At 43.7% G+C, this 57,671-nt stretch carries 46 protein-coding genes and 3 tRNA genes (1 of these 49 cut by a window edge); 15 read left to right on the top strand and 34 right to left on the bottom strand.

All coding sequences use genetic code 11. The annotated features are described in order from the left end of the window. The 17 genes from accA to rpsB all read right to left on the bottom strand — a co-directional run. Positions 1 to 200 carry the beginning of an acetyl-CoA carboxylase carboxyl transferase subunit alpha gene (gene accA / locus C5469_RS09995; RefSeq protein ID WP_166305594.1) on the bottom strand. The gene continues 760 nt to the left of window position 1, outside the view, so 200 of the gene's 960 nt are visible here — the first part of the coding sequence; the start codon lies at positions 198 to 200; its stop codon lies beyond the left edge, outside the window. Between the two features lie 12 nt (positions 201 to 212). After that, entirely contained in the window at positions 213 to 3,695 is a 3,483-nt protein-coding gene (dnaE, locus tag C5469_RS09990) for a DNA polymerase III subunit alpha (protein WP_166305591.1), read from the bottom strand. A 75-nt stretch (positions 3,696 to 3,770) separates the two neighbouring features. Further along, the gene (gene rnhB, locus C5469_RS09985; protein WP_166305588.1) at positions 3,771 to 4,361 is read right to left on the bottom strand and encodes a ribonuclease HII; all 591 of its coding nucleotides are present in this window, start codon (positions 4,359 to 4,361) and stop codon (positions 3,771 to 3,773) included. Continuing rightward, entirely contained in the window at positions 4,358 to 5,542 is a 1,185-nt protein-coding gene (lpxB, locus tag C5469_RS09980) for a lipid-A-disaccharide synthase (protein WP_166305585.1), read from the bottom strand. Before lpxB ends, rnhB begins: the two co-directional genes overlap by 4 nt. Before the next feature lie 4 nt (positions 5,543 to 5,546). Then, the gene (lpxA, locus tag C5469_RS09975; RefSeq protein ID WP_166305582.1) at positions 5,547 to 6,335 is read right to left on the bottom strand and encodes an acyl-ACP--UDP-N-acetylglucosamine O-acyltransferase; all 789 of its coding nucleotides are present in this window, start codon (positions 6,333 to 6,335) and stop codon (positions 5,547 to 5,549) included. Positions 6,336 to 6,338: 3 nt separating this feature from the next. After that, positions 6,339 to 6,791 carry a 3-hydroxyacyl-ACP dehydratase FabZ gene (gene fabZ, locus C5469_RS09970; RefSeq protein WP_054479447.1) on the bottom strand — a complete coding sequence of 151 codons (453 nt, stop codon included), beginning with the start codon at positions 6,789 to 6,791 and terminating at the stop codon, positions 6,339 to 6,341. Positions 6,792 to 6,912: 121 nt separating this feature from the next. Further along, the gene (lpxD, locus tag C5469_RS09965) at positions 6,913 to 7,941 is read right to left on the bottom strand and encodes a UDP-3-O-(3-hydroxymyristoyl)glucosamine N-acyltransferase (RefSeq protein WP_166305579.1); all 1,029 of its coding nucleotides are present in this window, start codon (positions 7,939 to 7,941) and stop codon (positions 6,913 to 6,915) included. A gap of 3 nt (positions 7,942 to 7,944) precedes the next feature. After that, positions 7,945 to 8,442 carry a molecular chaperone Skp gene (skp, locus tag C5469_RS09960; RefSeq protein ID WP_166305576.1) on the bottom strand — a complete coding sequence of 166 codons (498 nt, stop codon included), beginning with the start codon at positions 8,440 to 8,442 and terminating at the stop codon, positions 7,945 to 7,947. 110 nt (positions 8,443 to 8,552) lie between these two features. After that, positions 8,553 to 10,946 (bottom strand): outer membrane protein assembly factor BamA, encoded by a 2,394-nt coding sequence (gene bamA / locus C5469_RS09955; protein WP_166305573.1) that lies wholly within the window; start codon positions 10,944 to 10,946, stop codon positions 8,553 to 8,555. 33 nt (positions 10,947 to 10,979) lie between these two features. Beyond that, positions 10,980 to 12,335 carry a sigma E protease regulator RseP gene (gene rseP, locus C5469_RS09950; RefSeq protein WP_166305570.1) on the bottom strand — a complete coding sequence of 452 codons (1,356 nt, stop codon included), beginning with the start codon at positions 12,333 to 12,335 and terminating at the stop codon, positions 10,980 to 10,982. A 29-nt stretch (positions 12,336 to 12,364) separates the two neighbouring features. Then, complete coding sequence (gene cdsA / locus C5469_RS09945; protein ID WP_166305567.1) at positions 12,365 to 13,213, bottom strand: phosphatidate cytidylyltransferase; 849 nt, start codon at positions 13,211 to 13,213, stop codon at positions 12,365 to 12,367. Between the two features lie 9 nt (positions 13,214 to 13,222). Continuing rightward, the gene (gene ispU, locus C5469_RS09940) at positions 13,223 to 13,918 is read right to left on the bottom strand and encodes a (2E,6E)-farnesyl-diphosphate-specific ditrans,polycis-undecaprenyl-diphosphate synthase (protein ID WP_242689431.1); all 696 of its coding nucleotides are present in this window, start codon (positions 13,916 to 13,918) and stop codon (positions 13,223 to 13,225) included. A 283-nt stretch (positions 13,919 to 14,201) separates the two neighbouring features. Then, positions 14,202 to 15,398 (bottom strand): 1-deoxy-D-xylulose-5-phosphate reductoisomerase, encoded by a 1,197-nt coding sequence (gene ispC / locus C5469_RS09935; RefSeq protein ID WP_166305561.1) that lies wholly within the window; start codon positions 15,396 to 15,398, stop codon positions 14,202 to 14,204. A 142-nt stretch (positions 15,399 to 15,540) separates the two neighbouring features. Then, complete coding sequence (gene frr, locus C5469_RS09930; RefSeq protein ID WP_054479461.1) at positions 15,541 to 16,098, bottom strand: ribosome recycling factor; 558 nt, start codon at positions 16,096 to 16,098, stop codon at positions 15,541 to 15,543. A gap of 120 nt (positions 16,099 to 16,218) precedes the next feature. Beyond that, a complete protein-coding gene (pyrH, locus tag C5469_RS09925; RefSeq protein WP_166305558.1) occupies positions 16,219 to 16,947 on the bottom strand; it encodes a UMP kinase in 729 nt (242 codons plus the stop codon). A gap of 153 nt (positions 16,948 to 17,100) precedes the next feature. After that, complete coding sequence (gene tsf, locus C5469_RS09920; RefSeq protein WP_166305555.1) at positions 17,101 to 17,958, bottom strand: translation elongation factor Ts; 858 nt, start codon at positions 17,956 to 17,958, stop codon at positions 17,101 to 17,103. Positions 17,959 to 18,110: 152 nt separating this feature from the next. Further along, entirely contained in the window at positions 18,111 to 18,836 is a 726-nt protein-coding gene (gene rpsB / locus C5469_RS09915; RefSeq protein WP_054479466.1) for a 30S ribosomal protein S2, read from the bottom strand. 430 nt (positions 18,837 to 19,266) lie between these two features. Here rpsB and map point away from each other — a divergent pair, with 430 nt between their 5' ends. The 4 genes from map (at position 19,267) to C5469_RS09895 (ending at position 24,320) form a co-directional block, all read left to right on the top strand. Continuing rightward, a complete protein-coding gene (gene map / locus C5469_RS09910; RefSeq protein ID WP_149616103.1) occupies positions 19,267 to 20,064 on the top strand; it encodes a type I methionyl aminopeptidase in 798 nt (265 codons plus the stop codon). A gap of 131 nt (positions 20,065 to 20,195) precedes the next feature. Next, positions 20,196 to 22,850, top strand: a complete 2,655-nt coding sequence (gene glnD / locus C5469_RS09905; protein WP_166305552.1) for a bifunctional uridylyltransferase/uridylyl-removing protein GlnD — start codon at positions 20,196 to 20,198, stop codon at positions 22,848 to 22,850. Positions 22,851 to 22,897: 47 nt separating this feature from the next. Further along, positions 22,898 to 23,722, top strand: a complete 825-nt coding sequence (gene dapD / locus C5469_RS09900) for a 2,3,4,5-tetrahydropyridine-2,6-dicarboxylate N-succinyltransferase (RefSeq protein WP_166305549.1) — start codon at positions 22,898 to 22,900, stop codon at positions 23,720 to 23,722. Positions 23,723 to 23,933: 211 nt separating this feature from the next. After that, the gene (locus tag C5469_RS09895; RefSeq protein WP_054479472.1) at positions 23,934 to 24,320 is read left to right on the top strand and encodes a DUF3461 family protein; all 387 of its coding nucleotides are present in this window, start codon (positions 23,934 to 23,936) and stop codon (positions 24,318 to 24,320) included. Positions 24,321 to 24,393: 73 nt separating this feature from the next. On the opposite strand, the gene C5469_RS09890 is transcribed toward C5469_RS09895, so the two are convergent. Then, complete coding sequence (locus tag C5469_RS09890; RefSeq protein WP_166305546.1) at positions 24,394 to 24,840, bottom strand: flavodoxin; 447 nt, start codon at positions 24,838 to 24,840, stop codon at positions 24,394 to 24,396. A gap of 495 nt (positions 24,841 to 25,335) precedes the next feature. On the opposite strand from C5469_RS09890, the gene C5469_RS09885 reads away from it, so the two are divergent. Continuing rightward, positions 25,336 to 26,523: a hypothetical protein gene (locus C5469_RS09885; RefSeq protein WP_166305543.1), complete on the top strand. Its 1,188-nt coding sequence runs from the start codon at positions 25,336 to 25,338 to the stop codon at positions 26,521 to 26,523. 120 nt (positions 26,524 to 26,643) lie between these two features. Here C5469_RS09885 and truC read toward each other — a convergent pair whose 3' ends face one another. The 3 genes from truC to syd all read right to left on the bottom strand — a co-directional run bounded on the left by truC (position 26,644) and on the right by syd (position 28,837). Next, positions 26,644 to 27,414 (bottom strand): tRNA pseudouridine(65) synthase TruC, encoded by a 771-nt coding sequence (truC, locus tag C5469_RS09880; protein ID WP_166305540.1) that lies wholly within the window; start codon positions 27,412 to 27,414, stop codon positions 26,644 to 26,646. A gap of 1 nt (position 27,415) precedes the next feature. Continuing rightward, on the bottom strand, positions 27,416 to 27,748 hold the full coding sequence (locus C5469_RS09875; protein WP_166305537.1) for a YqcC family protein: 333 nt from the start codon (positions 27,746 to 27,748) through the stop codon (positions 27,416 to 27,418). 537 nt (positions 27,749 to 28,285) lie between these two features. Then, entirely contained in the window at positions 28,286 to 28,837 is a 552-nt protein-coding gene (syd, locus tag C5469_RS09870; protein ID WP_166305534.1) for a SecY-interacting protein, read from the bottom strand. A 277-nt stretch (positions 28,838 to 29,114) separates the two neighbouring features. Between syd and queF the strand changes: the two genes are divergently transcribed. The 3 genes from queF (at position 29,115) to xni (ending at position 32,310) form a co-directional block, all read left to right on the top strand. Further along, positions 29,115 to 29,963 carry an NADPH-dependent 7-cyano-7-deazaguanine reductase QueF gene (gene queF / locus C5469_RS09865; RefSeq protein WP_166305531.1) on the top strand — a complete coding sequence of 283 codons (849 nt, stop codon included), beginning with the start codon at positions 29,115 to 29,117 and terminating at the stop codon, positions 29,961 to 29,963. A gap of 154 nt (positions 29,964 to 30,117) precedes the next feature. Then, complete coding sequence (gene ppnN / locus C5469_RS09860) at positions 30,118 to 31,485, top strand: nucleotide 5'-monophosphate nucleosidase PpnN (RefSeq protein ID WP_166305528.1); 1,368 nt, start codon at positions 30,118 to 30,120, stop codon at positions 31,483 to 31,485. A 66-nt stretch (positions 31,486 to 31,551) separates the two neighbouring features. Beyond that, entirely contained in the window at positions 31,552 to 32,310 is a 759-nt protein-coding gene (xni, locus tag C5469_RS09855; RefSeq protein ID WP_166305525.1) for a flap endonuclease Xni, read from the top strand. Here the strand turns inward: xni and C5469_RS09850 are convergent. From C5469_RS09850 to C5469_RS09815, 8 genes are all read right to left on the bottom strand, one after another. Beyond that, the gene (locus C5469_RS09850; protein ID WP_166305522.1) at positions 32,307 to 33,683 is read right to left on the bottom strand and encodes a TolC family outer membrane protein; all 1,377 of its coding nucleotides are present in this window, start codon (positions 33,681 to 33,683) and stop codon (positions 32,307 to 32,309) included. The two genes, xni and C5469_RS09850, sit on opposite strands and share 4 nt — an antisense overlap. Before the next feature lie 2 nt (positions 33,684 to 33,685). Then, entirely contained in the window at positions 33,686 to 35,014 is a 1,329-nt protein-coding gene (locus C5469_RS09845) for an HlyD family type I secretion periplasmic adaptor subunit (RefSeq protein ID WP_207628885.1), read from the bottom strand. Positions 35,015 to 35,080: 66 nt separating this feature from the next. Further along, positions 35,081 to 36,811, bottom strand: a complete 1,731-nt coding sequence (locus C5469_RS09840) for a type I secretion system permease/ATPase (RefSeq protein WP_166305516.1) — start codon at positions 36,809 to 36,811, stop codon at positions 35,081 to 35,083. Positions 36,812 to 36,895: 84 nt separating this feature from the next. After that, positions 36,896 to 37,282, bottom strand: coding sequence for a protease inhibitor Inh/omp19 family protein (locus tag C5469_RS09835; protein ID WP_207628883.1), 387 nt, complete (start codon positions 37,280 to 37,282; stop codon positions 36,896 to 36,898). A 53-nt stretch (positions 37,283 to 37,335) separates the two neighbouring features. Continuing rightward, on the bottom strand, positions 37,336 to 38,790 hold the full coding sequence (gene prtA, locus C5469_RS09830) for a serralysin (protein WP_278249754.1): 1,455 nt from the start codon (positions 38,788 to 38,790) through the stop codon (positions 37,336 to 37,338). 1,182 nt (positions 38,791 to 39,972) lie between these two features. After that, the gene (gene rlmM / locus C5469_RS09825) at positions 39,973 to 41,073 is read right to left on the bottom strand and encodes a 23S rRNA (cytidine(2498)-2'-O)-methyltransferase RlmM (RefSeq protein ID WP_166305510.1); all 1,101 of its coding nucleotides are present in this window, start codon (positions 41,071 to 41,073) and stop codon (positions 39,973 to 39,975) included. Further along, on the bottom strand, positions 41,066 to 41,461 hold the full coding sequence (locus C5469_RS09820) for a DUF423 domain-containing protein (protein WP_054481220.1): 396 nt from the start codon (positions 41,459 to 41,461) through the stop codon (positions 41,066 to 41,068). The genes rlmM and C5469_RS09820 overlap by 8 nt, the downstream gene beginning before the upstream one ends. A gap of 64 nt (positions 41,462 to 41,525) precedes the next feature. After that, positions 41,526 to 42,446 carry a transcriptional regulator GcvA gene (locus C5469_RS09815; RefSeq protein ID WP_166305508.1) on the bottom strand — a complete coding sequence of 307 codons (921 nt, stop codon included), beginning with the start codon at positions 42,444 to 42,446 and terminating at the stop codon, positions 41,526 to 41,528. Positions 42,447 to 43,023: 577 nt separating this feature from the next. On the opposite strand from C5469_RS09815, the gene csdA reads away from it, so the two are divergent. Both csdA and csdE read left to right on the top strand, forming a co-directional pair. Then, positions 43,024 to 44,232: a cysteine desulfurase CsdA gene (csdA, locus tag C5469_RS09810; protein ID WP_166305505.1), complete on the top strand. Its 1,209-nt coding sequence runs from the start codon at positions 43,024 to 43,026 to the stop codon at positions 44,230 to 44,232. Positions 44,233 to 44,235: 3 nt separating this feature from the next. Next, on the top strand, positions 44,236 to 44,697 hold the full coding sequence (gene csdE / locus C5469_RS09805; protein WP_166305502.1) for a cysteine desulfurase sulfur acceptor subunit CsdE: 462 nt from the start codon (positions 44,236 to 44,238) through the stop codon (positions 44,695 to 44,697). On the opposite strand, the gene tcdA is transcribed toward csdE, so the two are convergent. Together tcdA and mltA are read right to left on the bottom strand one after the other, a co-directional pair. Beyond that, positions 44,694 to 45,506, bottom strand: coding sequence for a tRNA cyclic N6-threonylcarbamoyladenosine(37) synthase TcdA (gene tcdA, locus C5469_RS09800; RefSeq protein ID WP_166305635.1), 813 nt, complete (start codon positions 45,504 to 45,506; stop codon positions 44,694 to 44,696). The genes csdE and tcdA overlap by 4 nt on opposite strands. A 48-nt stretch (positions 45,507 to 45,554) precedes the next feature. Beyond that, positions 45,555 to 46,652: a murein transglycosylase A gene (mltA, locus tag C5469_RS09795; RefSeq protein WP_166305499.1), complete on the bottom strand. Its 1,098-nt coding sequence runs from the start codon at positions 46,650 to 46,652 to the stop codon at positions 45,555 to 45,557. 218 nt (positions 46,653 to 46,870) lie between these two features. On the opposite strand from mltA, the gene C5469_RS09790 reads away from it, so the two are divergent. The 4 genes from C5469_RS09790 to C5469_RS24445 all read left to right on the top strand — a co-directional run bounded on the left by C5469_RS09790 (position 46,871) and on the right by C5469_RS24445 (position 47,522). Beyond that, positions 46,871 to 46,947: transfer RNA gene (locus C5469_RS09790), tRNA-Met, on the top strand. Positions 46,948 to 47,036: 89 nt separating this feature from the next. Next, positions 47,037 to 47,113 (top strand) — tRNA-Met (locus C5469_RS09785). A gap of 30 nt (positions 47,114 to 47,143) precedes the next feature. Further along, positions 47,144 to 47,220, top strand: a tRNA-Met gene (locus C5469_RS09780). Between the two features lie 11 nt (positions 47,221 to 47,231). Next, positions 47,232 to 47,522 (top strand): helix-turn-helix domain-containing transcriptional regulator, encoded by a 291-nt coding sequence (locus tag C5469_RS24445; RefSeq protein ID WP_422615856.1) that lies wholly within the window; start codon positions 47,232 to 47,234, stop codon positions 47,520 to 47,522. Positions 47,523 to 47,576: 54 nt separating this feature from the next. On the opposite strand, the gene amiC is transcribed toward C5469_RS24445, so the two are convergent. Further along, positions 47,577 to 48,821, bottom strand: a complete 1,245-nt coding sequence (gene amiC / locus C5469_RS09775) for an N-acetylmuramoyl-L-alanine amidase AmiC (protein WP_166305496.1) — start codon at positions 48,819 to 48,821, stop codon at positions 47,577 to 47,579. 246 nt (positions 48,822 to 49,067) lie between these two features. Here amiC and argA point away from each other — a divergent pair, with 246 nt between their 5' ends. Continuing rightward, on the top strand, positions 49,068 to 50,405 hold the full coding sequence (gene argA / locus C5469_RS09770) for an amino-acid N-acetyltransferase (RefSeq protein ID WP_166305493.1): 1,338 nt from the start codon (positions 49,068 to 49,070) through the stop codon (positions 50,403 to 50,405). A 327-nt stretch (positions 50,406 to 50,732) separates the two neighbouring features. On the opposite strand, the gene C5469_RS09765 is transcribed toward argA, so the two are convergent. Beyond that, entirely contained in the window at positions 50,733 to 57,029 is a 6,297-nt protein-coding gene (locus C5469_RS09765; RefSeq protein WP_166305490.1) for a S8 family serine peptidase, read from the bottom strand. Between the two features lie 33 nt (positions 57,030 to 57,062). Continuing rightward, complete coding sequence (locus tag C5469_RS09760) at positions 57,063 to 57,584, bottom strand: DUF5625 family protein (protein WP_166305487.1); 522 nt, start codon at positions 57,582 to 57,584, stop codon at positions 57,063 to 57,065. Between the last annotated feature and the right edge of the window lie 87 nt (positions 57,585 to 57,671).

Here is a 57,671-nt window from a genome sequence, read left to right as displayed (position 1 = left end):
GCAAGCTGAGCAATCTGCCAGGCCCCTAAATCTGAAAAGATTTTGCGAGTCAGTTCCAGACTCTTTTCCCGCAAACGTTGTACTTCTTCATCCAGATTTATATCTAATTTTTCATCTTGACGGCTAACTGCGGTTAGCGAATCAATTTTCGCTTCCAGCTCGGCAATCGGCTGTTCAAATTCAAGAAAATTCAGACTCATAACATTCCTATTTTAGTCAAATTCTAATTCTACCTGCTCATTACCCAGCAGAGTTCGCAGATCTGTCAGAAGGTTATCCGTTGGTGTTACCCTCCACGTCGCGCCAAATCTTAAACGGGCGCGGGCGTCTTCCCTCTGGTAATAAAGATGAACCGGTATCGTACCTGAACGATATGGTTCCAGTGTGCCACGAAGACGGCTTAACAATTGATTATCAATTTGCCTGTCCGACAGCGAGATAGCAAGCCCACGCGCATATTTTTCACGTGCTTCACTGATATCCATTAATTCACGTGCTGTCATTTTAAGACCGCCATTGAAGTCATCAAAGCTGACCTGCCCCGTAGCTATCAATATTCGGTCCTGTTCCAGCAAATGCCGGTGTCTTTCTAGGGCATCGGAAAATAACATAACTTCCAGGCGACCTGAACGATCATCCAATGTACAAAGACCAATCCGGTTACCTCGCTTGGTTATAATCACTTTGGATGCCAGTACCAAACCTACCACAGTTGTTACTTGACCACGCGGTGTCGGATTTACATCCTTTAACCGCAGCCCATTAGTATAGCGCTCAATTTCTTTTAAATAACGGGTGATCGGGTGCCCAGTTAAATAGAGCCCCAGCGTTTCTCGTTCACCATCAAGAACTACCTGTTCTGTCCATTGGGAAACATTGGCATAAGAGCGTTCAACTTCTTCTGGCGCTTCTGCCAACACGCCAAACATATCAGTCTGACCAATGGCCTCTGCTTTGGCATGTTGATCTGCCGCCTTCAAGGCATCTTCCAAAGAAGACATCAAAGCTGCGCGGTGCGGCCCCAGGCGATCAAATGCCCCTGACATGATCAGTTTTTCCATCACCCGGCGATTTAATTTCTTGGTATCAACACGAGCACATAAATCAAACAGTTCTCTAAAATAACCGTCTTTCTTTCTGGCTTCGATGATCGCTTCAATCGGGCCTTCACCTACCCCTTTAATCGCACCGATACCATATACGATCTCCCCGTCATCATTAACGTGGAAATGATACAGGCCGCTGTTAATATCGGGTGGTAAAATTTTCAGCCCCATACGCCAGCATTCATCAATCAATCCAACGACTTTTTCTGTATTATCCATATCAGCAGTCATTACCGCAGCCATAAATTCAGCCGGATAATGTGCTTTCAGCCATAAAGTCTGATAAGAAACCAGTGCATACGCAGCAGAGTGAGATTTATTAAATCCATAACCGGCAAACTTCTCTACCAAATCAAAGATTTTCATTGCCAACTCGCCATCAATACCGAGTTTTTTAGCTCCTTCCTCAAATACGGAACGCTGCTTAGCCATCTCCTCCGGCTTCTTCTTGCCCATTGCCCGACGGAGCATATCTGCACCACCGAGAGTATATCCCGCCAGCACCTGAGCAATTTGCATCACTTGTTCCTGATAAAGGATTATGCCGTAAGTTGGCTCCAATACAGGCTGTAAAGATTCGTGCTGCCACTGTATATCTGGGTATGAGATCTCTTCCCGGCCATGTTTGCGATCAATGAAGTTATCAACCATGCCTGATTGCAAAGGACCTGGACGAAACAGTGCCACAAGCGCAATCATATCTTCGAAACAGTCGGGGCGCAGACGTTTGATAAGATCCTTCATACCACGAGATTCAAGCTGGAATACCGCTGTTGTTTCAGCCCGTTGCAGCATATCGAAACTTTTGGTGTCATTTAGTGGAATCGCAGTGATATCAATCAGCTCCAGACCTTTCTTCGCTCTGCCTGCGTTGATCATCTCTAACGCCCAGTTGATGATAGTCAGCGTCCTCAATCCGAGGAAGTCGAATTTCACCAACCCAGCATATTCCACATCATTTTTATCAAACTGAGTAACCGGATTCAAACCTTCCGGATCGCAGTAGAGAGGAGAGAAATCAGTGATCTTAGTTGGGGCAATAACTACCCCACCCGCGTGTTTCCCTGCGTTACGGGTGACACCTTCCAATTTACGCGCCATATCTATCAGCGCTTTAACTTCTTCATCCGATTCATAGAATTCGGGAAGTTGTGGCTCTGCGATAAATGCTTTTTCCAGGGTCATTCCCGGATCAAGCGGTATTAATTTAGAAATTCTGTCAACAAACCCATATGGATGCCCCAGCACACGACCAACATCACGAATTACGGCTTTCGCAGCCATCGTACCAAATGTGATGATCTGGGATACAGCATCACGACCATATATATCAGCCACATGATCAATCACCAGATCACGTTTTTCCATGCAGAAATCGACGTCAAAATCAGGCATGGAAACACGTTCGGGGTTAAGGAACCGTTCAAACAGCAGGTCAAACTCCAAAGGATCGAGATCGGTTATTTTCAGGGCATAAGCCACTAAAGAGCCCGCACCGGAACCACGCCCTGGACCAACAGGAACACCATTGTCTTTTGACCACTGAATAAATTCCATCACGATCAGGAAGTAGCCAGGGAATCCCATCTGGTTGATAACCCGAAGCTCAACATCAAGTCGCTCATCATATTCAGGGCGTTTTTCTGCCCGTACTTCAGGCTCTGGATAGAGAAATTCCAAGCGCTCTTCCAACCCTTGTTTAGATTTCTCGACCAGATAATCTTCAGTGCTCATTTCTCCTGTCGGAAATTGTGGCAGGAAATATTCACCAAGACGGATAGTGACATTACAACGTTTAGCAATTTCTACACTATTTTCCAGCGCCTCAGGAATATCAGAGAATAGCTCACACATTTCATGTTCACTACGCAAATATTGCTGAGGACTGTAATTTCTTGGGCGTTTGGGATCAGCTAATGTATAACCATCATGAATCGCTACACGGATTTCATGCGCATCGAAATCTTCTTTATCGATGAAGCAAACATCATTAGTCGCAACAACAGGTAGACTCTTTTCTGTTGCCAATGCAACCGCTGCATGAAGATAATTTTCTTCATCTGCACGACCAGTACGGATCAGTTCTAGATAATAGCAGTCAGGGAAATGCTCCTGATAAAACTCAAGGCATTGGTCCACCATGACCCGATTACCACGTAACAGGAATTTGCCCACATCCCCCATACGGCCACCAGAGAGCAGGATCAGCCCTTCTTTACGGTTTATCAGCCATTCCTGTTTAATTGTTGGACCAGCAGCACCATATCCCTGCTGATAAGCCTCTGATATCAGTAAAGTCAGATTATGATAACCAGTATTATTACGGGCAAGAATGGTTAAGTAAGCATATTCATCCCCGAGCAGCTCACTTTCCATATAAAAATCAGCACCAATAATCGGTTTTATCCCAGCCCCATGAGCACTACCATAAAATCTCACCAGCCCACATAGGTTAGTAAAATCAGTGATCGCAAAAGTCGGCATGCCTAACTGAGCAACTTTTTTAACTAAAGGGCCAGTTTTAGCTAAGCCATCAATCATTGAATAGTCGCTATGGACACGTAAGTGTACAAAACGGGGGTCAGCCATGTGTTTGTCCAGATGATTAAGTGATTGTGCTTTACATCAATTTGAAGAATAACTGTATCCAGTTAACAAGCTTACTTAAAGACCAATTGCTCTTTTAACCGGTGCAAAACTTTTACGGTGATGTTTTGTCGCTCCCAGCAGAGCCAACTTTTCTAAATGAAAAGCGGTTGGATAACCTTTGTGCTTAGCAAACCCATATTCAGGAAACAATCGATCGAGTTCAACCATTTCCCGATCCCTAGTCACTTTCGCAACAATAGAAGCTGCACTAATTTCAGCAACCAATCCATCTCCTTTTATAACCGCTTGTGCAGGCATTGGTAATTTAGGGCAACGATTACCATCAATCAGCACATATTCAGGAGAAATAGACAAGCCAGCCACAGCTCTTTGCATTGCAAGCATGGTTGCATGCAAGATATTTAATTGATCAATTTCTTCCGGCTCTGCACGCCCCAAGCTCCAGCTCAACGCTTTTTCTATGATTTCCAGATACAACTCTTCACGGCGTTTTTCACTGAGTTTTTTAGAATCAGCTAACCCAGCAATCGGGCGAAATGGATCTAAAATAACAGCCGCAGTCACAACCGCACCGACTAATGGGCCTCGGCCAACTTCATCAACTCCGGCAATCAGATTCGCCGGAGGGTATATAAATTCCATCATTTTCCTGCTAATTCTAGTACAGCCTGTGCAGCTTGCTCATCAGCATTACAACGAATGCTTTCGTGCAGATGTAAAAATGTCTGTTTCAGTGCTTCAACTTTTTCACTACCTTGTAGTAACGGCAACAATTCATCTGCAAGTTTCTGTGGCTGACATTTTTCCTGCAATAATTCTTTGACCAGCTCTTTACCAGATAACAAGTTAGGTAATGAAACATAAGGTGTTTTTACAAGGTGTTTTGCCAGCCAGAAAGTAAATGGCTTCATCCGGTAACCCACTACCATTGGGCATTTTGCCAGCATACATTCCAAAGCAGCTGTTCCAGATGCCAAAAGTGCAGCATTACTTGCAATCATGATTTCCCGCGCTTTGCCATCCACAAGATGAACATTCAAATCTGGCGCAGTTTCCTGTTTAATTCTCTCAAATTGTTCACGCCGTTTAGCATTCACCAGTGGCACAAGCACATGCAAACCTGGGATTTTTTGCCGTAATAACTGAGCAGTTTTAAGAAAATCAGCACTTAGCATCTCAACTTCAGAATGGCGGCTCCCCGGCAACAAAGCCAGGCAAATAGATTCTTGTGGGATTCCTAGTAGCTCACGTGCTGCTGCTCTATCTGGTTTTAATGGCATAGTATCTGCCATTGTATGTCCAATAAACCGGCAAGGAACATTAAATTTATCGTAAAACGCTTTTTCAAAAGGCAAGAAGGCTAAAACCATATCTGTAGCTTTACCAATTTTGAAAACACGTTTCTGGCGCCAGGCCCATACCGATGGACTGACATAATGAATGGTACGGATGCCCCGCTGTTTTAACCGGCCTTCCAAAGTAATATTAAAATCCGGCGCATCAATACCGACAAACACATCAGGTTTCAGCTCAGTGAAACGGGTTGTCAGATCCTTACGTATCTTCAGCAAACGAGGCAAACGCTCAAGAACTTCGACAATCCCCATTACAGCCAGTTCTTCCATCTCATACCAAGCTTCACAACCTTCAGCTTGCATAAGAGGACCTGCAACGCCAACAAAACGCGCATTGGGCACTTTGGTTTTTAATGCACGGATTAAACCTGCTCCAAGGATATCACCGGAGGTTTCTCCGGCGATTAATCCAATAGTCAGCGGACGCAGACTATCAACAGAAGAAATGGTAGCCAAAGGAGTATCCTTCATCTACTTAACGGATAATACCGCGGGTAGAACTTACCAGAAAATCACTGAAGATTTTTACATGCTGATTGTCTTCAGCCAACTCAGCAATTTCCCGCTGTGCTTCTTCTAAAGTTTTTCCATTACGATACAACAACTTATATGCATTTCTGATTGCATGTAGTGATTCTTTATCAAAACCACGGCGCTTCAGACCTTCGACATTAATGCCAAAAGGTGTTGCATGGTTACCCTGAGCGATAACATATGGCGGAATATCCTGTACCACACCGGAACAACCACCCACCATGGCATGAGAACCAATCTGGCAGAACTGATGAATCGCACTCATACCACCGATGATGACATAATCTCCCAGAATAACATGACCACCCAAAGTACCATTGTTAGCAATGACACAGCGATCACCAACAATGCAGTCATGAGCAATATGGGCATTAATCATCAGCAAATTATCATTGCCGATTTTCGTTAAACCGCCACCCTGAACTGTTCCACGATGGATGGTTACATTTTCGCGGATACGATTACGATCACCAATTTCAACCTTGGTTGGTTCACCGTGATATTTCAGATCCTGATTCATCTCCCCAACAGAGGCAAACTGAAAGATCTGGTTATCACGGCCAATTTTGGTTATTCCATTGACAACAACATGAGATTTCAGCTCTGTACCTTCGCCAATCTCAACCTGAGAACCGATGCAACAAAATGGGCCAATACGAACATTGGCACCAATTATCGCGCCATCTTCCACAATAGCGCTGGAATGTATATAAGCGGTTTCATCAATCATAGATTAGACCTCACGACGGCGAGCACACATCATTTCTGCTTCGCAAACCACTTCTCCATCGACTTTTGCCACGCCTCTACAGCGAGCAACCCCGCGACGTTCTTTAAGAAACTCTACTTCTAATATCATTTGATCCCCTGGCACTACCGGACGTTTAAAACGGGCACCATCAATAGCAGCAAAGTAATAGAGTTCATCCGACCCTAGTTTGCCTGCACTCTTAAATGCCAAAATTCCAGTGGCCTGCGCCATAGCTTCAAGGATCAAAACGCCTGGGAAAATCGGTTTGCCCGGGAAATGCCCCTGAAAGAAGGGTTCATTAAAAGATACGTTTTTGACTGCACGTAAGGATTTACCTTCCTCAAAATCAAGAACGCGATCCACCAATAAAAACGGATAACGATGCGGAAGCAAATCCAAAATTTCTTCAATGTGCAGAGTATGATTTTCACTCATCTAAATACTCTTCCTGTCTAAAAAGGACTAATGGTATTAACGACACGGCCCGCTTAAACCCCAAATCCAGAGTTCCCAGGCAGGCCGCAAAAATAAAACACAACCAAAAAATACAGTGTAATTACTCGTTTTTGCCTTCCAGCTTACGCTCCACTGACTTAAGACGCTTATTCATTTCGTTGATGTTCATGACTAAAGCTGATGTCTTACGCCAAACTTTATTTGGTTGTGCCGGAATGCCAGAAGAGTATACACCAGGTTCAGTGATTGGGCGCATTACCATGCTCATTCCCGTGATTGTCACCTTATCACAGATTTCCATATGTCCATTAATGACACTAGCACCACCAATCATACAATAACGACCAATTTTCAGGCTACCAGCCATGATCACGCCGCCAGCAACTGCCGTGTTATCTCCAATGATAACGTTATGAGCAATTTGGCATTGGTTATCGATAATGACACCATTGCCAATAACGGTATTATCCAGAGCCCCCCGGTCAATAGTCGTACAGGCACCAATCTCAACTCGGTCGCCAATTATAACTGAACCTAATTGAGGAATTTTAACCCAATTACCACTATCATTTGCATAACCAAAGCCATCAGACCCAATAACTGCCCCTGACTGAACCAAACACTGTTCACCAATTTCAATATCGTGATAAACAGAGACATTCGCCCAGAGACGACTTCCCGCGCCAATATGAGTATTTTTACCAATAAAACAACCAGCACCAATCACAACATTGTCACCAAGAACAACATCAGATTCGATAACAGCATTAGCCCCAACAGAAACATTCTTACCTAGTGTTACTTGAGGTGAAATCACCGCCGAAGGGTGAATATCTTGTGCAGGAGCCGGTGTTGTATCCATAATCTGAGCCATATAGGCATATGCCAGATAAGGATTGGTAACAACCAGTGCAGGAACATTGCAATAAGGGAGATCTGACTCATGAAGAACTACAGCCGCCGCCTGGCATTCACCTAAACGCTCACGGTAACGGCTATCAGACAAAAAAGTGATTTGCTCGTTATTAGCCGAATACATTGGAGCAATACCAGTGATGACGATATCGCCATCACCATGTAATTGCGCATTCAACTGCTGAGCTAAATCAGCCAATCGAATTGAAGACATCTATTATTTAACCTGTTTCAAGACATCTGCGGTAATATCTTTACCGGATACTGAATAAGCAACCACATTCGCATTAATTACGACGTCATAGCCTTCTTTAGCTGCAACTACTTTGATTGCGTCCTGAATGCGGCCCAGAATTTTATTACTTTCTTCCATATGACGACGGCGGTTATCTTGTTCAAAAGCTTGAGCTTTTTTCCCAAATTCTTCACGCTTAGCCATAACGTCTTTTTCCAGATTAGTTCGCTCGCTGGATTTCATAGTAGAACCATCGCGTTGTAACTTCTGGATTTTGGTCTGCAAGTCAGCTTCCATACGTTGCAGTTCAGATGCGCGGCTTTTGAACTCATTTTCCAACTGCTTCTCAACAGCTTCACGGGCCGGCAACTGCTGAAAAATCTCACCGACATTTACAACGGCAATTTTGTCTGCTGCCTGAGCACCAACAGAGAAAGCTAATGCAATACCAAGGCTCACTGCACACAACAATTTCTTCACTATAAACTCCTTAAACCACGCTATCTGTAACATCTTGGAAGATTTAGCTAATGCCCTGAAACCAGCAATTCCAGAACTTGCCTTATCAATAATAAGATAAAAACGCATTATCACCAGGTTTTGCCAATATTAAATTGGAATTGCTCTGATCTATCACCTTCGTAGTCTTTAATCGGCTTAGCATAAGAGAATACCAACGGACCCAAAGGAGACATCCATTGCAATGCAATACCCGTCGAAACGCGGATATTACCTGGTTTACTGTAATCGGGTATACCCCTGTTTTTCATCGTCGCAGACTCACTCCAGTTGGTATCCCAAACCGTACCTGAATCAATAAAGAATGAAGTCCGGACAGAGTTCGAATATTTACCATCGAGGAATGGCGTTGGCGTGATTAACTCAAGGCTAGCCACTGCCATCGCATTCCCGCCTACAGCATCGCGGGATGGACTGTCTTTCTTAGGATCATCGATTCCTTTCATATAAACCGCTTTAGGACCGATATTGTTGGAACGGAAACCACGAACAGTACTGGAGCCACCGGCATAAAAGTTTTCATAGAACGGTAACTCTTTACCGCCTAATCCATCACCATAACCTAAACGACCGCGGCCTAAAATCACCCAAGTATGAGCATCATTAATCGGGTAGTACGCAGAGGTATCAAGGGTAACTTTATAAAATTCGTTATCCGAACCAGGGATAGTCACTTTACCATTCAGAGTCGATTTCACACCGGAGGTCGGGAAGAAACCACGGTCAAGATTATTATATGTCCAGCCCATAGTCAGAACAAAGTCATCTGCTTTGAACTCAGCCTTATTTTCATAACCTGGTTTTTCACCCATAGAATTCAGATAGCGCCACATTGCTGCCTGCGGGAGCATATCAGACAGAGAGTTATGAACATAGCCCAGCCCAAAATTCAGAGAGTTATTTTCATTCACCGGGAAGCCAAGAAAACCATTTAAGCCATAAGTTTTATTGGTATAACCGGACAAGTCAGCATCATCAGCTCTAAAATCATTGTAGAACACCCGACCACCGAGACTGACACCATTAACAGTGAAATAGGGATCAGTGAAAGAGAGTTCTGCATAGGTTGAATAATCGTTCTTGCTAGCATTAATCCCAACGGAGTTACCCGTACCCAACCAGTTATCCTGCTGAGCACCAATCTGGAAACTAACGCCACTTTCAGTACCAAAACCAACACCAAAGTTCAGGGAACCCGTATTACGCTCTTTAACTTTATAAACAATATCTACCTGATCAGGACTGCCCGGTATACGTTGAGTTTCAACATCTACAGTTTCGAAATAGCCCAAACGGTTAAGACGCTCTTTGCCCAATTCAACCAGATCACTCCCCAACCATGCACCTTCCATCTGACGCATTTCACGACGCAAAACAGAGTCTTTGCTGGTGTCATTACCTGAGAAACGAATTTTACGGACATAGAAACGGTTACCTGCATCAATGTTGACATGCAATTTTACGGTTTTGTCTTGGTCATTGATTTCAGGTTGAGTCATCACTCGTGGGTAAGCATAACCATAACGGCCAAGCAGATTTTTGATTTCACTTTCCATTTTAGTTACCTGGGTCCCGTTATATAAGGACCCAGGCTCAATGGTAGCCAGTTTAGTAATTTCTGACTGGTAACCCACCATATTACCGTTCAAGTCAATACCAGATATTTTGTACTGGTCACCCTCAGTAATATTCAACGTGACATAAATACCTTTTTTATCTGGCGTCAAACTGACCTGAGTCGAATCAATGTTGAAACGAGCATAACCGCGATCAAGATAAAAACTACGTAGTGCCTCAAGGTCACCGGCCAGCTTTTGTTTCTGATATTTCTGATCAGCGGTCAAGTTCCACCACGGCACACTATCCCTAAGTTGGAAACGATTCAATAGCTCATCAGAAGAAAATGATTTATTACCAACGATGTTAATCTGCTGAATTTTTGCAGACATGCCTTCGGCGAAAACCAATTTTAAATCGACGCGGTTACGTGGAAGTGGTGTCACAACAGCTTTTACACTGGCATTGTATTTCCCCACGCTGTAATAGAAATCTTCCAGCCCTTTTTCGATATTGGACAGCATCGTGCGGTCAAGAGCTTCACCGACCCGAACATGAGATACTTCAAGGTTTTGTTTCAGCATGTCATCTTTCACCGATTTATTCCCGGAGAAAGTAATGCTGGCAATCGTCGGCCGCTCTTTTACCTGAACAATAAGTGTATTGCCATCACGCAGGACACGAACGTCTTCAAAGTTACCAGTAGCAAATAGCGCATGAATGGTACGACCAATATCTTCATCGCTGACCGTATCACCTACGCGAACTGGCATATTCAATAATGCTGCGCCTACGGCGACGCGCTGAAGACCTTCAAAGTGAATATCCTGAACTACGAATCCGTTTGCACCGTATGCAGTGGCGCTGCCGAACAGCAGCGACGCTATGAGTAACTTTTTCATCGCCATCGTTGTAATGCGTCTTCCTAACCAGTCTTCCGCTCAGAAGCGGGAGAAATCATTGAAAAGTGCAAGCCCCATCAATAACACCAGTAACATGGTACCAATGCGATAGCTGAAGTCTTGTACACGCTCGGAAACTGGCCCACCTTTTATCTTTTCGATAATCAGAAAAAGCAAGTGTCCACCATCTAACACAGGTAATGGGAGCAAATTAATGATCCCAAGATTGACACTTATCAGCGCCAAAAACATCAGATAATACACCAAGCCTGAATCAGCCGACACCCCCGCCCCTTTGGCGATAGAGATAGGCCCACTCAGGTTGTTGATTTTCACATCACCAACGATCAGCTTGCCAATCATACTGACAGTTAGCCGCATCAGTTGCCAGGTCTTATCGCCTGCCTGATAAATGGCAGAGAAAGGCCCATATTGCTGAACTATTTTATATTCGTCTGCCAACGGTATAATTCGCAGTTCCACACCGGCAAAACCCACCTCTTTACCACCAGTCTGCCGTCGCGCTTCCGGTGTCATTGAGAGAGAAATAATATGACCAGCCCGCTCTACTGAAAGTTCCAGTGGAACATTAGGATTATTGCTGACAAAGGATGTAAAAGTATGCCAAGCATCTATTTCCTGACCGTTGACTTTAACTATTCGGTCCCCCTTTTGTAAACCCGCTTTTTCTGCTGCGGTACCAAGAGTAACCTTATCCACCAGAGAATCCAATCGGGGGCTGACAGGCATAATCCCTAATGATACCACTGGGTCTTGCTTATCAGGATTAAAGCTCCATTGCCGCAAATCCAGAATTTTCTCTACCGGGTGCGATGAGCCTGGAGGTATCGCCTGAACAGTAATGTTGTCATCACCTATCTTACCAACCAGAGCAAAGCGAACTGAATTCCAGTCAGGCGTTTCGATACCATCTATGGCTTTTAGTTCCATTCCTGACGAAATATTTGCTTGGGCAGCAATAGAATCAGGTTTGATATCTGCAATGATTGGACGTATTGCTGGTACACCAATAATAAATACCAGCCAATAAGCCACAATCGCGAGTAGAAAGTTAGCAATAGGCCCTGCACTAACAACCGCAGCGCGCTGACTAATAGTTTTATTATTAAATGCCATATGTCGGCGTTCAGGAGAAACAGGTGAAACACGCTCATCGAGCATTTTCACATATCCCCCCAAGGGAATAAGGGCTATGACATATTCAGTTCCCTGACGATCTGTACACCGCCACAACGCTTTGCCAAAACCAATGGAAAAACGTTCAACATGAATACCACACTTTCTAGCTACCCAGAAATGACCGAACTCATGCACAGTGATCAATATACCTAACGCGATAATAAAAGCCGCCAGATTCCAGAGAATTCCCATCATATTCCTTTAAATGCCGTCAAATAGAGAGATCAAGATACCAGCAACATTAGGCCGGCAAAGACAGGGATCGCAGCAGTCAAGCTGTCGATACGATCCATGATACCACCATGTCCAGGAATTAGCTGACTGCTGTCTTTAATACCAGATTCACGTTTGAACATACTCTCTGTCAAATCACCAAATACTGAGGCGATAACAACAATTGCAGAACACAACATGAGTTTTTCAGGCATTGCGGGCACTGGAGCATATTTACTGAACAACCATGAAATAATAGCCGCAGTAACTAAACCACCAATTAACCCTTCCAGCGTTTTTCCCGGAGAAACTTTTGGCGCCATCTTGTGTTTACCTAAAGTACGCCCGAATAGATAAGCACCAGAGTCGGCACCCCACACTAGCAACATGACATACAATAGCCACCATGCACCGTGAGATGAATTATCATCATATCCCAGACCCCGTAAGACCATCATTCCACAGTAAAACGGGACTAATGTCAGGCCACCAAATAAAAGACGCAATAAAATGGATCTTTTCCAGATTGCAGCGGAAGAAGGATAAGTAATAACCAGAAAGGTGGCAACAATCCACCATATCATCCCCATCCATAAAATAAAGGTGATTTGCTGCTGTTTAATCAAATCAGTGAAACTTGGCAGGGTATATTGTAATGCCAGTAAACCTATCGCAAATAGAGCAGCCAAGATAACCCGTTTCTTTTGGCTAAATAAACCAGCAAATTGCCCCCATTCCCATGCAGCAAGGACTGTTACAGCAATAATGACCAACCCAAACGCTGTTGGCGGCAACCAAAACAAAGCTGCAATTACAAGAGGGATTAATATCACAGCCGTTATAAGACGGTACTTTAGCAAGAGTTCCTCCTATGATCCCGCATTGGCATCGTCTGGTATTGTTCCGCCAAATCGGCGTTCTCTTTTGGCAAAGGCATTAATTGCACCTTCAAAAACTGTTTCATCAAAATCAGGCCAGAGTATATCGGTAAAATAGAATTCTGCATAAGCTATCTGCCATAACAGAAAATTACTTATACGATGTTCACCCCCGGTTCTGATTACCAAATCAACCTGAGACTGCTGGCTCAGGTTAATATAATTATTAACTAATTCTTCAGTAATATCCTGTGGTTCAAGCAAATTATCCTTAACCTGCTGAGTAATTTTCTGAACACTTTGAACTATATCCCAACGACCACCATAATTTGCAGCAATATTAAGTTGCAAGCCTGAATTATCAGCAGTTAGTTTAACTGAGCGACGAATGCGCTCCTGTAAACGCTCACTGAACCGGCTGATATCGCCAATAATAGACAATTTGATATTATGTTTATGTAAGCTTTTGATTTCACTGTCTAGTGCAAAAATAAACAATTCCATTAGAGAACTAACTTCTTGTTCTGGCCGGTTCCAGTTTTCACTACTAAAAGCGTACAGAGTCAACGATTCGATTTTGTGCTTAGCAGCGAAACTCACCGCACTCCGTACTGCCTTAATCCCTGCACGATGACCAAAGACTCTTAATTTCCCACGTTTCTTTGCCCAACGTCCGTTACCATCCATAATAATAGCAACGTGCTTAGGTAATAATGACGACAAATCGTTCTGATGATCACTGGCTAATATCACTCAATTAATCCTTTACTAGTCGGAGTAATTCTCTTACAAATGCAGGCATTCAAATATAAAAAAGCCGTGTCTGGCATCACGGCCTGAGTAACAACCTGATTATCTGGAAGATAACTCTGCAAAATTTGAACTGTTAATTATATCAGCCAATAGTTATACAGAAACTATACCATCAGGTAAAAATGCGAACAAATATCCCCTTTATCCATCAGCAATACTACCTGACAAATGAACTGATAGTTTTTGTAGCCAAATCTCTTGCGAGCTTATCAATCTGTAAGACTTCTTCAATGCTCTGAGGTTCCGGTAAATCTAGTTTTTCTACAACCTGACGATTGATAATTGCTATATCTGTGAAAGAGATTCCACTTTGTAAAAAAACCTTAACGACTTCTTCATTTGCTGCATTCAGTGCCGTAGTTGCAGCCTGACCTTCGTGACATGCTTCAATAGCCAACTTCAGGCATGGATATCGTTCATAATCTGGTTTCGAAAAAGTCAGTGTACCTAAAGAACAAAAATCAAGAGGCTTCACACCAGAAGAAATACGATTTGGGTATGCCATTGCATAGGAGATAGGCGTACACATATCCGGGGTTCCCAATTGAGCAATAACGCTGCCATCCAGATAACGAACCATAGAATGAATGACAGATTGGGGGTGAATCACCACTTCCATTTCGGCAGCAGACGCATTGAACAAACAACACGCTTCAATGTATTCCAAACCTTTATTCATCATTGTCGCGGAATCTACAGAAATTTTGCGTCCCATCGACCAATTCGGATGAGCACAGGCTTGAGCTGGTGTGACAAATGGCAACTGCTCCAAAGGCGTATGGCGAAAAGGCCCGCCAGACCCCGTTAGAATAATACTAGCAATACCGTGTTGTTTCAGCTCCTTGCTCCCAAGGTTCTGTTGTATTACCTCTGGTAAACTCTGGAAAATAGCATTATGCTCGCTGTCAATGGGTAACAATTGAGCATTATGTTTAATCACAGCATCCATAAAAAACCGGCCACTGGTGATCAACGATTCTTTATTAGCAAGTAAAATCTGTTTGCCCGCCCGGATAGCGGCCAAGGTTGGCAATAAACCAGCAACCCCAACAATCGCAGACATTACCTGATCAACATCATTCAAAGCAGCCAAATCACACACAGCCTGTTCCCCGAAAAGTACTTCGGTTTTACAACCTTGTTCAATCAGTAACTGACTAAGCTCTTTTGCAGAAGCTTCATCTATCATTGCAGCATATTGAGGCTGAAATTCCAGACATTGCTCAGCCATAACCTGAATATTCTTCCCAGCAACCAGTGCCGTGACTTCGAATTTATCAGGATTATTGCGAACTACAGTAAGTGTACTTCTGCCTACTGAACCTGTGGAACCAAGGATGGTCAACCTTTTCATACTGACGCTCTGAATTGTTCTGTTTGATATGTGTTAATACTTGTCTGATTTGTCTGGCTTAGAATATCCATGACTTCAGAGAAATGCCGGATAAAAAATAGCGCCGCACGATAGCGACGCTTGGTCTATCTCATGAAAGAGATTAGAACTCCATCAGTTCTTCTTCTTTCTTGGCTAAAGCTTCATCAACTTTTTTAATGAAATTATCAGTCAGCTTCTGAATTTCATCCTGTGCACGACGCTCATCATCTTCGCTAATTTCTTTGTCTTTCAGCAAAGCTTTGATTTTGTCATTCGCATCACGGCGAATATTACGGACAGAAACACGCCCCTGTTCAGCTTCGCCACGCACAACCTTAATCAGATCCTTACGACGCTCTTCTGTCAGTGCCGGTAAAGGAACACGAATAATTGTACCCGCAGAAGATGGGTTCAGACCCAAATCAGAAGCCATGATTGCCTTTTCAATCGCCGGAGTCATAGAACGGTCAAATACCGTGATAGCCAGGGTACGTGCATCCTCAGCGGTGACGTTAGCAATCTGACGCAGTGGTGTTGGTGCACCATAATACTCAACAGTGATACCATCCAGCAGACTTGGAGAAGCACGGCCAGTACGAACCTTGCTGATTTGGTTTTTAAGTGCTTCGACGCTTTTTTCCATACGGTCTTGTGCGTCTTTTTTGATTTCATTAATCACGTTACAAACCCTTGGGAACTGGTTGTTTTTCAAGCCATAAGTCATTATGACCATGTATTGTTAAATTTGGCATATCAGGCGACTCATCATACCGCCAAACATCTCTGGTGTCTCTGAACATTATTCGTAAGCAATCAGAGTGCCTTCATTTTCACCCATCACCACACGACGCAACGCACCAGGTTTATTCATATTGAATACGCGAATAGGTAAGCTATGATCACGAGCCAGAGTAAATGCCGCCAAATCCATGACTTTTAATTCACGCTCTAATACCTGCTGATAAGACAACTTATCGAACAATATTGCTTCTGAATCCTTCGCCGGATCAGCCGAGTAAACACCATCTACTTTGGTTGCTTTTAGCACAACATCCGCCTCGATCTCGATACCACGCAAACAGGCTGCAGAATCTGTAGTAAAGAACGGATTGCCAGTACCCGCAGAGAAAATAACAACACGGCCATGACGTAACAAGCTAATCGCTTCCGCCCAACTATAGTTATCGCAAACGCCATTTAAAGGAATAGCAGACATTAGACGGGCGTTCACATAGGCGCGGTGTAATGCATCCCGCATTGCCAGACCATTCATCACTGTTGCCAACATGCCCATGTGGTCGCCCACTACACGGTTCATTCCTGCTTCTGCCAAACCAGCGCCACGAAACAGGTTACCGCCGCCAATAACGACACCAACCTGTATGCCTAGCTCAACCAGCTCTTTGATTTCCTGAGCCATGCGGTCTAAGACGCTGGCATCTATACCAAAACCTTCTGCACCTTGCAGGGCTTCGCCGCTGAGCTTAAGCAGGATACGCTGATATACGGGTTTTGCATTGGTTGCCATGGTGTTCTGTCCTAAGCAGAAAGAAAAAAGTATATTGGGGATTTACATACATCCGGGTCACTCTGACCAGATGCAAAAACTCAATGCCTACTGGGATAGGCAGTTTAGATTGGATAAAACAGAACCGCCATTTGGCGGCTCCGTTTATGAAAATTAAGACTGTTTGCTCATTGCAGCAACTTCCGCTGCAAAGTCAGCCTCAACTTTCTCAATACCTTCACCAACTTCATAACGGATGAAATTAGTGACTTTAGCATTGTTTTCTTTCAGCAGATCGCCAACCGTTTTGCTTGGGTCCATAACGAAATTCTGACCTGTCAGAGAGATCTCGCCAGTGAATTTATTCATTCGGCCAGAAACCATTTTCTCTGCGATTTCGCGTGGTTTACCTGACTGCATTGCGATATCCAGCTGGATTTGGTGCTCACGCTCAACAACATCAGCAGGTACATCACTTGGATTAACATATTCTGGTTTGCTTGCAGCAATGTGCATAGCCACATGCTTAATCAGCTCTTCATTAGCGCCTTCAGCCGCAACCAGAACACCGATACGTGCGCCATGCAGGTAAGTACCCAATTGTTCACTTTCTAATACAGAAACGCGACGAATATTGATGTTTTCACCGATTTTAGCAACCAGAGCAGTACGCTGTTCTTCAAATTTAGCTTTCAGAGTTTCAACGTCAGAGATTTTATCAGCCAGTACGGCTGCCATAACTTCTTTACCGAAAGCGATGAAGCCTGCATCTTTAGCAACAAAATCAGTTTCACAGTTCAGCTCAACCAAAGCGCCGAATTTACCTTCAGCAGCCACTTCTGCCAGGATGATACCTTCAGCAGCAACACGGCCAGCTTTCTTAGCTGCCTTCGCCTGACCTGATTTACGCATGTTATCAATGGCTAACTCGATGTCACCATTAGCTTCAACCAGCGCTTTTTTACATTCCATCATACCTGCGCCAGTACGCTCACGCAGTTCTTTTACCAAAGCAGCGGTAATTCCAGACATTTGTTTTATTCCTCGATGTATCCCGCGGGACAATAGTATTCCACATGGATAGTTCTTATATCAGATACGTAAAAGGGGGCCATAACAGGCCCCCCTAACCAATATATTCCAATACCTGGTTAATAAGGGCTCAATTCACTGAGCTTGCCTTATTATTCAGCTTCTACAAAGCTTTCTTCTGCCTGAACAGCCAGATCTTGAGAACGACCTTCACGAACAGTGGTAGCAACAGCACCCAGATACAGTTTTACTGCACGGATTGCGTCATCGTTACCAGGGATGATGAAATCAACACCATCTGGATCAGAGTTAGTATCAACGACAGCGAATACCGGAATACCCAGGTTGTTTGCTTCTTTGATAGCAATGTGTTCATGTTCAGCATCGATAACAAACAGAGCGTCAGGTAAACCACCCATATCCTTGATACCGCCCAGGCTGTTTTCTAACTTACCAAGTTCACGAGAACGAATTAACGCTTCTTTCTTGGTCAATTTGTCAAAAGTACCGTCCTGAGACTGTGCTTCTAAATCTTTTAAACGTTTAATGGACTGACGAACGGTTTTCCAGTTAGTCAACATACCGCCTAACCAACGGTGGTTAACGAAGTACTGATCACAGCTCTGAGCTGATTCTTTAACCGCTTCACTTGCAGCACGCTTGGTACCAACAAACAGGATTTTGCCTTTACGTGCAGCAATTTTATTCAGCTCAGCTAATGCGTCGTTGAACATTGGAACAGTTTTTTCCAGGTTGATGATATGCACTTTGTTACGAGCACCAAAGATGAATGGTTTCATTTTTGGGTTCCAGTAACGAGTCTGGTGACCGAAGTGAACGCCCGCTTGCAGCATATCGCGCATGGAAACAGTTGCCATTGTAAACCTCTGTAAAATATTAAGTTGGGGTTATGCCTCCACGAGCCCCATAACACCGACTCCTAACCGCATATTCTGCATGAGAGCACCCCGGTATATGTGCCGGCCCGTGTGTGTTATTTACACAGTGAGTATATTTAACGTCCCCGTGTTTTGCCTCAGTGACAAATACACAAAACGCCGGCGCGCTTTATATCATAAACCGGCCCAAGACACCAACTTTTGTTGTCATTTTTTGGTAGCTCAATGTGGTAATGAAAAGTGCCATTTATGGCGGATATTGTTAGTAAGTACCAGTAACGGGGAAAATATGGCAGCCAACTATTATTGGCAGATATTCTGTAGGCTGATACCATTGGTTCAACAATTTTTCCTCGTTAATAATCATACAACCAGCAGATTTGCTGGTTTTGAGTGGGCAAATTATTTCATGGCAATCTCAATTAAGACATCTGAAGATATTGAAAAAATGCGCGTCGCCGGTCGACTGGCGGCGGAAGTGCTAGAGATTATTGAACCTTACGTAAAACCTGGTGTAACAACTGGTGAATTGGATCGTATCTGTCACGAACACATTACCAATAAGCAACAGGCTGTCTCAGCTTGTCTTGGTTACCACGGTTTCCCAAAATCTGTTTGTATTTCTGTTAATGACGTCGTCTGTCATGGTATTCCAAGTGATGATAAGGCGCTGAAAGATGGCGACATCGTTAATATCGATGTGACTGTCATAAAAGAGGGCTTCCACGGCGATACCTCAAAAATGTTTATTGTCGGTAAACCGACCATTCAAGGTGAACGCCTGTGCCGAATCACTCAGGAAAGCCTCTATCTGGCATTGAAAATGGTGAAACCCGGTATCCGTCTGCGTACTCTTGGTAAAGCTATTCAACAATTTGTTGAAGCTAATGATTTCTCTGTGGTTCGTGAATATTGCGGTCACGGTATCGGTACAGTCTTCCATGAAGAGCCACAAGTACTGCACTATGACGCCGATGACGGCGGAGTTGTACTGCAAAAAGGCATGGCTTTCACTATTGAGCCAATGGTTAATATCGGTGACTACCGCATCCGTACCATGAAAGATGGTTGGACTGTAAAAACCAAAGACCGCAGCCTGTCCGCCCAATATGAGCACACAATTGTTGTTACTGACAACGGCTGTGAAATCATGACATTACGGAAAGAAGAAGAACCCGCTCTTTCCGCGATACTGACTAACGAATAATTAATCGCAAATTGTGAAGCCTTGCTAAAACCACACAAGGCTTCCAATCTCCACTGTAATCTCTCCTGTTCAACACAGCATTTTCTCAGTAATCTGGCTGCTATGATTCGCTTTCTCTCGGGTTCATATTTATGTCAGCAGATATCGCCGCAATTCAAGCGCCTATCCCGCCGTTTTCTCCCTCTGATTTCTCCAGTGAAGACTTTCACTACCCAGTGTTAAAACAACACCTCGAAGAATTTCAGCTTTGGCTAGAACATGCTTTTAAAGCGGGCATTTCCGCAGAAGCGTTGATTTACACCCGTAGTGATTACATAGACCAATTGCTGCGACAATTATGGCATACCTATGGATTTGATAAAATTTCATCACTTTCATTGATTGCCGTCGGTGGATATGGCCGACGAGAACTACATCCGCTATCTGATATTGATTTGTTGATACTCAGTGAACAACCACTTACACAACATCAAGCACAAAATGTCGGGCAATTTATCGCCTTACTGTGGGATATACGACTGGAAGTAGGTCATAGTGTCCGTACACTCGAAGAGTGTTTACTTGAAGGGTTGTCAGATCTGACTGTTGCGACGAATTTAATTGAATCACGTTTAATCTGTGGCAATTTACCTATTTTTCTCTGCTTACAGCGATACACATTTAGTGAGGGTTTTTGGCCTTCTACTGAATTTTTTGATGCCAAAATTGCCGAACAACATGAACGCCACCATCGCTATCACAGTACCAGTTATAATCTGGAACCTGATATCAAAAGCAGCCCCGGAGGATTGCGGGATATTCATACTTTGCTATGGGTTGCTCGCCGTCACTTTGGTGCGACCTCAATGGATGAAATGGTCGATTTTGGCTTCCTGACAGATGAAGAACGTAATGAATTGAATGAGTGTCAAAGTTTCCTCTGGCGTATCCGTTTTGCCCTTCATTTGGTCGTTAATCGTTATGATAATCGCCTGTTATTTGATCGCCAGTTCAGTATTGCTCAGTTACTAGGCTACCATGGAGAACGTAATCAACCGGTAGAGCGGATGATGAAAGATTTCTACCGGATGACACGCCGTGTCAGCGAACTCAACAATATGCTACTGCAACTCTTTGATGAAGCTATTCTGGCACTGGAACCCAATGAAAAACCTCGCCCCCTGAATAATGAATTTCAGTTACGCGGACAATTGATTGATCTGGTTGATGAAACTCTGTTTATCAAAGAACCCGCAGCGATTATGCGAATGTTTTATTGCATGGCAGAACATGTAGAAGTTCAAGGCATCTATTCGACTACACTTCGTCAGCTCCGTTATGCTCGCCGTAATCTGAATCAGCCATTGTGTGAATTACCCGAAGCCCGTCAAATCTTCGTGGATATCCTGCGCCACCCCAGGGCGGTTGAAAGCGCATTTGTACCCATGCACCGCCACAGCGTTCTCGGTGCTTATACACCACTTTGGGGCAATATTGTCGGCCAAATGCAGTTTGACCTGTTTCACGCATATACCGTCGATGAACATACAATCCGTGTGCTGAAAAAGCTGGAAAGTTTCGCCGACGAGAATAACCGAGCTATTCATCCACTCTGTGTCGAGCTATACCCTCGTCTACCTCAACCTGAGATTTTACGCCTTGCCGCGCTGTTTCACGATATCGCCAAAGGGCGTAATGGCGATCATTCCGAACTTGGCGCTGAAGACGCGCTGACATTCTCACTGCAACATGGGCTTAACTCTCGGGAAGCTGATTTGGTGACCTGGTTGGTTCGTTATCATTTATTAATGTCAGTCACTGCTCAACGGCGAGATATCCAAGATCCGGAAATCATCAAGCAGTTTGCCTATGAGATATTAAATGAAACTCGGTTACGTTACCTGATTTGCCTGACAGTCGCTGATATCTGCGCAACCAACACTAGCCTATGGAATAGTTGGAAGCAGAGCCTGTTACGGGAACTCTATTTCTCTACGGAGAACCAATTGCGTCAGGGAATGCAAAATACGCCAGACTTGAGGGAACGTATCCGTCATCATCGCTTTCAAGCACTTGCTCTGCTGCGCCAGGATAATATCAATGAACAGAGACTTCATCAGCTCTGGAGCCGCTGTCATGCAGATTATTTTCTGCGCCATACACCCAAACAACTCGCATGGCATGCTCGTCATTTGGTGAAACATGATTCTCAAGAACCGCTGATCCTGATAAGTACCAAACCAACCCGTGGCGGTACTGAGATTTTTATCTGGAGCCCGGATCGCCCCTCCCTGTTTGCGGCGGTTGTCAGCGAACTGGACAGGCGCAATCTCAGCGTTCACAACGCTCAAATATTTACCAATCGTGATGATATGACAATGGATACTTTGGTGGTACTAGAACCTAATGGTCATCCTTTAGCATTGGATCGTCACGAAATAATCCGCAACGCACTTTTGCTGGTCGTTCTGGGCCCATATTCCAAAACACCAAAAGCCCGAAGATTGCCAACTAAACTGCGTCATTTCAACGTACCAACAAAGGTGAACTTTCTGCCCACTCATAATGAGCGGAGAACCTATATGGAACTGTTCGCACTCGATCAACCGGGCTTGTTGGCCAAAGTGGGCAATATTTTTACCGAAATGGGCGTTTCACTGCACGGTGCGCACATCACCACTATTGGCGAACGTGTTGAAGATTTTTTTGTGCTGGCAGATAAAGACCATAAGGCATTAAATAAAAAAGTTAGAGAAGAATTGTCAGAAAGGTTGACAGAAACCCTGAATCCAAAGGATAAAATGTAACTGAATACAAGCCCATGATTCGGCTGATAACTAAGGAACCAGATGCAATGCAGCAATTAAAATCCATTATCGAAAGTGCTTTTGAAAACCGCGCAGCTATTACTCCAGCGACAGTAAACAGTGAAACACGTGATGCTGTTACTCAGGTCATAAACCTGTTGGATAGTGGAAAACTGCGTGTTGCAGAGAAAATTGACGGTCAATGGGTCACACACCAATGGCTGAAAATGGCTGTACTGCTCTCTTTCCGCATTAATGAAAACCAGATTATAGAGGGTGCTGAAAGCCGTTATTTCGATAAAGTTCCGATGAAATTCTCTGATTATGATCAGGAGAGATTTGAAAAAGAGGGCTTTCGCGTTGTTCCTCCTGCGGCAGCACGCCAGGGAGCCTTTATTGCCCGTAACTGTGTATTGATGCCTTCTTATGTCAACATCGGCGCTTATGTTGATGAAGGAACGATGGTAGATACTTGGGCAACGGTTGGTTCCTGTGCCCAAATTGGTAAAAACGTCCATTTATCCGGTGGCGTTGGTATTGGAGGCGTATTGGAGCCATTGCAAGCTAACCCAACCATTATTGAAGATAACTGTTTTATCGGTGCCCGTTCTGAAATTGTAGAAGGTGTCATTGTCGAAGAAGGTTCTGTAATTTCAATGGGCGTCTATATCGGCCAAAGCACCAAAATCTATGATCGTGAAACAGGCGAGATCCATTATGGCCGCGTCCCTGCTGGCTCTGTTGTTGTCTCTGGCAACCTTCCATCAAAAGATGGCAGTTACAGCCTGTATTGTGCTGTCATTGTAAAAAAAGTAGATGCCAAAACACGAGGAAAAGTGGGCATTAATGAACTCTTAAGAACGATAGATTAAACTTCAAAATAGCGGATAATAAATCCGCTATTTTTTTGCTTTGTATCATCTTTACCGAACTCAGTTAGTGTTATTAATATAAGTAGTTTGAATGCGGGCAACGTGCGCAACCCGGAACGTACACATAAGTACGTAAGGCATTTGGACACGACCCACATTCAAAATGACGTATAAGATAACCTACTGGGAAAAATATCCTTAAGGTGGCGCCATGTACGATAACTTAAAGAGTCTGGGAATCACATATCCCGAAGAAATTGACCGCTATAGTCTGCGTCAAGAAGCTAACAACGACATTCTGAAAATCTATTTTCGCAAAGATAAAGGTGAATTCTTTGCCAAAAGCGTGAAATTCAAATATCCGCGTCAACGTAAAACGGTTGCTTCAGACCATGCAGAACAAGGATACAAAGAGATTAACGAGATCAATACTAACTTGCGTTATGTGATTGAAGAGCTGGATCAGATTTGCAAACGTGACCAAGCAGAAGTCGATTTGAAACACAAAATCCTTGATGATCTGCGTCACCTTGAACACGTTGTTGCCAATAAAATTGCCGAGATTGAAGCCGATCTGGAAAAACTGACCCGTAAATAGGTGACAGTTTATATAACTATAACCGCTTATATCCTCCTGTCTGGTATAAGCGGTGTATTAAGAGCCAAAATTACTAAACTAATTCGCCCCACCGCTTAATCCAAGGCTGAGCAAAAATTTCCGGTTCTGCTTCTTCTACTGCATCCACCAGAAGAATTTCACCGATTCTTATCGCGCCTTGCTCTTGTAGCAGTCCATCAAAAGTACGACCGCCACCACAAAAATTCTCGTAACTACCATCACCCAAAGCGATAACGCCATAACGTAATTCTGGCTGATAACCTAATTCATCTCGCAAAGCGCAATAAAGTGTCTGAATATTATCGGGCAAATCCCCTTGCCCAGTCGTTGAAGTGATAACTAAAATCACGTGATTAAGATAGGAGTGCCACTGTTCCAGTTCCCCTTCTTCAAATACTTCTATCTCATGACCTTGTTGTTCAAGGATTTGCTGTGCTTCTTCTGCAACTGCCAGGGCATTACCATAAACAGTACCAACAAAAATACCAATTTTCGCCATAGCTTCTGATCTCTTTTTAAAGGAACTATTAGTTATCCTCGCTGGCAACAACAGAAAACTCAACCCTTGCCAAATCAGGGATAATTACCTTACCAACTAAGCCGTCGCACTAAATATTGCCATTATTAAGTTCAATCTGTCATGTAAACAATATCTCATTAGCACTAATGACTAACGATATATCTGCCAGACTAATTACAGGCAGTTGTACTGATCAATGGCGGTGGTTATTCTACATAAAACGGTAACAGGTAATCATCAAACGCATTGTTATCTGTGACAACTCTTATGGAACAGCCAAAATGCAACAACATTAAACTCAGTTATTTATCCAATAATAATTTAATGTTAACATTACTTCTTGTAACAACTTTGTTTGATAATATTTTCATTAACATGGAAGAGTGCCACATACTCTATTTCAATAAAAATAATAGCCAAATGAGATTAATATAACAATGTAGGTAAGCAATAAATATAATGAGATCAATCACCATGTTTAATAATAGAGCCATCGTGCTTAGTGTGTTATTAAGTGCCGCAAATATTACCGGCTCATCGGGTCTGATGACTTGGGTAGATGATGTACTTAAAGATGGAGGTATGATTTTAAATGCCTACATTCCTGTTTTTTCCTATTTATTTGGGTTATCTCTGGGATGTATGACCATATCCTTTCTTATTCGAAAAATGAATATTGTTTTTTTTAAAAGAAATATTTTTGGATTATTCTTATTATTAGCAACTATAAACTGCATTCTCTTTTCAAGAGAAATAACGCTTATTCCAGTTTGGCTGGATGCTCTGCATAGAATATTATGGGGAGTAATAAGTGGATTTATTGTCATAATGGGAAGAAATATTCTTATAACCGAAGGAAATGAAAAGAAAACAAATAAGGATTTTTCTATTTTAAGCCTAGCGTTATTAAGCCTGCCATTTTTAACCCCAGTCATTTTCTCTCTCTTCGGCTTAAACTCCCGTACATCAGCAGACTTTTTTGCTGCTTTTATTTATTCCATTGCTTCAATCATCTATTTCACTGGCTTTAAAAGCCATAATTTAAAAAACAACAATTTAAAAAAACAACAATACGATACTAAAGACTCTGTAAAAACAACCAATAAATTAGTTGTTTCCTTTGCCTTTTTCAGTTTGGTTATAATAAATGTTTATTTTTTCCTATCCTTAATGATTATGCCAGCAATGCGAACAAAATACTTTGAACATATTAATATGATTCAAATGTATATCATATTGCTGATTATATGGCTCCCCTGTGCAATTGGGATCATGAAAATCATAAAGTCTGCACTTTTAACAAAAAGAATCATAGTAGGTAATATCATTCAATTATTTTCTCTCGGATTCTGTTTACTTGGCATTATGATAAATTCTGGCATACTCTATTTGCTATTCACAATTATGGTATTTTTAGCTAACACAATTATGCAACCTGTTTTTTTCTCTTATCTTGGGTTATATTCAAAAAATTCTCTTTATACTTTGGGTATGCAATCAGGGGTTTATGTATTTATTACTATGATCATTCTCTTTTATACTATTTATTTAGGTGTTGGCCTTGAAGAAATCATTGCTGGATTTACAATATTATTAATTTCTTCAATAATTATTTCGACTGTTTTTCTTTCAAGAATAAATTCAAAAAAACAACAAAGTTAACCAGTAAAAATTAATAAACCCATACATTATCAACCTTTGTTAACAATATATGAACCTTGCCTTTATCGCTTAATTACCTTAATTAAGCGATAAAGGCAACGGATATTATTTTAAGATATCCTAATCTATAAAGTTTTCTACCTTACTCGCTTCATTATATTCCAAATCAGGAATAATGCCTTGCCAGCCAAATTGTTGTATTAAATGCTGCCATGACGCATCCCATTTTGCCGTAAGCGATAATTTCTCCCCCGTAACAGGGTGATCCAACTCAAGATGACTAGCATGAAGCATCAACCGATTGGTTTGATAATGGGCGGCGACACCTCTGTTTTGCCGTAAATCACCATGGGTCGTATCACCAATAATTGGATGACGAATATGTGCCATATGGCGCCTTAATTGGTGTTTTCGGCCTGTTTTCGGTGTCAACTCCAATAAACTAAAACGGGATGTAGGATAACGGCCTATTTCCACCGGACATTCTACTGTTGCCAATGGTCGGTAATAAGTTACACAGGGCTGAGCTTCTTTATCACCATCTGCAAATTTATCCGCGATCTTATCCAATTCCTCAACCAGAGCGTAATCAATAATAGCTGATTCCAACACATAACCACGCACAACAGCATGATAAGTTTTTTGTAACTGATGATGTTCAAACTGTTGGGAAAGCTGGCGGGCAACATCACTGGAAAGCGCCATCAGCAATACGCCTGATGTTGGTCTATCCAGACGGTGTACCGGGAAAACATGCTGACCAATCTGATCACGCAATGTCTGCATAACAAAAACAGTTTCGTGACGCGCCAACCAACTACGATGAACTAACCAACCAGCCGGCTTATTAACCGCCACAATATGATCATCCTGATATAATACTTCCAACATATCAGGCATTATCCTGAATAAATAAACAATCCAACGCACGAAGATACTCAAGCAGTTGCTGATAGCGGCCAGTGGTATCTTCTTTATAGGATTCCTCAAAATAAGGGGCGATAGCGAATGCCGTAGGTAACGCCAAACTCTGCTCCAATAACGCATACATTCTCGGAATTAATACCCACTGCAACCACTCTGCCGCCAGCATCGTATCAATTGAAAATGGTTCAACACTTTCAAAAGCTTCCGCTTTAGGTGGGTGATCCTGCCACAGATCAATTTCCCTCATAGCTTGTTCAATTAATTGTAACGTATGCAGAATTTGTTTTTCAGTACTCATATTTTCAGCCTAATTAATAAGTATTTGCCCAAAGCAGCAAAACTGATAAGAATACCACTGATAACCCTTAAGCTGTAAATTTGCTTTTTCCATCAAACATAAAGAGAAGGGAGCGAACAAGCGCTCCCTTTAAATTGATTATATAGCAATCCCGCTAATCGTTTGCTCCCTGCTCATTCCCTGACAAATTGTCCTTTAATGGTTATCCTTTACCCATCATTTTTATATATATTGCATACGATCCAGTTATGCATTGTGCCAGTCATGCTGACCATCATCACCTAATCTATCCCTGAGAAATTGTACGCAGAGACTCCTTTTCCTGCTGAGGACAGAATGAATTAATTCGATTTACGACACAAGCCATATAAGTGGAACCATTAAGCCAGTGAAATGGGATAAAATCTGTAATTATTTATAGGCTATTGAAATAAAATAAAAATAATAAACCAATGTGAAACTCACCGAAGTAAACATTGATATCTCTTACATGAAGTGTAAGAGATATCTCACAAATGCTAAGTTAAAACTCCAAGCCTAACAAATGAAGACAGGCTTAATTGCCCCAAGAAACCCAATTAAATCGGTAAACAACAGAGTTCTCTTATCACTACCAAATTGCTCCAGGATCACTTCGCCAGTCAAATTGCACAGAGAAATAATACTCATATCTGAATCCACGGTTGCAATAAATGCTGTTGGTGACAATTTTAGCCGCTTCTGTGTCACCAGATGCCCTATCAGGTTTTCCTGTAAACGGATAAAGTCCTCCTCGCTCCAGACCTGAATCAAACTAAGCTGTTGACCTTCAAACATTGCCGTCATATCACCAGCTAATTGAGAGGTATAAAAATCATGAATTGCTGGTTGCAATTGGATATCCAATGCAACTTCAACTTTATTCAGCTTATCTTCCGAAGGAAAAGGCTGCGGAAGCCAATAAACAATGTCATCACCAGTATGGGTAATACAAGGTGATGGCACACCATAAAGTTCACTGCTGGCAGGTGAAGCTCCTGTTTCCTTTTGCCACAAATCAACATAACAACGGGTAAAATCAGCCAACGCCTCTGTAACATTAGAAATCATATTATTTTCAACCGGTAACTGTTGGGGTGTACTTAATGTTTTAATATACAGGATGGTATCTTCCCCGCTAAATCCACTTTGTGTAGGACGCGATATCTCTCAAGCTCCTCTGGATATCTCGGCGAATAATGGAATAAAACAGTTCACTGACAGCAATGATATTGGATAGCTTTGACGCCATTTTCGCAAACAAACAAATAAAATTCTGATAAAACCTCGTAGCTTGATAAACTTGAGCAATGACAACTATTACTGATATCAGATTTTGAGGAATAACATGCCATTATATCAGGATCACCAAGCTCTTGGGAAACTTACATTAGGTAAAACCACTTCATATCATGACCAATACAACGCCAACTTGCTGCAAGCAATACCCCGCAGTATGAACCGTGAACCCCTGAACATTTTTCCTGACCATTTGCCATTTCACGGAGCTGATATCTGGACACTATATGAACTATCATGGCTGAATAGTCGTGGTCTGCCGCAAGTTGCTGTCGGGCATGTCAGCCTGAATGCAGCAAGTAAAAACCTGATTGAGTCTAAAAGTTTTAAACTCTATCTGAACAGCTTTAACCAAACCCGTTTTGAAAGCTGGCAAGCCGTTGAAGAAACATTGCAGCGTGATCTCGCCGCTTGTGCTGATGGTTATGTAGAAGTGACACTTCATCATTTAAATCATTTCAATAACCAACCGATTTCCGCTTTCACCGGTGAATGTATTGATAATCAAGATATTGACATTACTGAATATAATTTCAAGCGTGATTACCTGCAAGGTGCAGCACAAGGCCCTCTGGTGGAGGAAGTTTTGGTTAGCCATCTACTGAAATCCAACTGTCTGATTACTCACCAACCTGACTGGGGATCTGTCCAGATTCACTATAAAGGAGCAAAAATTAACCAAGAAGCGTTACTACGTTATCTGGTATCATTTCGGCATCATAATGAATTTCATGAGCAATGTGTTGAACGTATTTTCAATGACTTACAACAGCTATGCGCTCCAGAAAAGCTTTCGGTCTATGCCCGCTATACCCGTCGCGGAGGATTAGATATCAACCCATGGCGCACAAATAGTACCGACTTTGCACCAAAAACAGGCAGACTGGCACGCCAGTAAATAGACTTTTCGGAGTGCAGTCGGTGAAAAATCAAGCTGAATAGGAAATGTGATAGATTTAGCAAAAACCGTCGTAAATCCTCGTCCAGTACGGACGGGAGCAGTTATTTAACGATATTGAGGTGAAACCCATACACGATATAAGGAGTCATTCTTGATTACACATATCAACCCACTCGGTTCAATGGATTTATTATCTCAACTTGAAGTAGATATGCTGAAGAGTACCGCAAAAAGCGATCTTTATCGCTTATTCCGGAACTGTTCACTCGCTGTACTCAATTCTGGTAGCCAAACCGATAATAGTAAGGAACTCCTTTCTAAATACACAGATTTTGATATTAACGTATTGCGCCGTGAGCGTGGAGTAAAACTGGAATTGGTGAATCCACCAGAAGAAGCATTTGTTGATGGGAAAATTATCCATTTACTACAAGCTAATTTGTTCGCAGTGCTTCGGGATATCTTGTTTGTTCATACTCAGATTACCGATTCAAGAAAACAGCATCATCCCAGTTTGGAAGATAGTGCCTATATTACCAACACCATATTCTCTATTCTGCGTAACGCCAGAGCGTTACATACCGATGAAGACCCCAATATGATTGTCTGTTGGGGAGGCCACTCAGTTACTAAACAAGAGTATCAATACAGCCGTAAAGTCGGTCATCAGCTTGGACTGCGAGGGCTCAATATCTGTACCGGCTGCGGCCCTGGGGCAATGGAAGCACCAATGAAAGGTGCAGCCGTAGGCCATGCACAACAGAATTATAAAGATAGTCGTTTTATCGGTATCACCGAGCCATCGATCATTGCTGCTGAGCCACCTAACCCATTAGTGAACGAACTGATTATCATGCCGGATATAGAAAAACGTCTGGAAACTTTCGTTCGTATTGCTCACGGTATCATTATTTTCCCAGGAGGCGTCGGCACAACAGAAGAATTATTCTATCTGTTGGGTATTCTGATGGACCCGGAAAATCAGCAACAGATATTGCCATTGATTCTTACCGGCCCGAAAGAGAGCGCTGATTATTTCCGGGTCTTGGATGAGTTTATTGTTCATACATTGGGAAAAGAGGCACGACGCTACTATCACACCATTATTGATGACGCTCCTGAAGTTGCCCGGATAATGAAAGAAGCCATGCCATTAGTCAAAGATAACCGTCACAGTACCGGTGATGCATACAGTTTTAATTGGTCAATAAAGATCAACCATGATTTACAACAACCGTTTGCACCCTCTCATGAAAACATGACTAATCTTAATCTCTATCCTGATCAGTCTCCTGACAAACTGGTAGCTACACTACGCCGTGCTTTTTCTGGGATTGTTGCCGGCAATGTGAAAGAGATTGGTATTCAAGCGATTGAAAAACATGGCCCATTCAAAATCCACGGTGATGCTGAGATAATGCGCTATATGGATAAGCTGCTAACCGACTTTGTAGAACAGCACCGTATGAAACTACCAGGTGGCACTGCTTACGAGCCTTGCTACGAAATTACCCGATAAAATGACCCAACAAAAAAAGATCTCTGCTCCACGGATGGAGCACAATGCTGCTTAATAGTGAACCCTATGATACACCTTCTAATTGTTGATGCTCTTAACCTTATCCGCCGCATTCACGCTGTGCAGGGTAGCCCATGCATTCCTGCCTGTGAACATGCACTGAAGCAGTTGATCCAACATACCAATCCTACCCATGCTGTCGCAGTATTCGATGAGGAGGATCGCAGTAACAGTTGGCGTCACCAAATATTACCTGCCTACAAAGCTGGCCGCTCGCCAATGCCTGACAATCTGAAACAAGAAATGCCGCAGATCAGAATATCATTTGAACAACAAGGCATTGCCTGCTGGCATGCCCAAGGACATGAAGCAGATGATCTAGCCGCAACGCTGGCAGTAAAAGTCGCCTCTGCCGGTTACCATGTTACGATTGTTTCTACTGATAAAGGTTATTGCCAATTACTTTCACCCAATATCCGTATCCGCGACTACTTCCAGAAACGCTGGTTGGATATGCCATTTGTTCAACAAGAATTTGGCGTTTCTCCGGAACAATTACCTGATTACTGGGGACTGGCGGGGATCAGTAGCAGTAAAATACCCGGAATTCAGGGGATTGGCCCTAAAACCGCCACTGCTTTACTGCAACAGGCTGGTACACTGGATAACCTTTTCCAGAACCTCGATCAACAACCAGATAAATGGCGCAACAAGCTGGAATCAAATAAAGAAATCGCGTTTATCAGCCGGGAAGTTGCGTCGTTACGTACCTATTTAGCGTTAAATGGCAATCTGCAACAACTCCGGCTGACAACAGCAAACTAACGGAAATACCCTGCTACCTTATCCAAATGTTCACCTTTTAGCTCTCCGGCCTCATTTAGTAGGCCGACCCAAGCTTTAATATAATTATATTTTGCCTGAGAAAGATCACGCCGGGCAGTATATAACTGCTGTTCAGCATTCAGAACATCCACATTAACCCGCTGCCCAAGAACAACACTCTTGCTGGTCGCATCTACCTGCAAGTTGGCTGATTCAACAGCCATTTCATAAGCATTAATCCGCTTTTCACTATTCAGATACTGATTATAATTTCGGCGTAATGCATTAAGAACTTCTCCTGCCTGAGCATCAAGATCATATCTAGTTCTTCCATATTGCGCCGCCGCCTGACGTACAGAAGCAGATGTACCACCCCCATTATAGATATTCATGCTCATCCGCAAGCCAATGGTATCGGTTCGATACTTCTGATCTACCGTATTATCGCTGCTAGATTCGCTTTCAGAATGGGAAGCATAGAGCTCCAACTTAGGTAAATAACCTGCCCGGTTACGTTGCACCTCATGGTACGCTGCTTTCACTTCCTGACGGGACGCGGCCAGAACCGGATTGTTAGCTAATGCCAGTTTTTCCCATTCTTCATAATGGTCTGGCGACAACTTCAATATCTTAAACTGCGTCTTATCTGATAGCCGCTGCACCGGTAAATCAATGGGAAGAGGAACACCAACAATCAGTTGTAAACTCCGGACTGCGGCATCCAGATCATCTTTAGCTGCTATTTCATCGGCAATAGCCTGGCTGTAACGAGATTGTGTTTCCACTACATCAGTACGTGTCCCTTCACCAGAAGCAAACAACTTCCTATTCAGTTCCAATTGTTTTTCATACGCCATTTTCTGGCGTATCACCAAATCAATCTGATCCTGAGCATAAGCAACATCCACGTAAGCATTCACTACCCGGACCGCCAGTTGCTGAAAATCTGCCCGAAAACGTTCATTGCTCATTAACGTATGAGCCTGACTGGCTTTATAACGCGCCCATATCTCAAAATCTATCAATGGCTGAGTCAGCACCACTGCCGCGTTATAACTGCTATATTGGCGATCCCGACTTTCCGTTGCCTTATTTCCCCGACGATCATACGTAGGGTATTCCATATGTTGCCAGTTCCTCGGTGAATGCTGATAAGACATTATCACTTTAGGTAACAATTCTGCCCTGCCAATCTTTTCATACTCTTCTCCACCTTCTCTTTCTTTTACTGCTGCGAGAAAAGTAGGATCATTTTCTAATGCCAGCGCATAAGCCTCTGTCAGACTCAATGCCCATGCGGGAAAAGAGAACAAACTGACACTGAAAAGAATTAACAAACTAACTAATGATAAAGAAGCACGATTCAGTTTCATAATCACTCCTCTATCAACGATGTCGAAGCCCGATCCCACAATGGCTTAAACAGATAACTCAACAAGGAACGTGAACCGGTTTTGACAAATACCTCAACTGGCATCCCCGGCCTGATATCCAACCCTTTCAGTTTTTCCATCTCTTCAGGAGATACGACTGCTCTCATCTGATAATAAGGTTGGCTGTTCACAGGATCTACCAATCTGTCTGCGGAAACCATGACCACTTTTCCCGCAATTTTTGGTGTCCGGTTCTGATTAAAAGCGGTGAACATCAGATCTACATCTAGCCCTTTGCTAATCTTATCTGCCAGATTAACCGCAACACGGGTTTCCACCTCAAGCGCCATTTGATCCGGTAGAATTTCCATCAGTTTTTCACCGGGAGCAACAACACCACCCTGCGTAAAAATATTTAACCCGACAACCGTGCCATCAACCGGCGCCACAATTGAAGTATGCGTAAGTTCAAACTGGGCTGTATCCAACTTATTTCTGTATTCACTGGCAGCAACCTGCACCTCGGCCAATTGAGTGCTCACTTCCCGTTGATAGTCTGCGTTGCGCTGAATAATACGCTGCTGGGTTTCCTGTAGCTGTTTTTCAAGCTGGCCGGTGCGCCCTTCCATTTCCGCTATGCTACTGTTGAGTTCAGCCTGTTCACGCAGAAGCTCCAAATAACGATTACGCGGGAAATACCCCTCATCCGCTAAAGATTTAAGATTAGTTATCTGTTCTTTAAGTGCTGACTGTTGCACTCGCTTACTGACAAGAGAAGCTTTCAGCCCTTTAATCTGAAAGTTTGTACCAGCAACAGACTGCTCAAGCCCTGCCAGATCGCTTTGCAGCATTTCACGGCGTGATGCGAACAGTTGTTTTTGCAATGCAATAATCTCTTTCACCCGAGGTTCAGATTGTAATTGCTGGAATATTTTGGGAAAAACCAGCATGTCATCACCATGCTGTTCAGCCAATAAACGGGTTTCCGTTGCTAATGTGGTATACAGTTGATCCTGGAGCGCATCTACCTGTGCTTTTGCCTGCACCTGACTGAGCTGAACGAGGGTTTGACCCGCTTTTATAGTTTCTCCCTCAACAACCATAATCTGGCTAATAATACCGCTTGCCGGGGCTTGAACCGTTTTGCGGTTACCATCCACAACCACTACACCAGAAGACGCAACCCCTTTATCCAACGGCGCAAATGCTGCCCAAATGAGAAACCCCAAGATCCCCACACCAATCACCAACCATCCTAGTCGTAAAAAATGCCCTTCTTCTAGTGGCAATAATCCTTTTCCATCCACTACCGGCGTATTCTGATCAGACATATCCACTCCCGGACAGAAATCTCCGTCTCAGCTATTTGATATTATTATAATTAAATGCTTATCTACTTATGATGCCTGTGCAACTGCCTTGGCCGCAGAATGTTCCTGACTTTTATTTTGTTGCGATAAAGCAGTCATTACCTGCTGAGATGAACCAAACATCTTCATTTTTCCCTGAACTAGCAGCAATATTTTGTTCGTCTGTGACAACAATGATGTACGGTGAGTAATCACAATCACTGTTTTTCCTTGCGCTTTCAGCTGAGCAATAGCTTGATTCAGCGCTCTTTCACCCGCTTCATCCAGGCTGGAATTAGGTTCATCCAGAACCACAAGTGATGGCTCATCATACAACGCACGAGCAAGACCAATTCGCTGTTTCTGCCCGCCAGATAGCCCAATACCGCCGGCACCAATAACGGTGTCATAACCCTTATCAAGCGCTAATACCAGTTCATGAACCCCAGCTTTCTTTGCCGCCTGAACAACTTTTTCTGGTTCCACTTCATTGAAACGAGCAATGTTCTCAGCGATAGTGCCGCCAAATAGCTCAATATCTTGCGGTAAATATCCTATTGAAGAACCCAATTCATCTTTGTTCCACTGATAAATATCTGCATTATCAAGACGGACTACACCTTCCTGTGCCGGCCATATCCCGACTAGTAACCGGGCGAGGGTCGATTTCCCTGAAGCACTGGGGCCAATTAATCCCATCACATCACCCGCATCCAGCGCAAAACTAACATCCTGCAACACAACCTTACTGTTTCTTCCTGGAGGTGCGGCTGAAACTTTTTCTACCACCAAATTTCCTTTTGGCGCAGGTAATGACATGCCTGATTTCCGTTCTGGTTGCTGCTCCAACAAATCGGTTAATCGTTGCCATGACAAACGCGCTGCACTCCAACCTTTCCAGGCTTGAATAAGCTGTTCAATCGGCGAAAGTGCACGCCCCATCAGAATTGAAGCAGCAATCATCATTCCCGGCGTAATATGCCCGTCAATTGCTAACCAGCCACCTAATCCAAGGATCAGCGACTGTAACGCCAAACGCACTGTTTTAGTGACTGAATTAATCACTGAAGCCCGTTCACTGGCAATACGCTGGAAATTCAGAAAACGTTCATGTAATCCAAACCATCTCCGGCGCAGCACCGGCAACATCCCCAACGCCTCTATCACTTCAGCGTTACGCAAGTTAGTGCTGGCAAGACTGGCTGAACGCAGAGCAAGTTTATTGGCTTCTGATAAAGGCTGGCTTGATACCCACTGATTCAATACAGCAAGGGCAATCAATACCAACGCCCCCACTAATGACAACAAACCAAGCCAAGGGTTAAAAAGAAAAATAACCAGCAAGTAGATTGGGAACCAAGGAGCATCAAAGAAAGCAAATAAAGCATTACCCGTCAGAAACTGGCGGATATTTGCCAAGTCATTGAGCATCTGCCCCGCATCTGTTGTACCATTTTTTAGATTTGATTCGTAAGATGCGGTATAAACCCGATTATTCAGTTTCATATCAAGCTGGCTACCAATACGAATAACAATCATGCTGCGGATATATTCCAGCATCCCCATCATGGCAAACATGCCAAGAGTAATCAGGGTCAACATCAGCAAAGTGATTTCATTGCCCGACGGCAACACTCTGTCATAAACCTGCAACATATAAACAGATGGAACCAACATGAGCAGGTTAATAAAGGCAGTGAACAACCCGATAGTCCAAAACACCCGACTACGGGCACGAATGACATCAGCAATCTCATCCTTTGGGAGTAATAATTTCACAGCATTTCCTTAATAACTATCTGATATATCTTATTTTTATAAATATATGACTATCTGATGTTAACGTTCCTTGCCCTATTCGCTTTACTTACCCGGTCTCATTATCAATTCCCGGCCATCAGCAAACCGGGCAAACCAGCCATCTGACTCATGAGCAAAAAAAGCCAAACCACTACCCTGATTATCTGTAATTGTGATGCCATCAGGCGTAGGCCGCCAACCGGCAGGCACTTCACCAAACATATCTGCCAAACAAGTGTTATCACCATTAAGTGACCAAATTGACCCCTCCGGTAATGGTTGGTCAGTCAATGACACATCACATTGGTGACGTTTATCTGACAGTTGCCATACGCCTTTCAATTCACTAGCGTGTGGCAGATCAAGACTACTTGCCATACTTCCTCCAATAATGCTGAATGTAAGAGCAACAAAGAATGCAAATTTCAGATACCAAGTTGCAAAAACCATGCCGTCTCCAAACGAATAACCGCATCCAAATCAGATGCGGTTGTGTTGTTGTGTTATGCAAGAATGAAATCAGACTCTAATATTGGCTCTCCGACAATCTTTACCCAAAAATCATCGTAGGAGAATTTACCGCCCAAATTAATGGCGAAATCATTCACCTTATCAACAGTGTTATAACGAAGCACTGCCTCTCCAACGGCACCAGTGAATTCCTCGACAAACTTAACGCCCCCTTTCCCGGCTTCACCCAGATCGAACAGTGACACATCAATCTTGTCCTCACCTGAAACAAAGTCATGAATCCAATCACGCTCAAGAGGAGGTGATTCCTTGGCACTCAGGTAGACAAATGTATCTTTACCTTCTCCACCCCAAAGGTTATCTGCTCCCAGACCACCGTAGATGATGTCATCACCAGCACCACCTTTCAGAGTATTGTCAGCATCATTGCCTATCAGAATGTCATTGCCACTGCCACCAATCGCATTTTCAATCGTTACACCACGAGCAATCGAAACGTTTCCTTTCAGGCCACCAACATCAGAGAAAGAAGCTTCATTCAGGTTGATGCGCTGATCCTGAGTAAAACCAGAGAAATCAAACGTATCATTACCACCCGCATCCCAGGCAGTGAACAACAGTTTGCTGTTCTCATCTTTTGCGGTATAGAAATCGCGATCTGTGTTGGAATTAAAGCCGTATACAGTGTCATCTGTACGGGTTGCATTATTAACACCATATTTTGCCTGAATGGCAGAAATATCGTTAAGTAATGGTGCAGAAGAATAAATACCTTTGAAGTCTTGCCCAGTATTCTTCTCACTGAAATAACTCATGACGGTATAAGCACGGCTATCTTCAAAATAGGTGGCGCTATTCTTATAAGTTGGGTTTACCTTATCAGATGCATTATAATCAGCCGGATGCTGTAACCCCAGTGTATGACCGATTTCATGAGTAAACGTTTGACGGCCATAACCATTCACGTCAATATCATTATTTGAGAAAGTACGGCTTGTTGCGTTATACCAGGTTCCTAATTGCGTCTTATCCGGGTTTGGCAGATACGCAAACGCATAACTCCCCGTCAAACTAACATCAAAGAACCCAAAAGTGATATTCGCCTCCTTTACATCAGAGGTTTCAACGAAGTTAATATTAGCAACATCCGCCCAAGATTGTATTGACAGTTTTGCAGCCGCTTTTTGCGCTTCATTAAATGCTGAAAATTCAGAAATATGCCATGGCATATTATCCGGTTCACTCTCCAGGAAATTATACTTTAATTGGAAAGCTTTAGATTTATCGTCGTCCTGATGCCCCCAACTATAATCACCCCGGATTAATTCTTTAGCAGCATCTTTACTGGGCTCATGCTCAACGACAATATTAGAATCCTTACCTGGTATATAAGCCTGTAACCATTTCAGCAACTCATTTGCCTTCTCTGAACCGCTAACTTCTTCCGAGTATGAAATTTTTTTCTTTAAAGACATATATTTCTCCATAAATTCAGGACTTAGATATAAAAACCTTTTTATTTTATTAAATACAAATCGATAAAACCTGAAAACGACAGACCGCCCATGGTCATACAAATTAAGAACTAAAATCCCTTTCACATAAAAGTAACACTAAAGTTAATTGTATAAAAAGCAATTAACATACTTTTTTAATATAAACGTGATAAAAATAACATAAAACAAATAAGCGATTGTTTTACATAACATAACTATTTAAGGCGAAAAAAACACCGCTAATTTCTTAACGGTATCTTATTGATCATTAATTATTCATCATTTAACTATCCATAAAGTAAACTTTAAAAAATTTATAGAATTATTGTTGATAATTTTAATAAGAAATTATTTCAAACCGTTATATGAATAGAGAAAATAAGAATAACCTCCCACTTAGACTGCAATATTGAACGATATGACACAGATAGAAGGGATCTAAACCAGTAAATACCCATATATTATTATCAAACAAAGTAATAACAACTTAATTAAATAAATAAAAATATATATATCACAGAGTAGTTAATACTTCATTTATTCTAAATCATTCTTTTTCGATATAATCAAATTATATTTGCAGTTTTTGAAAAAAAATAAAAACATCAACAAAGTTGATTAAACACTCTAAAAAACAAGATATGAAATAAATAATTAAATATATTCATAAAGATATGAAATTTAAAACAGCAACTTAAATTCGATATAATACAAACATTATTTTAGCTTAATATTACAATTAAACTTCATATCCTAACCCTAGTTAAATTAATTTCAAAAAACAATCAATTTCATTCCTCCCAATTTTATAATATTAATTTACTGGATTATTGCGAATTAATCTCATGTTTCATTAAGCAGTTACAATAGTATATTTATTTTGTTATTTATCTTAAGTCAAGTTAAAAAATCAACAATTTTCAGACAAAAATCATACCATATTAATGGTCAGATTAAATATAATAACCTCATAACTGAGCATTATGTAATATCCCCCTAGTGAATAAATGAGTGAAATCATTTCAATATGCTACTTTTATTACATATGGGAATGAAAAAAAATGCAACAATGTTATTCAATATTAAAATAAAAACGCCTCAGAATATCACTGAGGCGCTTTATGAAGTCTTATTTTAGTAATTTATTCCAGAATAATGATGAACAACAGTTAATCAGTCATTATCCCGACTGGTTGCATAAGCAGACCAAATACGGCGAACATGAACCGTTATTTCTTCCCTGTCATGATAAAGGTGCTTTGCCTGAATTTGTGCATTGATACCATTCTCTTTTAATTGCAGATTCATTTTCTGCAAATTATGCGCAACTTCTTCATAACGCTTTTTCATGGGCAGTTTGAGATTAAAAATAGCCTCCCGACACCAACCATTAACCAACCAATCTGCCATGAGTTGCGTCACTTTTGCCGGCTTTTCCACCATATCACACACCAGCCAATAAATGTTTTTTACCGAAGGTTCAAACTTAAAACCATCAATTTTGTGATGCCGAACCTGCCCGGTATCCATCAGGCTTTGCGACATCAGACCATTATCCACAGCATGAACCATCATGCTGCGTTTCACCAATTGGTAGGTCCAACCACCAGGACATGCACCTAAATCAACAGCATACAGACCACTAGCCAGCCGCTCTTCCCATTCATCATAAGGAATAAAAACATGAAAAGCTTCTTCCAACTTCAGTGTTGAACGACTTGGGGCATCTGAAGGGAACTTCAATCGGGGAATACCCATATAAAATGGCGAGTTGTTATTACTGTAAGAATAACCAACATAACAGCAACCCGGCGCAATAAAGAAAACATGTATTACGGGGCGGCTCGTGTTTTCCCTAATCTGCAAAATTTTTTCCTGACGCATAGCATTACGCAACGGCACAGTAAATTTCCGGCAGAATTTCAACAACTCTTTACTTTCATTAGTATCAGGCACTTCAACCCGTAGTTCGCCCGCACGTTCAATGACACCATGTAACATACCAACAATCGGACTTATCCGATCTTCAGGAGATAAATCTCGTAATAATTCACCCACGACCAGCATTTGGCGGGCAAAAATCAATTCCCGAAAGGGTATCTCACGAATAAGACGATCTGCATCTTCATGCTGATAACACTCAAACAGAACATAACCGCTGTTGTCTTTTACCCGGGCAAAACCGTAAATCTCTTTTTGACCCGCTTTATCGGTGATTTCTGCCGCACACTCTTTTTCAAAACCAGGACGACAATATAAGGCAATTTTATTCATGGCGAAGCGCCGATTTCCTTAGACGCAAAGCGCCGATTAATACTAAGATCCAGCCAATAAGAAAGCTGCCCCCTCCAACTGGAGTAATATAAGCGAAAAATTTAACCTGCAATAAGGCCATACAATAGAGACTGCCACTAAACAACAAAATGCCTACCGCGAAAAAGACACCACTCCAGTAAAACCAGAGAATAACTTTACGCATCAGCATGGCAGATATAGCCATCATTGCCAGAGTGTGAATACCCTGATATTGCAGACCAAGTTCAATCCAGCCTAGCTGATATTTTTCCATAATCGGAGATAATAAATGCGACCCGATAGCACCAAACGCCACATAGAAAAAACCACTAATACCAGCAAAGATAAGCATTAAACGACTATTCACTGTTATCTCCCTTTTTCATATTTATGTCTGAGAACTCTTGTAACCAGAATGACTTATCCTTTTCTTATTCATTGGTAATAAAACCCAATTTCTCCTGCTCACTAGCAGCCTGTGCCAGAACCCATTGCCGGAATGCTGCGATTTTCCCTAACTCAGCCTGACTATCATGACAAACAAGGTAAAATGCATTCTTACTCACTAACACATCATTAAATGGGCAAACTAAACGCCCGGCATCAATTTCAGTCCGAGCCATGACATTATTTGCCAATGCAACCCCTTGCCCATGAACCGCCGCCTGGATCACCATTGCGCTATGGCTAAATATAGGTCCCTGCTGAACATTTATCTGCTGTTGCATATCAAGTTGACGTACATAAGCCTGCCAGTCACGGCGAGAAGAATCGTGCAATAATGTATGGCGCGCCAAATCTGCTGGTGTTTTCAGAGGATTCTCCCCTGTTAGCAGCGTAGGAGAACAAACAGGGAGCAAATATTCTGCATAAAGACGATCTGTTCGCAACCCCGGCCAGTTTCCACGGCCATAAAATATAGCAACATCAACATCATCAGCGAGCTTATCTTCTTCTCTGTCTACCGCCTGTATCCTGACATCAATTCCCGGGTAAGCTAAATTAAAGCCAGACAACCTTGGAACCAACCACTGAATAGCAAAGCTGGGTGAAAGACTGACAGTCAAAGCCCCTTTCGCACTTCGAGCTTGAAGTTTACGCGTTGCTTCATTTATAGACGTGAAAATTTCTTTAATATCCAAATAATAACTTTGTCCCTCTTCAGTCAACAATAGTGATCGGTTGCGACGACGAAACAGCTTAAGCCCCAGAAAATCCTCCAAACTTTTCATCTGGTGGCTAACTGCGGCCTGCGTCACAAATAACTCTTCAGCTGCCTTAGTAAAACTCAAATGGCGCGCCGCAGCATCAAAAACCCGCAACGCATTAAGTGGTGGTAAACGTTTGGACATGTGAGCCCTTATTCAATATTAGTGATACCGGTAACTCTTTATATTTATTTATTAGTTTTTGTAATCCGAACCATTATAAATTGTCCATTGAGGATACTCCAGTAAATCCCTATAGTGGCGCCACTTCCCAAGCCGGAACGAAAAGTGAATTAGCAGTAACGCTATGGAACTTTTGGCTTTGTGGTTGTGATGTTGTGTTTGCAAGTTGTCTGGAAAACCAGACTGTGTAGCTTAAGCTACTGTTTTTTTCACTTCCTGTACATTTACCCTGTCTGTCCATAGTGATTTTTTAATGCACCGCCGTTGCGGTGCTTTTTTTTGGCATAACTACTGGAACATGGCACTATTACTCAATGTAACAACCTATCCATTCTCAGCCAGAAACAGACGACTATACCCTATGGATTTCAAGATGCATCGCGACGGCAAGGGCGCGAATCCCCGGGAGCATAGCGAACTATGTGACCGGGGTGAGTGAATGCAGCCAACAAAGAGGCGACTTGAAAGATAGCGGGTATAATTACTATCACCAACAGAATAGCCTGATAAACAACAACGAAATCAACTCAAAACAACTATGAAAAAGTTCGAACCAGAACAATTCCGTCGGCAATTTCCTGCCCTGCAACAACAGACTGTATTTTTAGACAGCGCAGCAACTGCACTCAAACCACAAGCCATGATAAAAGTAACTCAGGATTATTATCAGTGCAGTAGTGCTACAGTGCATCGCAGCCAACATCACGCCGCACTGGAAGCCACATCTCGCTATGAAAATGCTCGGCAACTGGTTGCTGAACTCATCAATGCCCCACAACCTGAGAATATTATCTGGACAAAAGGAACAACAGAATCCCTCAATCTGGTTGTTCAGAATTATTTCCGTACTCGTCTCCAACCTGGCGATGAAATTATAGTTAGTGAACAGGAACACCATTCTAATTTGATCCCTTGGTTAATGCTGGCAGAGCAAATAGGCGCTAAGGTTATTAAATGGCCTTTAGGCAACGGCAAATTGCCGGATATAAATACCTTACCTGAACTTCTGAACCAACACAGTCGATTGATAGCCATCAGCCAAATGTCCAACGTGACCGGCGGAGCAGTTGATTTAACTGCAATAACAAAAATAGCGCACCAACATGGTTGCCTAATCGTGGTTGATGGCGCACAAGGTGTTGTTCACAATCCCGTTGATGTTCAGCAAACAGATATCGATTTCTACGCATTTTCAGCTCATAAGCTCTATGGTCCAAATGGCGTTGGCATACTTTATGGTAAAAGTGAGCTACTTGAAGCCATGTCTCCTTGGCAAGGCGGCGGTAAAATGCTTACTCAGGCATCATTCAGTGGTTTTACACCGGAAGCTGTACCATTCAGATTTGAGGCGGGTACACCAAATGTTGCTGGTGTTATTGGCTTTTCAGCCACACTAGAATGGCTGAAAGATCTTGATATGACCAAAGCTGAAACCCATGCTGTCACTCTCGCTGACTACACCGAAGAACAACTTTCCGCTTTACCCGGGTTTATCAGCTATCGTATTGCCGGTTCCAGCTTGCTGGCTTTTAATTTTGCTGGCATTCATCACGGTGATTTGGCGACTATTTTGGCAGAACAAAATATTGCCTTACGCTCTGGTCAGCACTGCGCTCAACCATTGATCGAGGCTTTAGGTATCAGTGGCTGTTTGCGGGCATCTTTTATGCCTTACAACAATCAGCAGGATGCCGATTCTTTAGTCCAAGCGGTAGAATTCGGCCTTTCTCTACTACAAGATGAATGATATATGACACAACCCATTGAAGGCTTAACCGCACCACACCCATTTGGTCAAGAAATTAACCAGCAACAGTTAATCGAAACCTTTAACCAATGCCGCCAATGGGAAGATCGCTATCGCCAGTTAATCTTACTGGCAAAGAAACTACCAGCACTGCCTGACAACTTGAAACAACAGGATATCGAAATGTCAGGTTGTGAAAACCGAGTTTGGTTAGGATATCAATTACTGCCAAATGGCTATTTGCACTTTTATGGTGACAGCGAAGGCCGCATTGTAAAAGGTCTGCTAGCCGTAATCCTAACCGCCGTAGAAGGAAAAACACCGAAACAAGTTTCGGAAACTAACTTGCTGGCGTTGTTCCACCAGCTTGGACTAGAACAACAGTTAAGTGGTTCACGGTTGAACGGCGTAAAATCGCTGATTCATACCGTGCAAAACGCCGCAAAGCACTACACCAAAGATTAAAGTTCACCCCGGCGTTGAGCTTTAGCCACCATCTTTTTCAATGCATGGGAAACCGCAACAAATCCGAATGTCGCCGTGACCATCGTCGCGGCACCAAAACCGGAAGCACAATCCATGCGTTTAGTCCCTTCCGCCGTACTTTTCGCGGCACAAACAGAACCATCACCTTGCGGATAAACCAATTGCTCAGTTGAAAACACACAATCAATTCCCAACTTGCCTTTACCATTCTTCACAATGTGATAGTCGGATTTCAGTCGTTCCCGCAACTTAGCTGCTAACGGGTCCTGAATAGTTTTCGCTAAATCAACAACCTGAATCTGTGTAGGATCAAGTTGCCCGCCTGCACCACCTGTTATTACCAACGGAATTTTATGGCGACGACAATAAGCCAACAAAGCTGCTTTCGGCCTGACACTATCAATAGCATCAACCACATAACTGAACCCGGCAGACATGATTTCCTCAACGTTATCTGGTGTGAGAAAATCATCAATACAAGTCACTTTACATTCAGGGTTAATTGCCAGAATACGTTCTGCAATCACTTCCGTTTTTGGTTGCCCAATATGCTGCTTTAAAGCGTGTAATTGGCGGTTGGTATTCGTAATGCATACATCATCCATATCAATCAGGGTAATCGCGCCTATTCCAGTACGAGCCAGCGCTTCGGCTGCCCAAGAACCCACACCACCGATACCCACCACACAAATATGGGAATGAAAAAACAAAGAAAGCGCTTTTTGACCATATAAACGGGCAGTACCCGCAAAGCGCTGCATATATGCATCAGAAAGAGAAGTTTGTATCACTGAATATCAATCCTGAAAACCTGTTATAAAATTCCTGGAGAAGCATTACTGATTTACCATCAGCATAGCCGGTTGCTCTTTTTTCAGCACCCAAACTCGACCATAGTGGTTATAAAACCCCGCCATCATACCAGCCTCACGACCAATACCATGATAGATATCGAAGTGATGGCCTTTTATTGCACCACCGACATCCAATGCAATCATCAAACGCATCTGGTACTGACCGGTAAATTTACCTTGCCCATCCAACAAAGGTACCTCTGCCAACAATGTTGTTCCTGGTGGAATAAGTGCTTTGTCTGAAGCCACAGAAGCTTTTGCAATCAGAGGAACAGCACTTGCTCCCCGCACCGGGGCATAAACTTCAGGTTTAAAGAAGACAAACGAAGGGTTCTGCTCTAGCAGCTCACGAACTTCTGCCTCGCTATGAGATTCAATCCATCTACGAATCGCCAGTATAGATATATCTTCCTGCGCAATTTCTCCGCGCTCAATCAGCAACTTACCAATACTGCGGTAAACCTGCCCATTCTTACCTGCATAACCCAAAAAGGTCAGTGGCCCACCATCACCAAAATCAACATAACCACTGCCCTGCACTTCCATAAGATAATTATCAATCAGTGAACGACTGTAACCAATAACCAGATTAGGACTGAGGGCACCATTATATATCTCAGCTCGACTTGGCAAATGGTATCTGCCTTTAGGCGGCATGCGGTACAGAGGATATTTAAATTCACCTTGTTTAACACGGCGAGCTTGTAATATCGGCGTATAGTAACCCGTGAACTGGACATTACCGTAATTATCCACACCTTCCATCTGATAAGCATGTAGATTAAACAGATTCAATTTACTGGTTTCACCACCTGCTAACATCCAGTTCTGGACCGCATCAAAAGTTGAGCTATTATTCTTATACAGACGAGGTGCAGACTGACTAATAAGCGCAACCTGCTCTGAAAAGTCTTTAGCATTAACCGGCCTACCCTGAGCATTGGGTTGATTCACGAGCCATAAATCCTCAGTAATATGACCATCTTTATATTGTTGGCCCAGATCTGTTGGGCGAGAATGACATCCAACCAGCAGTGAAATCATGACCCCACACAGAAGATGCTTATTCCAAAATCTCATTGTTGCTCTCTCTTACCAACATTGCTCAGCGGCAAACAATACCAAACCAACAAAAATAATGAAACTTACCATAAAAAAATAACGTAACGAGACAATGACACAAACGAACAAAAACACGCCAATATGTGGAGTAACTAATCAAAAACGTAACGAAACAAACAATAATTAATAAAAAAACTTGCAACGGATCTCATCCTGAGTATAGTGCCCGCATCGGACGCGGGGTGGAGCAGCCTGGTAGCTCGTCGGGCTCATAACCCGAAGGTCGTCGGTTCAAATCCGGCCCCCGCAACCAATACAATGAAATAGTTCGATATTTGCGAATCAGAACCTATTCCAGCAGGCGTTATCGATGCAGGAAAACACCAGAAAGGTTCTAACGGACGCGGGATGGAGCAGCCTGGTAGCTCGTCGGGCTCATAACCCGAAGGTCGTCGGTTCAAATCCGGCTCCCGCAACCAATTTTTCGCAACTCAGAATACTCAAACGGACGCGGGGTGGAGCAGCTTGGTAGCTCGTCGGGCTCATAACCCGAAGGTCGTCGGTTCAAATCCGGCCCCCGCAACCAATTCCCTATGCATTTCAACATGCCAATTCCAAAAACAACTTCTAAACGGCATCCTTGAAGATGGCGAACAAGCTGAGTTACTGTTACTGATTGCTCTTCGCCAGATGACCAAAGCCTTCGGGGGAGTTTGTAACGTGGCCCAGGAAGCTGAGTTGAATCCGAACCAGCTCTATCGCACCTTGTCAGCCAAGGGCAACCTGGAAGTTAGAAGTCTAAGCGCAATTCTGCGTGTTATGGGCTTGCGCCTGGCAGTTCAACCTATCACTACCCACTCAAAAATAGGGGAAGGGAATACAAACTGAATGAAGACAGCCTCCTTTCCCTTTCTAGCAGCAAAAATAACTCGCCGAGTAGTTTCAGATTGCCAAATTGCCACCATTCTTAAAATAAGCTTTGATACCCGCAAAAATTGACTCTGCTACCTGCTGCTGGAAGCGCGCAGTTTTCAGTTTTCGCTCCTCTTCCAAGTTACTAATAAACGCAGTCTCTACCAAAATGGAGGGGATATCCGGTGCTTTGAGTACCGCGAACCCAGCCTGATCCACCCGGTTTTTATGCAGTTTATTCACTTTGCCCATGCGTTTGAGTACTTCTCTACCAAATTTAAGGCTGTCATTGATTGTCGCGGTCTGTAATAAATCAAACATTGTATGATCCAGATATCTATCACCGCTTTTACTTACCCCACCAATCTGGTCGGCTTCATTTTGCGTCTGGGCTAGAAAACGCGCGGTATTACTGGTCGCCCCTTTAGTAGAAAGTGCAAAAACTGAAGAACCACGTGCCGCTCGGTTAGTAAAAGCATCAGCGTGAATAGAAACGAACAAATCAGCTCGCATCTTACGCGCCTTTGCCACCCGAACTTTTAGCGGAATAAACACATCTTCATTGCGGGTCATATAAACTTTCATACCCGGCTCACGCTGGATAATACTTTTCAATCGACGGGCAATTTGTAGAACAACGTCTTTTTCTCGGGTTTTATATTTACCAATAGCGCCGGGATCTTCCCCGCCATGTCCAGGATCAAGCATGATAACAATTGGCCTGTCCTTACCTGCTTTGCCTGGTTTTGGTATTTTCGCTGGTAAATCCTCAGCCAAATCACCTTTATTGTACTCCTCAAGCAGAGCAAGTAGTGGATCATCATCAGTATTCGCTCCCGCTGCCGGATAAATATCCAATACCAGACGATGCTTAAATTCTGCCACTGGCTTCAAAGTAAACATGTGCGTGCTGACCAATTGTTTAACCTCAAACACCAAACGAACAGTTTTAGGATCAAATTGTCCCGCCCTAACCAATTTAAGATAAGGATCACGAGACTGAATCTGTTCTCCCATCCCTTTTAAGGTGTGATTCAACTGCACACCCTCAAGATCAACAACAATTCTGTTTGGATTTGTCAGCGTAAACTGGCGATATTTGAGTGGAATATTAGACTCAAGCGTTACACGGGTATAACTGGATGCAGGCCAAATACGTACAGCAATAATTTTTGATGACGCTGCGTAACCCACCTGGCTGACACTAAGCAACCACATTGCTGCGGCTCCCTGCAACAAGCGACGTCGTGACAGATTATGATCTGAATGACTCATCTACTATTTTATTCCATTCATAAAATACAAATATTCAAGGTAATATTCACCAAAAGAAACAGCCAAGTGAAAAGCTCTAACCAATCAACATTATGCTGTCATCAACAAAAAGCATTTTATATGCTGCAAATTATTAACGTCCACATCTATATCACAATGTTTTTGTCTTAATTGCCTCTTGCCATTCCTCTCCAAAAGGAATAAAAATACATAAATTTAGAATAAAAATTCAATCGAGAGCCTGTTATGAAAGAACGAAGCACCGAATTAGTTGAGGGATTTCGCCACTCGGTTCCGTACATCAATGCACACCGTGGCAAAACTTTTATTATTATGCTTAGCGGAGAAGCGATTGCTCATGAAAACTTCCCGAACATCATCAACGATATCGGATTACTGCATAGTTTAGGCATCCGTCTGATTGTTGTTTATGGAGCCAGACCGCAAATTGAACAAAATATTGTAGACCATCATTACGAACCGGCTTATCACAAACACACCCGTGTTACTGATAACAAAACATTAGAATTAGTCAAACAATCTGCTGGTTTAGTGCAACTGGATATCACCGCACGTCTTTCCATGAGCCTGAATAATACCCCATTACAAGGAGCGAATATTAATGTTGTGAGCGGTAACTTTATTATAGCTCAACCTCTAGGCGTTGATGATGGTATCGATTATTGCCACAGCGGCAGAATTCGTCGCATTGATGAAAACGCAATTAACCTTCAGTTAGACCATGGCGCAATAGTGCTGATTGGCCCTGTTGCGGTTTCTGTCACTGGTGAGAGTTTTAATCTGGCATCTGAAGAAATTGCTACTCAGTTAGCTATCAAGCTACAAGCTGAAAAACTGATTGGCTTCTGCTCTTCTCAAGGTGTGCAGGACAAAGATGGACAAATTCTATCCGAAATTTTTCTTAATCAAGCACAAGAATACATTAAAGAATTGACACTCCAAGGGGACTACTATTCAAGTACAACCCGTTTTTTACGAAGTGCAGTGAAAGCTTGCCGTGGTGGTGTTCGTCGCAGCCACTTATTAAGTTATCAGGCAGATGGTGCTCTGGTTCAGGAATTATTCTCCCGTGATGGTATTGGCACTCAAATAGTCATGGAAAGTGCGGAACAAATACGCAGGGCTAATATTAATGATATTGGTGGCATTCTCGAACTTATCCGCCCACTGGAACAACAAGGGATTCTGGTTCGCCGTTCAAGAGAACAACTTGAGAGGGAAATTGATAAATTCACCATTATCGAACGCGACAACCTGACTATCGCCTGTGCTGCACTTTACCCCTATCCTGATGAAAAAATCGGGGAAATGGCTTGCTTAGCCGTTCATCCCAAATATCGAAGTTCTTTAAGAGGTGAAGCTCTATTAAATCGCATCTCAGAGCACGCTCAGCAACTTGGACTAGAAAAACTTTTCGTCCTGACTACCCGCAGTATCCACTGGTTTCAGGAACGAGGATTTGAGCCCGCAGAAATCTCAATGCTACCGATTGAGAAGCAAGTACTATACAACTACCAGCGCCGCTCAAAAATCCTGATGTTAAATTTGGAACCACAGCAATAAACGTATTTATGCCGCAAGGTTTACATTGCCCTTAATTCAGCGGTAATGATATTAAACCTACGGCATCCTACCTCTGACTTAGTCTGTTGTGACTGCTCCCCGCACTAAAGCTCGCCTTATATCCCCGCCCGCACTGGGCAAGGGTTTACGGCGGTTTTTGCTAATCGAAGAAATAAATAGTGTCCACTTAAATTATGAAGTGCGCCCCAAAAGTTAGACATTTTGCCTGTCGAAAGACAGAAGTCCTCATATGACGCGCTTACATTTAAACGGCGCTATTCACCTATTTATGAGACCCGCGATAACCATCGCGGGCCTTGTTACCGATCAATGCCAATTAGCTGCCAGCACAGGTTGCAGCCGCTGTTGCTCGACATCACCGAGCATTGCGGTCGCAGGCGCTGGTGGCGCGAATGCAGCCATAGCCTGGACAAGGTGTTCGACATCACTATCCATCAACCGATGACCGTCACCGGCCATGATGCTACTTGGTCGTTCGGTGGGACTGGCATACCAATTATGCAGTGTTACCTCCTGCTTGCTGCCAATGACCGAAATTTGCAGATCCTGTCCTTCATGCTGGAACCACAGACGTTCAGGGCTGATGTCCTTTCCAAACACCAAGTTTCCCATCTCACCACTAAATTCCAAATCGTTGTCCCCATGCCCGACTTCTACCGTCGACATAGTACCACTGGTCACAATATTGTTATTACCCTCCCCGACTTTCACTTTCGACATAATACCGCTGGTCACGATATGGTTATTACCATCCCCTACTTTTACTTTCGTGAAGGTTCCCGACGCTTTAATGGTGTTGTTGCCATGTCCGACTGTTAGTCTGTCGACATTGCCAACAATAACGTTGCTACCATTACCTAACGTGATATCGGCAAAACGGCCCATCACATTCACCTTATTGTCACCGTTGCCGGCAACTATTTTGCTCTCCATAGCTTCCACATTGATAGTCTTGCTCTCGTCCCCCAACGTAACCTCGGAAAAGGGAGTTTCGACTGTAATGGAATTAGGGTCAGTGGTCACCGGTGTAGGTTCCACTGCTGGCTCAATTTTCAGAACGTTAAGCGTTGGGTGCAATTCAACAGGAGGAATACTAATTGGCTCCCTGTCAATGGGTGACATCCGGTCAACATTCAGGTCAATATGCGGCCTCAGATCATGAACGCGAAAGCTAATTGGCTCCAGCTTAACAGGGGGAAGTCTAATCATATCCCGGTCAATATCAATAGAAGAAATTTTAGTCAGATCCCAGTCAATAAGGGGAATGCTAACCGGCTTCCTAGGGGGAATACTAATTGGCTTCAAGTCGATAGAGGGAAGAGGTAAAGGCTTGCCAACGCCAAGGGGGTCAACAATTGGTGTCAATGAGCCCGGTACAGTAACCATTGGTTTATCGGGAGATTGCGTCACCACTGGCCCGACCGTTGGCACCAAATCCGGCACAGGCTCCGCAAAAAGGAAGTCAGCCGCATCGACCTGAGAAGTATCCAGAGTATCGAGATACAGCAACTTCACGTTTGAATCAGTACCGCTGGCCCCATTAAAGGTAACTTCAACGCCATGAATTTGTGACAGGCCGTTGATCGTGCCACGATTACTCTTAGTGATTGTGAGCTGGCTGAAATCAGTGACTCCGGTTTGACGCAAATCAATTTTATCAATGCCGTGACGGAACCCACGTAATGCATTCTGGTAGTCCTTGACGCCCGGTTGGGCTGCCACCACAAAAACGTCTGATGCCGCACTGTCATGACTATAGATCGTTCCATTCAGACTAAATTTCATCTGACCCTGAGCATCAGTAGTGAGCATCACACCCTTGCCACCGCCCTTAAGGATCACGGTTCCCAAGCCTTCTTGTGGCTGGAGCGTTGAGGCGTCACTACTCGTGTAAGCCATCGGGGCGATAAAGGTGTTCTGGAACTTGAAGTTCGCCGCACCGATCCCGGCGATTGTTTGATTTTTCAAGACAATGCTCTGCCCCTTACCCAGATCGACCTTAACATCCTCCCCTTGCTGCGTCAGCAACAGATCGGCAAACGTTTTTCCACCAAATCCTACCAGATCGATGATTTCGCCACGAGCCGCCTCGAAATTGCTAATGATATCGCTGCCCGCCTCACGGCGGTGGACCACAAAGAAGTCCTTGCCCGCACCACCTGCCAGTGTGTTGTTTCCACGCCCGCCATCAAGCAATGCATCGGCATTACCAGCGACTAGCGTATCGTTGCCATCACCGGTGACGATGTTCTGAATGCCCGACGGATTCTTTATCGTCAACGCTGCACCGCCAATGCTGGCAACACCGGTCAGCAAGTTGACTGAAGTATCCCGCGAAACAGCCGCCGCATTGAGGGTATTACGCCCACCCGCCACGCCATTGGCTGCGTCATCCAGCACCGCGCGGTTGGCCTGCCCGACCACCGACTGGATATATTCGTCGGTGTAGAAATAAGTGTCATCCGGGGTGCTTTTGCTGCCGTACAAACGTAGCGACCAGGCATTTAATGTGACCGGCAGGCCGGAATTCGCATCGGTCACCTGTAGGGTCCAGTTGCCAACCGAGCGTTCACCAAAATCATGGGTCGACATAAAGCTGTATTTGAACGTCCCCGACTGGCTACTACCCAGATCGGTCGCATTCGCGCCCGGCATGCCGTCTGGAACCTTACCCTGACGATTGAGCAAGATGCTCTGAGTGCCATCAGGAGAGATCAGTTTGAGCGTCAGATCGCCAAGACGGCCTACCTGGGCGTCAAAATCGATCTCGACATGCTCGACATTCAGACCGGCATTCATGGCGATAGACGACGTCATCGTCTCACCCGCCGCTAAGGTTTTCCCCAGAGGGCCGCTGGATGCGCTATAGACGTACTCATTGGCAGCAGTGCTTTGAGTCATCCAAGACTCGGCCAAGCGAACGGCGGCTCGCGCATCGACTTGACCGAAACCATAATCGTTGCTGGTATGCATACCGCCGCCATTCCAGCTGTGGCTGTTATTATCGTTCCATTCGGTAGATGGGTCATTGATCTTGCGAGCGGATAGAGCAAGGATCTGTTGCACATCCCGATAGCCTAAGTTCGGATTGGCCTCAAGCATCAGCGCAACAACACCGGAGACTATCGGAGCGGCAAAGCTGGTGCCTTGCATGCTGGTGTAGTCATTGCCGAAAGTTGAGCCACGTTCAGTTTTCAGCATATAGCTGGTAGACACAACATTGCTGCCCGGTGCCGAAACCAACAGGCTGGCTCCCGGGTTGGAGAACGGTGAGGAGCCAATCTGCAAAGTCGACAAATCGCCCTGTGCGTTGATCGCACCAACTTCCACCGAAAAGCGGTTGTTATTGGTCAGCGATCCTTGGGCATTGCCGCCTTCTGCACGATGGTTGCCACCCGCCGCCACGATGACGGTACCCAATCCGCCACGACCATTAGCCGCCGCGTACTGCGCATTCATGCTCAGCGACGCGGCAGTATTTATAGAGCCGTCCTGAAAGCTGCTGAGTGCGAAATCGTTGGTAAATCCCCAGCTATTGTTGGCAACGTCAAAACTGACCATATGCCCCAGCCCCGCAAGATCAGCACCGCTATTGGCCAGATAATAACCGCCCAACGTAGCATCATAGGCAACCCCTACGCCACCAGCATTATTTTTCGCCGCGACCATCACACCCGCCACCATTGTCGCGTGGTTGGAGACCACGTTCGGCAAAGTGCCATTGGTTTGTTGAGTCTGCAACCAGGTTTTATCAACATTCGCCGCAAGGTCGGGATGATTGATATCAAAGATTTCAGGCGCGGTGGCGAACTGACCACCTGGCTCAAACTGACCAATGCGTACGCCCTTGCCAGTGTAGTCCTTCCAGACCGGCAGGATGTTGGCATCACTCAGATACCATTGCTGAGCAGCCAATGGATCGAGCGGGACTTCCGGCGTCAGTAATGTGGCAACGGCGCGCATCGGGGCTGTTTCTCCACTGCTCAGATCAACTACCGATGCTGACGGATTACCAGCTGCGTCAGTTACACCATATTTAAAGCTAATGACACCGGTGTAATCTGCATCCGGCGTAAACAAAACATCGCCTTGGTCTGTGAGTTTGACCGTACCGCCTATCGCATCCCCAACATTGGCAATGCGCAGGGCACCCTGACTGTTAAAGTGTTGATCGTTAGCCAACAGACTTTCTGCGGAAATCAGATGAGGCTGAGTACGATCAAAAACCTTGCCGTCCTTGTCGTGAGTGAGAACATCCTCGACAGGCATAGCATTGGGTATTTGTAAATCAACCGCCGAAATATCCGAAAAATTGAGTTTTTGGATATTTTTCAGCGTTACTGTGCCGTCACGCCCGGCAACCTTGTCGGCCACTTCATACCCACTGTCGGTGTGGGCGATTTGATAATCACCGTGGTTACCGTGCAGGCTGACTATGTTAACCCCGCCGTCCCCATCAATCGTAGCATTGCCGTGACCCACTTCGATCACGTCGTCACCCACACCGCCGAAAATCTTATCGTCCCCGCCACCTGCGTAAATGATGCTGCCGCCTTCGGAAGCATAGATTGTGTCGCCCTGAGGACCGGCATAGATAACCGACTTGCCACTGCCACCAATGATAGTGTTGTGCCCGCTGCCGCCGACCAGTACGTCGTTACCCATTCCACCGACCAAAACTGAATCGCCGGAACCTCCCTTGATAAAGACACCATTGGCTCCACCGCTTCTGATGACATCACTGCCACTCCCGCCTTGAGCCATAGTTAAACCGGCTTGAGCCATGTTCAGCTCCACGCCTTTTTTGCCGACAATGATCGCCGTATCGTGACCGCCATTGCCGTGAATGTTTTTCGTATCATCAGAAGCGCTGATGACAAAAACGTCATCACCGGCACCGCCAACATAGGTATTGCTTCCCGCGCCCCCGACCAGCCAACTGCCGGTTTTTGCCGCAATCAAGGTATCATTGCCGCTGCCACCATACAGATTACTGACTCCCAGTTGCTCCGCATTTAGGGTTTCATCTGTTTCACTCTGGCTGGCGTAAGCCGTGGTTGTGATATCGTTGGCGGTGGAAATCACTTTCGTGCCAGTTCCCTGAGTGCTCAGGGTGTTGCTAACGGTATCACCAAGAAAATCGACGGCCAGCACTTCCTGAGTTTTACCATTGATAGTAAACGATCCACTGGCAACGACCTTATTCCCATCACGGACTTCTGTTTTGTTCGAAGCCCGGACGTTTATCTGGGTAATACCTAATTCCGCCAGTGTCTTGAGTTCACCCGCATCGACTTTTGCATCGTGGATGCTGTCAACCCAGACCCGCAGCTTGCTCCAGATCGGGTCATTCTGATCAATCACTCCGTCTTTGTTGGCATCTTCACTGGCTAAAGCACCGAAACCCTCCTTGAATTTTTTTTCGCCAGCGGCACCGTTTATTCCGGCCTTACCACCGTAGTATTCGGAGAACATCTGGCTGACATCTTTTATCTGACCACTACCATCATCGATCACCAGTATTCCGGTATTGCGATCCGCCCAGCCGCTACGCTTAAGCGTGCCACTGTTGTCCATGTCGAACAGCACGCCGTCACGGATATCAGTCATGTGCACACCATTGCCGCTCAGATCCAATAACAATGGATCAACATAAGTGTTGAACGTCGTCATTGCCGATAAGCCGTTCAACGTCACGGCGTTGCGCAGGCTGGTATCCTGTTTATTGCTGTTCAAGGTCAGGTCGAGGTAGAACTGTGACAAATAGGTGTTAGGCCGGACATTAGGGTCAAGCTGCATTTCACCGGGACGAATGCCGCCGGTGGCAAGGCTAGCCATCTGTGTTGAAGCGAAATCGGTTTTATTGAGAATGCCCGCGAGGGTGAATATTTTATGGGTCGCTGAATTTTGGATATAACCGTTGGTGACATCCTGCTGAGCCTTACTTTCTCCCTGAATCTGCCGCTGGGGTTGTGGCGAGGGCTTGATATCAATGTTAATCAAATTTGTCCCCAGTGGGCGGGTACGCATATCCTCCGAGGTAAGCCATAAACATTGCATGCCACCTTTTTCTTCATAATACTCACCATGACGAGTCAGGTTGTCACGAATGATTTGAGCTCCATTAACATGTAACAATCTCCGCAAAGGAGCAACATTGTTATTGGGGAACAAATTTCCTTCAAAATCTCTATGATTGTATCCAATGACCTTTAATGATGAAAACACGAAATCTACGCAACTGTTGGTGAACAGATTATAGCGTTTATCATTAAATCCAAATTCACCTGACCGTGGGTCTTTTGAAAAATCTTCTAACTTGTTGTACTGATCTTCAGTCAACTCTATGGTAGTTTCATAAGAGGTCTGTTGGTAGGCGACATTATCAAAAGGAGTTATTCGCCCGGGGCCAAACGCTTGATCAAACTGTGATTCGAAACCAAAACTTTTTTCATTTCCGTTCCCATCACTTAAAACATACCACATATGACCGCCAGTTGAAGAATGTACGTCTCCGGCTTTGTGCTCGTTCTTATCGGCCTGATAAACATACTGAGCCCCCTGCGGGGCAACTTTATAGGTTACGGTATATTTCTTTCCCATACTTGTTATTTCCTTGTTTTTTACAGATGTTGATCAAATTTTTGGATTAAAATAGGTGAACTCGACAAAACTCTCAATTCCATCAAATTCAGGGACATCTTCCAGAGTAGTAATGACAGCAGAGTAACGTCCGGGGGGTAACGAAAATGTTTTAATTTCTCGCACCGCCGTAGTTACCGTTCTTTCTTCGTAATCAAAGGAGTGCCCCCCATCGTATCCCCCTGCCTTTATTTTCTCGTCAAAAAAAACCTGGCCGTTTCTAACCAGATGAAGCGAAACGGGAGTTGTCACCCCGTCCTTATAAATACTCCCAAATAACTCATCTCGCCTGTTCATTTCATCATGACCATGCCCTCTAGCAAACAGCAGGGCAAACTGATAATCTCCCTTCTTGCTGATTTCAAAATCAATTTTGACTGACTGGTCAGAATGCGACACATCAATCGGCCTGTATATATTAATGGGCTCAGAACATGCCATTAATAAAGTGCAGCTCATAAAAATAATAATGTTTCGCCAGTTTTTAAACCTTTCGTGTATACGTAATACTTTCATTTTGTCACTCCAAATTTTGATATTTCCTTTGCTTATACTGATACCATTTTAAATCTTCGGATCGTAATGGTTGAATTCAACAAAACT

The organism is Photorhabdus cinerea, from assembly GCF_011189575.1.
GTDB classification, from domain to species: Bacteria; Pseudomonadota; Gammaproteobacteria; order Enterobacterales; family Enterobacteriaceae; genus Photorhabdus; species Photorhabdus cinerea.
The sequence above is the reverse complement of the archived record's forward strand: the minus strand, read 5'-3'. Positions and strand labels throughout refer to the sequence as shown.

What these genes read in the sequence shown, in the direction of transcription:
- dnaE (WP_166305591.1), bottom strand. Translation starts at nt 3,695, where the DNA reads ATGGCTGACCCCCGTTTTGTACACTTACGTGTCCATAGCGACTATTCA.
- rnhB (WP_166305588.1), bottom strand. Translation starts at nt 4,361, where the DNA reads ATGATGGAATTTATATACCCTCCGGCGAATCTGATTGCCGGAGTTGAT.
- lpxB (WP_166305585.1), bottom strand. Translation starts at nt 5,542, where the DNA reads ATGAAGGATACTCCTTTGGCTACCATTTCTTCTGTTGATAGTCTGCGT.
- lpxA (WP_166305582.1), bottom strand. Translation starts at nt 6,335, where the DNA reads ATGATTGATGAAACCGCTTATATACATTCCAGCGCTATTGTGGAAGAT.
- fabZ (WP_054479447.1), bottom strand. Translation starts at nt 6,791, where the DNA reads ATGAGTGAAAATCATACTCTGCACATTGAAGAAATTTTGGATTTGCTT.
- lpxD (WP_166305579.1), bottom strand. Translation starts at nt 7,941, where the DNA reads ATGTCTTCAATTCGATTGGCTGATTTAGCTCAGCAGTTGAATGCGCAA.
- bamA (WP_166305573.1), bottom strand. Translation starts at nt 10,946, where the DNA reads ATGGCGATGAAAAAGTTACTCATAGCGTCGCTGCTGTTCGGCAGCGCC.
- rseP (WP_166305570.1), bottom strand. Translation starts at nt 12,335, where the DNA reads ATGATGGGAATTCTCTGGAATCTGGCGGCTTTTATTATCGCGTTAGGT.
- ispU (WP_242689431.1), bottom strand. Translation starts at nt 13,918, where the DNA reads ATGGATGGTAACGGACGTTGGGCAAAGAAACGTGGGAAATTAAGAGTC.
- ispC (WP_166305561.1), bottom strand. Translation starts at nt 15,398, where the DNA reads ATGAAAAGGTTGACCATCCTTGGTTCCACAGGTTCAGTAGGCAGAAGT.
- pyrH (WP_166305558.1), bottom strand. Translation starts at nt 16,947, where the DNA reads ATGGCAACCAATGCAAAACCCGTATATCAGCGTATCCTGCTTAAGCTC.
- tsf (WP_166305555.1), bottom strand. Translation starts at nt 17,958, where the DNA reads ATGTCTGGAATTACCGCTGCTTTGGTAAAAGAACTGCGTGAGCGTACT.
- rpsB (WP_054479466.1), bottom strand. Translation starts at nt 18,836, where the DNA reads ATGGCAACTGTTTCCATGCGCGATATGCTGCAAGCGGGCGTTCACTTC.
- map (WP_149616103.1), top strand. Translation starts at nt 19,267, where the DNA reads ATGGCAATCTCAATTAAGACATCTGAAGATATTGAAAAAATGCGCGTC.
- glnD (WP_166305552.1), top strand. Translation starts at nt 20,196, where the DNA reads ATGTCAGCAGATATCGCCGCAATTCAAGCGCCTATCCCGCCGTTTTCT.
- dapD (WP_166305549.1), top strand. Translation starts at nt 22,898, where the DNA reads ATGCAGCAATTAAAATCCATTATCGAAAGTGCTTTTGAAAACCGCGCA.
- C5469_RS09895 (WP_054479472.1), top strand. Translation starts at nt 23,934, where the DNA reads ATGTACGATAACTTAAAGAGTCTGGGAATCACATATCCCGAAGAAATT.
- C5469_RS09890 (WP_166305546.1), bottom strand. Translation starts at nt 24,840, where the DNA reads ATGGCGAAAATTGGTATTTTTGTTGGTACTGTTTATGGTAATGCCCTG.
- C5469_RS09885 (WP_166305543.1), top strand. Translation starts at nt 25,336, where the DNA reads ATGTTTAATAATAGAGCCATCGTGCTTAGTGTGTTATTAAGTGCCGCA.
- truC (WP_166305540.1), bottom strand. Translation starts at nt 27,414, where the DNA reads ATGTTGGAAGTATTATATCAGGATGATCATATTGTGGCGGTTAATAAG.
- C5469_RS09875 (WP_166305537.1), bottom strand. Translation starts at nt 27,748, where the DNA reads ATGAGTACTGAAAAACAAATTCTGCATACGTTACAATTAATTGAACAA.
- syd (WP_166305534.1), bottom strand. Translation starts at nt 28,837, where the DNA reads ATGATTTCTAATGTTACAGAGGCGTTGGCTGATTTTACCCGTTGTTAT.
- queF (WP_166305531.1), top strand. Translation starts at nt 29,115, where the DNA reads ATGCCATTATATCAGGATCACCAAGCTCTTGGGAAACTTACATTAGGT.
- xni (WP_166305525.1), top strand. Translation starts at nt 31,552, where the DNA reads ATGATACACCTTCTAATTGTTGATGCTCTTAACCTTATCCGCCGCATT.
- C5469_RS09850 (WP_166305522.1), bottom strand. Translation starts at nt 33,683, where the DNA reads ATGAAACTGAATCGTGCTTCTTTATCATTAGTTAGTTTGTTAATTCTT.
- C5469_RS09845 (WP_207628885.1), bottom strand. Translation starts at nt 35,014, where the DNA reads ATGTCTGATCAGAATACGCCGGTAGTGGATGGAAAAGGATTATTGCCA.
- C5469_RS09835 (WP_207628883.1), bottom strand. Translation starts at nt 37,282, where the DNA reads ATGGTTTTTGCAACTTGGTATCTGAAATTTGCATTCTTTGTTGCTCTT.
- prtA (WP_278249754.1), bottom strand. Translation starts at nt 38,790, where the DNA reads ATGGAGAAATATATGTCTTTAAAGAAAAAAATTTCATACTCGGAAGAA.
- rlmM (WP_166305510.1), bottom strand. Translation starts at nt 41,073, where the DNA reads ATGAATAAAATTGCCTTATATTGTCGTCCTGGTTTTGAAAAAGAGTGT.
- C5469_RS09815 (WP_166305508.1), bottom strand. Translation starts at nt 42,446, where the DNA reads ATGTCCAAACGTTTACCACCACTTAATGCGTTGCGGGTTTTTGATGCT.
- csdA (WP_166305505.1), top strand. Translation starts at nt 43,024, where the DNA reads ATGAAAAAGTTCGAACCAGAACAATTCCGTCGGCAATTTCCTGCCCTG.
- csdE (WP_166305502.1), top strand. Translation starts at nt 44,236, where the DNA reads ATGACACAACCCATTGAAGGCTTAACCGCACCACACCCATTTGGTCAA.
- mltA (WP_166305499.1), bottom strand. Translation starts at nt 46,652, where the DNA reads ATGAGATTTTGGAATAAGCATCTTCTGTGTGGGGTCATGATTTCACTG.
- amiC (WP_166305496.1), bottom strand. Translation starts at nt 48,821, where the DNA reads ATGAGTCATTCAGATCATAATCTGTCACGACGTCGCTTGTTGCAGGGA.
- argA (WP_166305493.1), top strand. Translation starts at nt 49,068, where the DNA reads ATGAAAGAACGAAGCACCGAATTAGTTGAGGGATTTCGCCACTCGGTT.
- C5469_RS09765 (WP_166305490.1), bottom strand. Translation starts at nt 57,029, where the DNA reads ATGGGAAAGAAATATACCGTAACCTATAAAGTTGCCCCGCAGGGGGCT.
- C5469_RS09760 (WP_166305487.1), bottom strand. Translation starts at nt 57,584, where the DNA reads ATGAAAGTATTACGTATACACGAAAGGTTTAAAAACTGGCGAAACATT.